At 42.6% G+C, this 53,289-nt stretch carries 41 protein-coding genes; 20 read left to right on the top strand and 21 right to left on the bottom strand.

Annotation, left to right across the window (positions count from 1 at the left end; translation table 11 throughout):
* Positions 1-401: transposase (locus IQ234_RS02750; RefSeq protein ID WP_193955944.1), on the top strand; the 401-nt coding region annotated here is incomplete at its 5' end.
* A 273-nt stretch (positions 402-674) separates the two neighbouring features.
* Here the strand turns inward: IQ234_RS02750 and IQ234_RS02745 are convergent.
* Complete coding sequence (locus IQ234_RS02745) at positions 675-1,616, bottom strand: DUF1517 domain-containing protein (protein WP_193955943.1); 942 nt, start codon at positions 1,614-1,616, stop codon at positions 675-677.
* Between the two features lie 404 nt (positions 1,617-2,020).
* Here IQ234_RS02745 and IQ234_RS02740 point away from each other — a divergent pair, with 404 nt between their 5' ends.
* Positions 2,021-3,280 (top strand): phosphopantothenoylcysteine decarboxylase, encoded by a 1,260-nt coding sequence (locus IQ234_RS02740; protein ID WP_193955942.1) that lies wholly within the window; start codon positions 2,021-2,023, stop codon positions 3,278-3,280.
* A 43-nt stretch (positions 3,281-3,323) separates the two neighbouring features.
* Positions 3,324-3,623, top strand: coding sequence for a 2Fe-2S iron-sulfur cluster-binding protein (locus IQ234_RS02735; RefSeq protein WP_193955941.1), 300 nt, complete (start codon positions 3,324-3,326; stop codon positions 3,621-3,623).
* Between the two features lie 70 nt (positions 3,624-3,693).
* Here IQ234_RS02735 and psbQ read toward each other — a convergent pair whose 3' ends face one another.
* Both psbQ and IQ234_RS02725 read right to left on the bottom strand, forming a co-directional pair.
* Positions 3,694-4,134: a photosystem II protein PsbQ gene (psbQ, locus tag IQ234_RS02730; protein WP_045360899.1), complete on the bottom strand. Its 441-nt coding sequence runs from the start codon at positions 4,132-4,134 to the stop codon at positions 3,694-3,696.
* Between the two features lie 238 nt (positions 4,135-4,372).
* The gene (locus IQ234_RS02725) at positions 4,373-5,506 is read right to left on the bottom strand and encodes an FAD-dependent oxidoreductase (RefSeq protein WP_193955940.1); all 1,134 of its coding nucleotides are present in this window, start codon (positions 5,504-5,506) and stop codon (positions 4,373-4,375) included.
* Positions 5,507-5,725: 219 nt separating this feature from the next.
* Here IQ234_RS02725 and IQ234_RS02720 point away from each other — a divergent pair, with 219 nt between their 5' ends.
* The 9 genes from IQ234_RS02720 (at position 5,726) to IQ234_RS02680 (ending at position 14,420) form a co-directional block, all read left to right on the top strand.
* Positions 5,726-6,916, top strand: a complete 1,191-nt coding sequence (locus tag IQ234_RS02720; protein ID WP_193955939.1) for a thiolase family protein — start codon at positions 5,726-5,728, stop codon at positions 6,914-6,916.
* Positions 6,917-6,928: 12 nt separating this feature from the next.
* Positions 6,929-7,645: an acetoacetyl-CoA reductase PhaB gene (phaB, locus tag IQ234_RS02715; RefSeq protein ID WP_193955938.1), complete on the top strand. Its 717-nt coding sequence runs from the start codon at positions 6,929-6,931 to the stop codon at positions 7,643-7,645.
* A 40-nt stretch (positions 7,646-7,685) separates the two neighbouring features.
* The gene (locus tag IQ234_RS02710; RefSeq protein ID WP_185238508.1) at positions 7,686-7,880 is read left to right on the top strand and encodes a BrnT family toxin; all 195 of its coding nucleotides are present in this window, start codon (positions 7,686-7,688) and stop codon (positions 7,878-7,880) included.
* Positions 7,864-8,076 (top strand): hypothetical protein, encoded by a 213-nt coding sequence (locus tag IQ234_RS02705; RefSeq protein WP_193955937.1) that lies wholly within the window; start codon positions 7,864-7,866, stop codon positions 8,074-8,076. The genes IQ234_RS02710 and IQ234_RS02705 overlap by 17 nt, the downstream gene beginning before the upstream one ends.
* 72 nt (positions 8,077-8,148) lie before the next feature.
* Positions 8,149-9,144, top strand: a complete 996-nt coding sequence (gene phaE / locus IQ234_RS02700; RefSeq protein WP_193955936.1) for a class III poly(R)-hydroxyalkanoic acid synthase subunit PhaE — start codon at positions 8,149-8,151, stop codon at positions 9,142-9,144.
* A 76-nt stretch (positions 9,145-9,220) separates the two neighbouring features.
* On the top strand, positions 9,221-10,315 hold the full coding sequence (locus tag IQ234_RS02695) for a class III poly(R)-hydroxyalkanoic acid synthase subunit PhaC (protein ID WP_193955935.1): 1,095 nt from the start codon (positions 9,221-9,223) through the stop codon (positions 10,313-10,315).
* 224 nt (positions 10,316-10,539) lie between these two features.
* Entirely contained in the window at positions 10,540-11,757 is a 1,218-nt protein-coding gene (gene chlP / locus IQ234_RS02690) for a geranylgeranyl reductase (protein ID WP_002735532.1), read from the top strand.
* Positions 11,758-12,216: 459 nt separating this feature from the next.
* Positions 12,217-13,161, top strand: a complete 945-nt coding sequence (locus tag IQ234_RS02685) for an isoaspartyl peptidase/L-asparaginase (protein WP_110578284.1) — start codon at positions 12,217-12,219, stop codon at positions 13,159-13,161.
* A gap of 71 nt (positions 13,162-13,232) precedes the next feature.
* Complete coding sequence (locus IQ234_RS02680; RefSeq protein ID WP_193955949.1) at positions 13,233-14,420, top strand: FtsW/RodA/SpoVE family cell cycle protein; 1,188 nt, start codon at positions 13,233-13,235, stop codon at positions 14,418-14,420.
* A 658-nt stretch (positions 14,421-15,078) separates the two neighbouring features.
* Here IQ234_RS02680 and IQ234_RS02675 read toward each other — a convergent pair.
* From IQ234_RS02675 to IQ234_RS02635, 9 genes are all read right to left on the bottom strand, one after another.
* On the bottom strand, positions 15,079-16,383 hold the full coding sequence (locus IQ234_RS02675) for an ABC transporter substrate-binding protein (protein ID WP_193955934.1): 1,305 nt from the start codon (positions 16,381-16,383) through the stop codon (positions 15,079-15,081).
* Positions 16,384-16,668: 285 nt separating this feature from the next.
* Entirely contained in the window at positions 16,669-17,907 is a 1,239-nt protein-coding gene (ctpA, locus tag IQ234_RS02670; protein WP_193955933.1) for a carboxyl-terminal processing protease CtpA, read from the bottom strand.
* 317 nt (positions 17,908-18,224) lie between these two features.
* On the bottom strand, positions 18,225-19,304 hold the full coding sequence (gene fba, locus IQ234_RS02665; protein ID WP_002744497.1) for a class II fructose-bisphosphate aldolase: 1,080 nt from the start codon (positions 19,302-19,304) through the stop codon (positions 18,225-18,227).
* A 132-nt stretch (positions 19,305-19,436) separates the two neighbouring features.
* Positions 19,437-20,564 (bottom strand): aldo/keto reductase, encoded by a 1,128-nt coding sequence (locus IQ234_RS02660; protein ID WP_193955932.1) that lies wholly within the window; start codon positions 20,562-20,564, stop codon positions 19,437-19,439.
* Positions 20,450-20,716: a hypothetical protein gene (locus tag IQ234_RS02655; protein ID WP_193955950.1), complete on the bottom strand. Its 267-nt coding sequence runs from the start codon at positions 20,714-20,716 to the stop codon at positions 20,450-20,452. The genes IQ234_RS02660 and IQ234_RS02655 overlap by 115 nt, the downstream gene beginning before the upstream one ends.
* Positions 20,691-21,167: a hypothetical protein gene (locus IQ234_RS02650; RefSeq protein WP_193955931.1), complete on the bottom strand. Its 477-nt coding sequence runs from the start codon at positions 21,165-21,167 to the stop codon at positions 20,691-20,693. Before IQ234_RS02650 ends, IQ234_RS02655 begins: the two co-directional genes overlap by 26 nt.
* 27 nt (positions 21,168-21,194) lie before the next feature.
* Positions 21,195-22,241 (bottom strand): class 1 fructose-bisphosphatase, encoded by a 1,047-nt coding sequence (gene fbp / locus IQ234_RS02645; RefSeq protein ID WP_228008348.1) that lies wholly within the window; start codon positions 22,239-22,241, stop codon positions 21,195-21,197.
* Between the two features lie 370 nt (positions 22,242-22,611).
* Positions 22,612-23,394 (bottom strand): DUF3153 domain-containing protein, encoded by a 783-nt coding sequence (locus tag IQ234_RS02640; protein ID WP_193955930.1) that lies wholly within the window; start codon positions 23,392-23,394, stop codon positions 22,612-22,614.
* Positions 23,395-23,396: 2 nt separating this feature from the next.
* The gene (locus IQ234_RS02635; RefSeq protein WP_193955929.1) at positions 23,397-25,649 is read right to left on the bottom strand and encodes a ribonuclease R family protein; all 2,253 of its coding nucleotides are present in this window, start codon (positions 25,647-25,649) and stop codon (positions 23,397-23,399) included.
* 422 nt (positions 25,650-26,071) lie between these two features.
* Between IQ234_RS02635 and IQ234_RS02630 the strand changes: the two genes are divergently transcribed.
* Complete coding sequence (locus IQ234_RS02630; RefSeq protein ID WP_193955928.1) at positions 26,072-26,893, top strand: hypothetical protein; 822 nt, start codon at positions 26,072-26,074, stop codon at positions 26,891-26,893.
* Positions 26,894-27,362: 469 nt separating this feature from the next.
* On the opposite strand, the gene IQ234_RS02625 is transcribed toward IQ234_RS02630, so the two are convergent.
* Positions 27,363-28,559 carry a DUF4377 domain-containing protein gene (locus tag IQ234_RS02625; RefSeq protein ID WP_228008347.1) on the bottom strand — a complete coding sequence of 399 codons (1,197 nt, stop codon included), beginning with the start codon at positions 28,557-28,559 and terminating at the stop codon, positions 27,363-27,365.
* 263 nt (positions 28,560-28,822) lie between these two features.
* On the opposite strand from IQ234_RS02625, the gene IQ234_RS02620 reads away from it, so the two are divergent.
* The 3 genes from IQ234_RS02620 (at position 28,823) to IQ234_RS02610 (ending at position 30,328) form a co-directional block, all read left to right on the top strand.
* Positions 28,823-29,167 carry a YbaB/EbfC family nucleoid-associated protein gene (locus tag IQ234_RS02620; RefSeq protein ID WP_193955927.1) on the top strand — a complete coding sequence of 115 codons (345 nt, stop codon included), beginning with the start codon at positions 28,823-28,825 and terminating at the stop codon, positions 29,165-29,167.
* 59 nt (positions 29,168-29,226) lie between these two features.
* On the top strand, positions 29,227-29,949 hold the full coding sequence (locus tag IQ234_RS02615) for a pyridoxine 5'-phosphate synthase (protein ID WP_228008346.1): 723 nt from the start codon (positions 29,227-29,229) through the stop codon (positions 29,947-29,949).
* Between the two features lie 67 nt (positions 29,950-30,016).
* The gene (locus IQ234_RS02610; RefSeq protein ID WP_008201910.1) at positions 30,017-30,328 is read left to right on the top strand and encodes an MgPME-cyclase complex family protein; all 312 of its coding nucleotides are present in this window, start codon (positions 30,017-30,019) and stop codon (positions 30,326-30,328) included.
* A gap of 199 nt (positions 30,329-30,527) precedes the next feature.
* On the opposite strand, the gene IQ234_RS02605 is transcribed toward IQ234_RS02610, so the two are convergent.
* Entirely contained in the window at positions 30,528-32,168 is a 1,641-nt protein-coding gene (locus IQ234_RS02605; RefSeq protein WP_193955925.1) for a DUF655 domain-containing protein, read from the bottom strand.
* A gap of 321 nt (positions 32,169-32,489) precedes the next feature.
* Here IQ234_RS02605 and IQ234_RS02600 point away from each other — a divergent pair, with 321 nt between their 5' ends.
* Positions 32,490-34,916: a dynamin family protein gene (locus IQ234_RS02600; RefSeq protein ID WP_193955924.1), complete on the top strand. Its 2,427-nt coding sequence runs from the start codon at positions 32,490-32,492 to the stop codon at positions 34,914-34,916.
* A 387-nt stretch (positions 34,917-35,303) separates the two neighbouring features.
* On the opposite strand, the gene IQ234_RS02595 is transcribed toward IQ234_RS02600, so the two are convergent.
* From IQ234_RS02595 to IQ234_RS20930, 6 genes are all read right to left on the bottom strand, one after another.
* Positions 35,304-38,714 (bottom strand): hypothetical protein, encoded by a 3,411-nt coding sequence (locus IQ234_RS02595; protein ID WP_322743427.1) that lies wholly within the window; start codon positions 38,712-38,714, stop codon positions 35,304-35,306.
* A gap of 963 nt (positions 38,715-39,677) precedes the next feature.
* Complete coding sequence (locus tag IQ234_RS02590; RefSeq protein ID WP_228008345.1) at positions 39,678-40,376, bottom strand: hypothetical protein; 699 nt, start codon at positions 40,374-40,376, stop codon at positions 39,678-39,680.
* Positions 40,377-40,417: 41 nt separating this feature from the next.
* Positions 40,418-44,137, bottom strand: coding sequence for an FkbM family methyltransferase (locus IQ234_RS02585; RefSeq protein ID WP_193955923.1), 3,720 nt, complete (start codon positions 44,135-44,137; stop codon positions 40,418-40,420).
* A gap of 43 nt (positions 44,138-44,180) precedes the next feature.
* Positions 44,181-47,945 (bottom strand): tetratricopeptide repeat protein, encoded by a 3,765-nt coding sequence (locus IQ234_RS02580; RefSeq protein ID WP_193955922.1) that lies wholly within the window; start codon positions 47,943-47,945, stop codon positions 44,181-44,183.
* A gap of 424 nt (positions 47,946-48,369) precedes the next feature.
* A complete protein-coding gene (locus tag IQ234_RS20935) occupies positions 48,370-48,627 on the bottom strand; it encodes a hypothetical protein (protein WP_228008344.1) in 258 nt (85 codons plus the stop codon).
* Between the two features lie 49 nt (positions 48,628-48,676).
* Positions 48,677-48,931 carry a hypothetical protein gene (locus IQ234_RS20930; protein WP_228008343.1) on the bottom strand — a complete coding sequence of 85 codons (255 nt, stop codon included), beginning with the start codon at positions 48,929-48,931 and terminating at the stop codon, positions 48,677-48,679.
* 404 nt (positions 48,932-49,335) lie between these two features.
* On the opposite strand from IQ234_RS20930, the gene IQ234_RS02570 reads away from it, so the two are divergent.
* From IQ234_RS02570 to IQ234_RS02560, 3 genes are all read left to right on the top strand, one after another.
* Entirely contained in the window at positions 49,336-50,196 is an 861-nt protein-coding gene (locus tag IQ234_RS02570) for a formylglycine-generating enzyme family protein (RefSeq protein WP_193955921.1), read from the top strand.
* A gap of 46 nt (positions 50,197-50,242) precedes the next feature.
* On the top strand, positions 50,243-50,485 hold the full coding sequence (locus IQ234_RS02565; RefSeq protein ID WP_228008342.1) for a nucleotidyltransferase family protein: 243 nt from the start codon (positions 50,243-50,245) through the stop codon (positions 50,483-50,485).
* Between the two features lie 75 nt (positions 50,486-50,560).
* Positions 50,561-51,457, top strand: a complete 897-nt coding sequence (locus IQ234_RS02560) for an AEC family transporter (protein ID WP_193955920.1) — start codon at positions 50,561-50,563, stop codon at positions 51,455-51,457.
* A gap of 434 nt (positions 51,458-51,891) precedes the next feature.
* On the opposite strand, the gene IQ234_RS02555 is transcribed toward IQ234_RS02560, so the two are convergent.
* On the bottom strand, positions 51,892-53,166 hold the full coding sequence (locus tag IQ234_RS02555; RefSeq protein WP_193955919.1) for an O-antigen ligase family protein: 1,275 nt from the start codon (positions 53,164-53,166) through the stop codon (positions 51,892-51,894).
* Positions 53,167-53,289 lie beyond the last annotated feature (123 nt).

Raw genomic sequence — 53,289 nt, 5'->3', positions numbered from 1 at the left:
GGCTCGAGAAAGTCAATTTACTAAAAACCGTGCCGGGGATTGGTCAAGTAATTTCTACTACTCTCGTCTCCGACTTACCAGAACTCGGTCAATTAACCGCCAAACAAATCTCTCGCTTAGTCGGTGTTGCGCCGATTAATCATGATAGTGGTCAACATAAAGGTAAGCGGATGATTCAGGGAGGTCGCGCTCATATTCGAGCTATTCTTTACATGGGAGCGGTGGTAGCTATGCGTCATAATCCGGTGATTAAAACCTTTTACGAACGCCTAGTCGGACGAGGTAAATCAAAAAAACTGGCTCTGACTGCTTGTGTGCGGAAAATCTTAGTTATTCTTAATGCAATGGTTCGCCAAAATCAGCCTTGGCAGCTTGCTGACAATTTACCACCTTGTTCCTAGAGATTGACACTTTTTGTTATCTCTGATCAAGGGTTGCGCTTGCTTTGGTTTAACCTGAGCGACTTAGTTTTTGCTGCGCTTTTTTCTGGCTTGAGATTTTAGGTTCGACAGCAACTCCTTGATTGTTTTTTGAGTTACCCCTTGACAATCAAGACAGTCGCTACGAAACTCACCCCATCACCAGCCAATTGACTTTTTCAGCAAACCCTAATCAAAAAATCTCCCCGTAATAAGGGAGATTTTAGCCAATATCTAGAGTTATTCCCCGACAAATTACACTAATTTTAGATCGGGATAATTGGCGAGAATGTCGTCTTGACTGAGAATATCACCCTCGCTTTGGGGGGTCCAAATCACTTCTACCGCTAAAAGTCGATCGCCTCCCATACTACCAATTTGTTGCAGGGCCTGTTTCAAGTCTTGGGAGTCATTAATTTTCGGTAGGGAAAATTTACCAACAATGCCGGCTAAAATAGTCACCAAAATATAGCCATCCGGTGCGCTTTTAGCTAATTCCCCAGCCGATTCGGGTAAAATATTGTCTCTAGAACCTTGACGCAGTTGGTTATTGTAATTAGTTAAGGTTTCCGCCGTTAATTTACCGCGTTCGTTGAGAGACCACTGATTAAACTTCGCTTCTGCACTGCTGAGGCTGGTTTGTTGACAATCGACGTTACCATAAACCCAGTATTCTGGATGACGTAACAGGGCCAGGGCCGATTCTTGTAAGACTTCGACTCGTCCCTCGGAGGTGCTAGTATCGACAGTTAGGGCGATTTGATTTAATTCTTGTTGCAGATAACGGGCATTAGCCAACAAACCCACCTGTACTTTAGCCACGGAGACGGTTTCATATCCCGGTTCAACAGCCATACCATTCTCATCACTGCCTCCACCATTACGGAAAGCATTAACGAGGAAATTGGCAATAGCAAAAAAGATTAGCAGAGAAATTAAGCCACCGCCACCACCACCCCAAAAGAAGGGTAAGAGGAAGGGAAAACCAATACCCCCACCGTAACCGGGGGAACTGTAACCACCACCCCTAGAAGGACTAATACTGCGACTAGGGGCGCGAAAACTACCGCCACCCATTCTACCCCCCGATGCCGCTAAAGCACTGGGAATACTGCCTAAAATCAACGTTGTCACTAATCCTAGAACTAATAACGGCTTGGCAAGCGATCGAACTTTAGTTAAAATTTTGTCAATCATAAGAACACCGAAGCAACCCTTTATTTACTAGCATAACGAGTTTCTCCCTCAGGGATAGACAAATCTTGAATAGGGATAACCGATATCATTAGGAGACAATAGACGGGAGACAGGAGACAGGAGACAGGAGACAGGAGACAATTGATTATCTTCTCCCCACTCTCTTCTCCTCAACCCCCAACCCTCAAATTTATAGACTTTTACAGATCTCTGGCATGATTAATTTTTGAGGGTTCAAAAACGTCAAAAATAAGGATTAAGTTGGATAAAATCTCTAAATAGGCCATTTCATTGATTTTTATTCATTCTTAATTCTCCTGACTACTTACTACTTACTACTGACTCCTGACTCCTGACTCCTGACTCCTTATCCCACAGTTAACGTTACGTTTATCCAACTACTTATGACTTGGAATTTCTCCCCTCCCACGGATTCGGACTTAGGCGATCGCGAAGTACCCTTAGAAAATCATCATCTCTGGGGTAAAAGGATTGCTTTACTGGTAACGGGAGGGATTGCAGCCATGAAAGCACCGCTAATTGCCCGATCTTTGCGGAAATTCGGGGCCACAGTCGTGGCTTTTGTCTCGGAAGAAGCTTTAAGATACGTCACTAGGGAAGCTTTGGAATGGAGTACGCTTAATCCCGTAGTTAGTCAATTAACGGCAAAAGCAGAACATTTAAGCGATCAATCTCCCTTTGATCTTTATTTAGTCGCCCCTGCTACCTATAACACGATTAATAAGTTTCGTTACGGAATCGCTGACGGAGTGATCACTTCATGCTTGGCCTCGGCCTTGGGACGACTGGAAAAGGGAAAAACTAAAATTCTGCTCGTCCCCACCATGCACGGCAGTTTACATAATGCTATTCTGAGCGAATCTTTGCAAACTCTCGATCGCTGGGGAGTCGAGATTATGCCACCCCGGGATGATTACGGTAAACACAATCTCCCTGGGGAAAAAGAGATTACCGTGGCAGCCTGTGGGATTCTCAGTAATTCTGTGCTGAAAAATAGGCCGATTTTAGTCACTGGTGGACCCACACCGGTGATTATCGATAATATCCGTCGTTTAACCAATCGTTTTACTGGACAGTTAGGGGTCGCTATCACAGAAGAATTATACCTGCGCGGGGCAAAGGTGCAGTTAATCCACGGACGGGGCAGCTATACACCCCCCGCTTATTTACCCCACGAAATTATTGAAACTTATGACGAGTATCTAGGGAAGGTGATGGTCGAATTAGAGAGTAAAGATTATCAATTTGGCATTTTCTCGGCGGCAGTGGCCGATTATCGCTTAGAAAGCCCTTTTTCTGGTAAGATTCCCAGTGGAGGGCAGTTAAATCTTAATTTTGTGCCGACGGAAAAAGTGATTGACAAGGTGAGAGAAAATTTTCCCGATTTAGAGATGGTGACTTTCAAGTATCAGGAGGGAGTTAGTCAGGAGGAGTTGCTGGAAATCGCCCGTAAACGCCTAGAAAAGGGCTATCAGGCGGTCATTGCTAATCGAGGTGAGGAAAAGGGCGATCACGGGGAACAGGTGGCTTATTTGGTGACAAAAGCGGCACTGGGGAAATTTATCGGTAAAAAAGCGATCGCTATTGGCATCGCCGAATATTTAGAGGAACGAGCCAAAAATGTTACAATCAAAAAAATTTAATATTTTTTAATATTAATTTGCAAAAATTTAGGGTAACACAGTCATGGGTAACATCAACTTCGTCAAAGAGAATAAGATCGTGGTAGCGGCAGATGGAGCGAATTTACGAGAGAAAGCAATCCAGAATGGCGTTGATATCTACACTTTTAGCGGTAAATTGATGAATTGTGGCGGTTACGGTCAGTGTGGTACTTGTATAGTGGCAATTGTCGAGGGTCTGGAAAATCTCTCGGCTAAAACCGACTTTGAACAGCGCTGTCTGAAGAAAAAACCCGAAAATTACCGTTTAGCCTGTCAAACCATGGTTAATGGCCCCATCAGCGTCCAAACCAAACCAAAATAGCATTTATCGGTTTTTTAGCTGCGGACTGGTCGGTGATCACTGATTGGCGATCACCGATCACTGATACAAACTAACTAGGAACAATATTTAAGAAAGCATCGAAGTCTTTTAATGCTTCTTGGAATTGATTAGCAGCGAGACTAGCATCTTTTTCTTTGGCTGCCGCATCGATACGTTCAAAGTGAACGAAAAGATTTTTCGCTAACTGCTTGGCTTTTTCTTGGTCTTTGGGCAGTAAATTACGGGATAATCCTACCATTTCCTGACGCAATTGCCCCAAAGGACCGTGGATATAGGTGCGAGTATCTACCCAATTTTTGTCAGCGATGAGGTCTTGCAAAACGCTCATTTTTTCGCGAAATCCTTCTATGGGTTGGATGTAAACCTGTAACTGTTCGATTTTTTGGGGACTGTAAACGGTGGGGATAGTTGCTTGGGGACCACTGCAGCTAACCAGCAGGGTAGTAACTAGGACTAAAACTAGGGAAATAATCGAGCGAAGACGTGGCATTGGTTTATATGTACTATTTAACAAACTATTGACGTTCTTTCCCTTAACCAGTCAAGGTATCGGGACGATTTTTACTTTATCAGGTTGTGGGATTCCCAAATCAGATTTTACTCCCAACGGCCTTGACAGTAACTCGGTGCTATTGGACGATAATCAGCAATTTTGCCTCTTATTCCCCCTTAATCCCCCCTTGATAAGGGGGGTGTCTGATAATTTTTAACACCTACCTACTTATTAACTAGAGCTTATCAAATTGTCTCATAAAAGCTCGATCGATCCGATCTTTCCATAACCATAATAACGGTGATTGCCAGCCAAAACCGCCCCAAGATGCGATCGCTTGTTGGTCTCCTGTCCCGATTAAACTCAGATAATTTTTCTGGGGAAAATAGGGTTTTAGAGGCTGATTTTGCAGAATTCTAACTAAATTATCGAACAGGGGTTTACCTTGTCGGACGGCAAAAACTCCCGCTTTCGGACGGGGATAATCTGGAATCGTGGCAATATCTCCCACGGCAAAAATATGGGGATGGGAAAGAGATTGCAGATAATTATTCACTAAAATAAACCCTTTTTCATCTGTCAGTAATCCCGAAGCTTTAATCCAACTAGGGGCCGAGGCAGCCGTTACCCAAATTGTATAATCTACGGGCAAAACTAACCCCGATGAACAGATAATCTGATCTGCTTGCACTGCCGTCACATCCGTTGATAAATATAATCTAATTCCCCTTTGTTGACAAATATTCTCTAAACGTTGACCGACCCAATTATTATGGGCTGGTAGGAGTTTTTTTCCTCGATGAATTAGAGATAAATTCAAATTACTGCTAGAGTTGAGAATTTTGGCCAAACGGGACTGCATATTTAAAGCTAATTCAACTCCACCTGCGCCTCCACCAACAATGACGATATTTAGAGTATTATTAGGTTTACTAACCGCTTTTTTCAGGATTTCTTGCCATCCTTGCCGAAAAATCGGTACTGGTTTGGCAGGAATAGCGTACTCTTTAGCACCGATAACATTATCCACTGCTGGGATGCTGCCAATATCGATCGAGAGATAATCAAAGGGAATTTGTAAAGAATTGTCACAAATTACTTGACATTTTTCCGTATCTATGAAAATAGCTTTAGCTAAACAGAATTGCGCTTGAGAATACCTAGCTAGAGAAGGTAAATCGATATGAGTCTCGGCAAAATCATAAAAACCGGCGATGTGGCCGGGTAACATTCCCGAATAGGGGGTATGGGTAACATCGCTAATTAAAGTTAATTGAACGTTTTTTAGGGGTGATTGCCCCCAAAGACGAAGAGCGATCGCATGACTATGGCCACCACCGATAAAAACTAGGCGCTTGACTAAATCCATAAAAAAAGGGGATTGCTGCCGGAAAAGTTAAATTCTAATGAATATATCTTCTGACACAGAAATTCTGTTGCAAGATCGAGAGTAGATAGACAAAAACTCAAGGCATCGAGGCTAGGAACTTTTAACCAATGACAGTAAATTGGGATTTTGATCTTTTCGGACTCGATATTCTTAAGTAAATTCTATCTAGTATCTTCGCTTCCCAATAGAGAGAAGTCTATGCAAGAAGTTTATATCGTGGCCGCTGTCCGGACTCCAATTGGTCGTTTTGGTGGGGGATTAATGGGATTATCCCCGGCCGATTTAGGGGCAACAGTGATGAAATCCGCCCTAGAAATCGCTAATTTGCCCCCAGAAGCCCTAGATTTGTACATTTTCGGCAATGTTTTGGGATCGGGTCATGGTCAGTTAATTCCCCGGCAAGCGGCGATTAAAGCGGGAATTCCCGTAAGCGTGGACGGATATCGGGTGGATATGGTTTGTTCTTCGGGAATGATTGCCGTTAGTAACGCTGCTACCTCAATTCGCGCTGGAGAAGCGGATCTCGTCCTCGCTGGTGGCATTGAATCCATGTCCCAGACCGGCTTTTTTCTCTCCCATCGGGCCCGGTGGGGTTATAAATTCCTCATGGGTGCGCCGGAACAATTAACCGACCTATTACTCCACGATGGCTTAACCGATGCTACCACGACTGAGGTTATGGGTTCCCAAGTTGATCGCCTCTGTCTCGATCGCGGGGTTTCTCGGCAAGCATTAGACGAAATTGCCGCTTTATCCCACCAAAGAGCGGCCACAGCCACAGAAAAAAGCTGGTTTAACGGTGAAATCGTGCCAATTGAGCTTAAATCTAAGAAAGGTTCCACAATTATCGCTCAAGATGAGGGTATTCGTTCCGATAGTACCCCGGAAGGTTTAGGAAAACTGCGGCCGGCTTTTAATCCGTCGGGAGTTTTAACCGCAGGGAATAGTAGTCAGATTTCCGATGGGGCTGCCGCTATCCTTTTAGCCAGTCAAAAAGCTGTGGATCAGTACGGTTTAAAACCAATTGCCAAAATCCTTGGCGGTGCTGTGGCTGCCGGAAAAACCGATCGCTTCCCGGAAGCCACTGTCCCGGCGGTGAAAAAATTACTGGCATCTTTAGATAAAACGATCGAAGATTTCGATTTAGTGGAAAATAACGAAGCTTTTGCTTTAAATAATCTCCTGTTTGAGATGGATCTGGGGTTAGCGAGGGAAAAACAAAACGTTCACGGTGGTGCGATCGCATTAGGTCATCCCATCGGTGCTTCCGGAGCGCGGATTCTGGTGACGTTAATTAACGCGTTGAAAGTACAGGATAAAACCCTCGGTATGGGGGCCATCTGTCATGGGACCGGTGGCGGAACAGCGATCGCAATTGAAAGAGTTTAGGAGGAAAAAGCTATGGTATCTCTGGGACTAGAGGAGAAAGTTATCGTCGTTACCGGCGGAAATCGAGGCATTGGGGCGGCTATTGTCTCTCTTTTGATAGATTTGGGGGCCAAGGTGGCCTACACGGATTTAGTCGCCGATAATCCCCAGGGTTTAGGGATTGTCGCCGACGTGACTAAGTTGGAATCCATGGAAGCGGCAGCTAAACAAATTGAAGCGGAATTGGGACCGGTTTACGGTATCGTCGCTAACGCGGGGATTACCAGAGATAACTTTTTCCCTAAATTAACGCCGCTAGATTGGGATTTAGTGATTAATGTCAACCTAAAAGGGGTTAATCACACGATTAAGCCGTTTATTGAGGGAATGTACGAACGACAAGCGGGATCGATCGTTTGTATTAGTTCTATTTCTGGTGATCGCGGTAATGCTGGCCAAACTAATTACGCGGCCACAAAAGCGGCAGTTATCGGTTTAGTCAAATCCTTAGCGCGAGAAGCTGCCCGTTATAATATTCGCGCCAATGCGATCGCACCGGGGTTTATTAACACGGAAATGACTTTAGCGATTCCCGATAAAGTTCGCGATAAAATCACCGCCGAAATTCCCTGTCGTCGCTTCGGTGAACCCGCAGATATCGCCTGGGCAACTGCTTATTTACTCTCTCCTATTGCCAGCAGTTATGTCTCTGGAGAAGTCCTTAGAGTTAATGGGGCCCATCACACCTAATCAGTTATCAGTTATCAGTTATCAGTTATCTAATTCAAAGATGGAAAATGTGTTTGTTATTGTCCCTGCTAAGTTGCTTGATTCAGTGGGTGAGTTTCGTTTTCTGACGATAGGACAGTCAAAATTACAAAAGCTGTTAGTCATATCCCATACAGAAAGAGAAAATGAGATTCCCTTAATTAGCGCCCGTTTAGCTAGTAAACAGGAGAGAAAAAATTATGAATCAGGAGTCTGAAGAAACGGTTAATGACGAGATGCGAACTGAATATGACTTTTCTGGTGGTATTCGTGGCAAATATTATCAAGCTTATCGACAGTCTAGTAATGTGATAATTCTCGATCCCGATGTGGCGGAAATTTTTCAAGATTCAGCCTCAGTCAATGAAGCGTTAAGATTACTAGCAAAAATTGCCAAGTCTGGAAAAATATGACTTATCAGTTATCGGGTGTAGGGTGGGTTAGTAAACTAGCGAAATTAGAGTTAAAGGAAAAAGGCAAAAATAATGGATAAACCGACACAAGCTTGGAGTGATATGGCCGCAGATTACGTCAATCTTTGGACGGAAACTGGGGCAAAAATGTGGTCAAGTTGGTTTGATATGATGGGGGCGATACCGACTCCTATGGGCAATATTAAACCAGAATTGCAAGAGGCAACCCAGCGCTATTTTGATAATCGGGATTTATTGATCAAATTCCTAAAATTATCGATGGAAGCTTGGGAAAGTATCTTTCCGAAAATGCAAACAGGAGAAGACTGGCAAACAATTTTAAATAATTATACCCAACAGATGCGCGGTCAACTGAATAGTTTTACTACCACCACTTCCCAAAGTAGTCAAGATGTCAGTCAACTATGGACAATTTACCTGCAACAATTGCAAAGTCTCAATCATTTATGGTTCGATCCTTTGGTGCTGTCAAATGACACAATAACCAAAGCTTGGTTAGGTAATACTTCTTCCTTGATCGAACTCAATAATATCTATTGGCAGAAGTTTTATGATGAAACTTTTGGCCAATGGTTACAGATGCCTTTATTGGGATTGCCGCGAGAATTTAACCGCAAATTACTCGATGGTTTTGAAACTTGGCGCGTTCTTTATCAAGCTAGTATTAACTATCAAATTGTGCTGGCTGATATTCAAGTTAAATCCTTTGAAGCTTTAACTAAAAAATTAGTTTTCCTAGCAGAAAAAGGTAAGCCTGTGAAGGATTGGCGAGAATTTCAAGATGTGTGGAGTGTCGTCGCTGATGATATTTTTGAAAAGGCTTTTTGTCAACCAGAAAACCTGAAAGTAAGAGGAAAATTTATTAATTCCCTCAATGATTATCGCCTCAAACAGCAGGATTTAATGGAAATTTACCTGCGCTCAATGAATCTGCCTACCCGCAGCGAAGTCGATGAAATTCATCGGACTATCTATGAATTACGCAAAGAGGTAAAAAGTCTCAAAAAAGCTTTAGGAGAAAAACAAGCAGTAGAAAGTAACAATTAGTTAATTATGCTTGACAATCAGTTATCAGTTATCAGTTATAATTCCCACTTCCCTACTTCCCTAGGAGAATTAAATTATGTGGCCATTTTTGACGCAAGTGAAACTGGAAGACTTTACCCAAGATTATCTAGAATTAACTCAGAAAAATCTCAAAGGTTTAGACAATCTCAAACGAGTTAAAGAAGAAGATATTCAGTGTGGAGTCTCGGAAAAAGAAGCAGTTTATCGGGAAGATAAAATCATTCTCTACCACTTTAAACCCGTGGTTGAAAAACCCTTCGAGATTCCCTTGCTGATGGTTTATGCTTTGGTCAATCGTCCCTACATGGTAGATTTACAGGAAGGGCGTTCTTTAGTGGCCAATCTGCTGAAATTAGGCTTAGATATCTACTTAATTGATTGGGGATATCCCACCAGAAGCGATCGCTGGTTAACCCTTGATGATTATATCAATGGTTATGTGGATAATTGCGTCGATTTTATTCGTCAAAGTCACCATCTCGACAAGATTAATCTCTTAGGAATCTGTCAGGGGGGAACCTTTAGTTTATGCTATAGTTCCCTCTATCCTGATAAGATAAAAAATCTGGTGACAATGGTGACACCAGTGGACTTTTATCAAACCGAGACCCTCTTAAATATGCGCGGGGGATGTTCCCTGGGTTCCGAAGCATTAGACATCGATTTAATGGTAGATACCATGGGTAATATTCCGGGAGATTTTCTCAACTTAGAGTTTCTGGAATTGAAACCTTTACAGTTAGGTTATCAGAAATACCTCGATTTTCCTGACATCATGGAAGACGAATCAAAATTAGTTAATTTTCTGCGTATGGAAAAATGGATTTTTGATAGTCCCGACCAAGCAGGAGAATCCTACCGACAGTTTCTCAAGGATTTCTATCAGCAAAATAAACTGATTAAAGGGGAAGTGATGTTAGGAGATAAACGGGTAGATTTACACAATCTGACTATGCCAATTCTCAATCTTTATGCGGATAAAGATCACCTTGTCCCTCCCGCTTCTTCCCTCGCTTTAGGGAATTATATCGGTACTTCTGACTATACCGCTTGTGCTTTCCCCGTCGGACATATCGGAATGTATGTCAGTGGCAAAGTGCAACGGGATTTACCCCCCGCTATTAGCGATTGGTTGAAAGCAAGAGGTTAACAATCCTCGCAGCTATACCCTTCTCCAGTTTGGGAGAGGGGTGTAACACAATACAATACATCGATAAAAAAACATCTACAGACAATAAAATAAACTTTTGTAACAGAGGATGTTAAGCACTGTTGCAAGATCGGGCAGAATCGGAGGATATCGTTTCTTTCGACTAAAACCCTGTGGTACACTGCAAAGCGTACTCGCTCGTAAGTATGTAGGAGAAAACCTGAGTGTTAAGAGTCGCTGTTGTGGGTTCAGGGCCGGCCGGTTCTTCGGCGGCAGAAACATTAGCTAAAGCAGGCATTGAAACCTATTTATTTGAACGCAAATTAGATAATGCTAAACCCTGTGGTGGAGCGATTCCTCTCTGTATGGTGAGCGAATTTGACCTACCTCCTGAAATTATCGATCGCCGGGTGAGAAAAATGAAAATGATCTCCCCCTCTAACGTCGAAGTCGATATTAATCTCGATAATCAAGACGAATATATCGGTATGTGTCGTCGGGAAGTCCTCGACGGTTTTATGAGAGAACGCGCCCATAAATTAGGAGCGCATTTAATCAACGGAACTGTTTACGGTCTCGATATTCCCACCAATAGCACCGATCCCTATACCCTACACTACGCCGATCACTCCCACGGCAATTCCCAAGGGGAAATGAAATCTCTGAAGGTGGATGTGGTTATCGGTGCCGACGGTGCTAATTCCCGCATTGCTAAAGCTATTGATGCTGGGGATTACAACTATGCGATCGCTTTCCAAGAACGCATCCGTCTCCCCCAAGATAAAATGGCCTACTACGAAGATCTGGCCGAAATGTATGTAGGGAAAGACGTATCCCCCGACTTCTACGCTTGGGTATTCCCCAAATACGATCACGTCGCCGTCGGTACTGGCACAATGAAGGTCAATAAAGCCATGATTAAAGACCTACAGGCTGGTATTCGCGCTCGTGCGGCCCGTCGTCTGGAAGGTGGCGAAATCATCCGCGTGGAGGCTCACCCCATCCCCGAACATCCCCGTCCTCGCCGTGTAGTTGGTCGTGTGGCCCTCGTTGGCGATGCTGCGGGAACAGTTACCAAGTCTTCGGGAGAAGGCATCTATTTCGCCGCTAAATCAGCGCGGATGTGTGCCGAAACCATTGTCGAAGTCACTAACGGTGGCCAACGTATTCCCACAGAGGACGAGTTAAAACTCTACCTCAAGCGTTGGGATAAGAAATACGGTATGACCTATCTGGTATTAGATATCCTGCAGCGGGTTTTCTATCGTACCGATGCCACCCGGGAAGCTTTTGTGGAAATGTGTTCCGATAAGGACGTACAGAAGATGACTTTTGACAGTTATCTCTATAAAACCGTTGTTCCCGCTAATCCTCTCGTACAGATGAAGATTACCGCTAAAACCATCGGTTCTCTCCTGCGCGGTAACGCTTTAGCTCCTTAAAATCAATGTGATAACCGGAAAACCCAATCTCCCCATAGCGGTGGTTGGGTTTTCTTTTTGGTTGTCCCTTCCTGTCTTCTCTAATTCAAACAAAAATATCGAAAAAATATGGTTCTTCGGTTTGTGTTATGCAATAGACGGGGGTTATAAGGGATGTAACCCTTATATAAAAAGGCATTTGTCGATTTTTGTCAATTGTTTTTGATCTAGAGCGAACTAATCAATTAAGTCTCTTGCCAGATAAGGATTTAGTCGATTTATGCCCCCCTATCAAACCATAACAAGTAACGAAGAGCCAAAAATATTTGATAAGCTGTTAAGCAATTTAAATGCGCGGGCAGCTGACAGTACAGTTTATGCCCTTTTGTTAAAGGGGAAGTCAAGATAGATGGTGTAAATGCGCTACTATTTAATGGTAAAGCCGTCCTCAAGAGACGGGGTTTCGGACTCAATTTTTCGATGACCAGAGTAAATCCGAAGTTAATTATTCATGGGGGAGCGAGTTCCCTAGAGGATAAAGGTGGTTTAGAATCAGTGCGCGATTCTCTCCGGGGGATTGTTAAGAATATTTACAACCTCCTTGACAATGGTGCTAGTGCTGTGGAGGCGGTGACAAAAGGATGTATGTTACTGGAGGATGAACCGCGATTTAATGCCGGGACTGGTTCGGTGGTGCAATCGGACGGTCAGGTGCGAATGAGTGCAGCCTTGATGGATGGTCGTCACCAGCGTTTAAGCGGTGTCATTAACGTCTCGCGGGTACAGAATCCCATTAGCCTAGCCCAATTTCTCCAAAGTCAAGAGGATCGCATTCTCTCGGAAATTGGGGCTGCAGATCTGGCCCGAGAATTACAAATTCCCCTCTATGATCCCCTCACCGATTATCGGATTCAAGAATGGATGGAAGAAAGAAAGACGAACTTTAATCGCAAAATGGCCCGTTTATTCGCCGATTCGTCAGCGCAACGGGGAACTATCGGGGTAGTAGCTCTTGATCAGCAAGGAGACATCGCCGCCGGAACTTCTACCGGGGGGAAGGGATTAGAAAGAATCGGTCGCGTTAGTGACAGTGCCATGCCGGCAGGCAATTATGCAAATCCATGGGCCGGAGTCAGTTGTACGGGGGTCGGGGAAGATATTATCGATGAGTGTTTAGCCGCTAAGGTGGTCATTCGCGTCACCGATGGTTTTTCCCTAGCCGCTGCCGTGGAGAAATCGATGCACGAATCCCAAACTAATGGTCGGGATCTGGGCATGATTTCCCTTGATCGTCAGGGTAATATTGTTTGGGGGAAAACGGCGGAAATTCTCTTGGCTGCCTATCACGACGGTCAGGCGATCGGTGATACCCTAGAATGGCACGGTGAAAACGCGGGTTTAATCGGTCATGTCGCCGTCGGATAGTGGAACAAACTGCGATCGAGCCTAGTCTTCTCGGTTAATCTGTGCAAGATACTTCTTTGCGAAAAATCTCCGTGTGGCAATATATTATTCCTATTTTTGACCCCGATGTGAAAAACTGGTCAGCCGAAGCGCGATTATTGCGCTGGATGACTTTTTTGTGGCTGTTAGTCGGGTTAGTGGTGCTTTTTTCCGCTTCCTACGCTCTGGCTGACAGTCGCTTTGATAACGGACTATACTATTTTGTCCGCCAATTAATCTGGCTTTGGATTGGCTTAATTGGCTTTAATTTCCTGGTGCGATTGCCGATCGAGAAACTCCTCAAAATCGCCCCCTGGATGATTTTATTAGTTTTAGGATTAATTTTGATCACTCTTATCCCCGGTTTGGGAGCTAATATCAACGGTGCCACCCGTTGGATTAAAATCGGGCCGATTCTCTTGCAACCGTCGGAATTGATGAAACCGTTTCTCGTCCTGCAAGGGGCGGCGGTTTTTGGTGGATGGCCGCGTTTAAATGTCAATCAACGGTTAACTTGGATCGCTATTTTCGGACTAATTCTAGCGGGTATTCTCCTACAACCTAACTTGAGTACCACTGCTCTGTGTGGTATAACTCTCTGGCTGATCGCTCTTGCCTCTGGTCTGCCTTTATCCTACATGACCAGCACCGCTCTACTGGGTGTAACTGTGGCCGTGGTTAGTGTTACTTTCCGCGAATACCAGAGAAAACGGATTTTATCTTTCCTAGACCCCTGGCAGGATCCCCGGGGTGATGGTTATCAATTAGTGCAGAGTTTACTGGCGATCGGTTCTGGCGGAACCACTGGCAGCGGTTACGGTCTATCCCAACAAAAATTATTTTATCTACCCTTCCCAGATACGGATTTTATTTTCGCTGTCTTTGGCGAGGAATTTGGTTTTATTGGCGGTATTTTACTGTTAGTCATGCTATTTCTCTACGCTACTCTTGCCCTGATCGTGGCGGTTAAATGTCGTCATCGCATCAAAAAATTAGTGGCGATCGGGGCGATGGTAATTTTAATCGGTCAATCTCTGTTAAATATCGGTGTGGCTACTGGTTCTTTACCCACTACGGGCCTACCTTTCCCTCTCTTTAGTTATGGCGGCAGTTCCAGTTTAGCCAGTCTCTTTTTAGCCGCCCTCTTAATCCGGGTGGCTAGGGAAGAAAATGACCCCGATCCAGTTCCCACCAGTAAAAAAAGTCCTCAGAAAACTGTCTCGGTTTTCAGTCATCAGTGATGAATTATGAATTATGAATTATGAAGTGGGAGAGTGGGAGAGTGGGGAAATTGAACTAAAACCCCAAAACCCCAACCCCCAACACCTAAAACCTATCTCCTATCTCCTGACTCCTAACCCGATATTAGTCAAAGATAAGCAAAAATTATTGATTGACTCCAAAAACTTGAGAATATTTAAATTAACATTCCGCAATATTTACAAATTCTTAAAAATTAATTGAGAAAGATTTTTATTTAACAACGATGTTACAATGGTTACAGCGATTTTACTGAATTTCATAATGGGTTGTTCTGTGCTTTTTTAGACAGCAACGCTTGAAACCCTTACCACACCTAGAAGGTGATCCTAATTAAGACAGGTAAATGAGTCAATTTCACCCACGACGATGATCTTTTTTTTGTGTAGTTTTATTGCAAAAAAAAAGTTTTTTTGACAAAAAGCACAAAATATGAATTATGAATTATGAATTATGAAGTGGGGTAGTGAAGTAGTGGGGAAGTGGCGCATTTGGCTGAAATTTCCCTAAATCTCTATCACCCTATCACCCTATCACCCTATCCCCTGCCTCCTGCCTCCTGCCTCCTGCCCCCTGCCCCCTGATTACTGACACTGATTACTGATCAGTGATCACTGATTACTGATCACTGATCACTGATCACTGATTGGGTGTCACCTTATCGATAACCTTGAGAGTCCCGTCATCATTAACAGTCCAGACATCGTAACTACCGACCACATCGCCATTTTCATCGATATCCACATTGCCACTGGCCCCCTGATAGTTAATATCCTCGCCTTTGCGAATCATTTCCATAGCTTGACAAGCATCGGTTACTTCCGTCCCCGGACCATTAGCCACCTCACGAATCTTGCTTTGAATCCCTTCACCAGTATTAGATTTAGCCGCCTCGGCTGCTAACATCAATAAAACCGCCGCATCCCAAGTATGGGGAACAAAAGCGGTGACATCCTTGCCGGTTTTTTCTTTCCAGAGGGTAGTAAAAGCGCTTAAAGCTTGACCGTCGGCCCCCGGGACTGTACCTAGGGCGCCGGCAATAATTGACTTACCATCGGTTCCTTTCCCCACCTGTTTAGTGAAATCTTCCGAAAAAACCCCATCAGTGAGGAGGACAGTAACTCCTTTGGTCAACCCCTGTTTATAGGCCGCTTGTAGTAATAAACTACCCGTTTCAGCGTAAAGGACTGCCGCTACAGCATCCGGTTGGTTAGCGAAGGCAGCCGCCGCTTCACTATCGAGAGTGGCAGCTTTCGGGTCATAACGGACGGGATTTTGCTTATTAGTGATCGTGCCGCCTAATTTATCGAAAGCGCTCACGAATTCCCGCTCAAATCCGACCCCATAATCGTTATTGATCACGACGGTGGCCACATCTTGAAAACCCTTTTTCTTAGCTAGGACAGCTAAAGCTTGAGCTTGGTAGGTGTCTGGGGGAGCCGTCCGCGCCCAAAAACCTTGAAAATCGCCTTTTTTCGCCCTGTCAGTAAATACAGGACTGGTGCTACCCGGAGAGACTAACATCACTTTATTTCTCACCGCCACATCGACGGCTGCTCCCGAGACGCTACTGGCAAAGGAACCGACCACACCAGCTACTTTATCCACCTCCGCTAGTTTCGTCATCGCCGAAGCACCGGCGGCGGGATCGGTTTGGTCATCTTCTTTCACGAGTGTGACGGGTTTGCCATTGACTCCACCACAGGCATTGATAGTCTCCACCGCTAGGGCGGCTGCTTCGGGCATATTTTGACCAATAGCGGCTAAATCTCCGGTAATGGGCAGTAATGCTCCTAATTTTAGTCCCTCATCACTGGGGGCAGTGGTGGTGGGACTAGAGGTGTTGTTATTCGGGGTTTGGGCATTATTACAAGCGGTTAAAAAATTAGCTAAGAGGCTGATGCTCAGGGTTAGGGCTAGGGGCGATCGAATATATCTCTGCATGGCAGTAAAATCAAGGATAAGTTAAGGTTGCAAGGCTGAAAAACCCAGACTGGGAAAATTCTAATCGATGTTAGCATTCTCTCCAAATCAAACAGGTTTCCATCTTAATTTAGACATTGATGGAAAAAATGGCTAATTTGTTCGATTTATGCCGTGGGAATTATAAATTATGAATTATGAATTATGAACTGGGGAGCAGGGAGCGGGGTAGTGGGGATAATAAGTAAAAATAATCTCCTGAATCCTGAATCCTGCCCCACCAACAAACTTTTTCAGTAAACCCACTTAGGAAGCCTTGGCTAAAACGGTGTTCTGGTTTAAAAACTGAATTGCGGTTTGGTATTGACTATCTTTTTCGGTGCCGATTTCCTCATAGGTGATCGGTTCCTGTTCCACCACTTGATCCGGCATAATGCCTAACTTATGAATATCATGGTGGGCAGGAGTTTCATATTTCGCCACAGTAATCGCTAATCCTGCCCCATCGGGTAACTCGAATAGGGACTGAATTAATCCCTTACCGAAAGTCTTTTCTCCCACTAAAACCCCTCGTTGATTGTCCTGTAATGCTCCAGCTAAAATCTCGCTGGCGCTGGCGGTTCCCTGATTGACTAAAACGACTAAAGGCGAGTCGGTTAAAGCATTGCCAGAAGCGGCAAAACTATCGGCAATTCCCTCACGATTAACCGTATAAACGATCGTTCCCTGATTAATCCACATCCGAGCGATTTCTATGCCTGCTTGCAGTAAACCACCGGGGTTATTTCTTAGATCCAAAATATAACCCTTTGCCCCTTGTTTTTGTAAATTTGTCACAGCTTCCGAGACTTCTTTGGCAGCGTTAGCACTAAATTGATTTAAGCGCACATAACCGATGGGCAAGGAACTAGAATTTTTATCTAAAACCGCTACCACTGGACTTAAGGAAATGCGTTGACGGGTTAAAGATAGGGTTTTTGTTTGACTTTTTTGATAGGGAAGAATGACTAAGGAAACTTCTGTTCCGGCGGTCCCGCGCATTTTGGCTGCTGCTGCATCGAGGGTTAAAGTAGTGGTATCGATGCCATCAATAAACAAAATGCGATCGTGGCTAGTTAAACCAGCGGCCTCAGCAGGAGAACCAGCAAGGGGGGCAACTACTTCTAAGTAACCATTATCGGGATTGATATTAATTTGCAGTCCTACCCCCGATAATTCCCCCGTGGTGCTAATTTGTAGGTTATGGTATTGATCCGGTCGCAGGAGACGGGTAAAGGGTTCATCGAGAGTGGCTAACATCTGTTCGATCGCATTATAGGCCGCCGTCCGATCGTTGAGGGGTTTTTTGATGAATTGTTCCCGCACCTGCCACCAGTTTTGATGATTAAATGTGTCATCATAATAAGATTGGTTGACTAATCGCCAAGATTGCAGTAATAATTTTTGTTCTTCGCTAAAGGCGGCTGCTGTGGGTGTCCATGCCATCCAAGTCAGACAAAACCAAAATCCCACTAATAATCCCACCCACAACGATTTTTTTCTCATCTTGCTTCTCTTATAAATCCAGTGCTGATCTGCTGATTATTTTCAGTATAGTCTTTTCTCTGAAATCGATTCTTATCTGGTAAGCTAAGACGCATCTTAACCGAAGTCGGTTGGATTAGCTGAATCTCTGCCAATGCGTTTACTGTTGCCTCTTGCCTCTTGCCTCTTGCCTCATCTCAACAAGCAATTTAAATGCGCGGGCAGCTTAACTCTTTCCCTTGAAGGCACTCCCATAAAAAAGAGGGTAGTTATGGTTAACTACCCTGAAAAATTCTACTAAATTGGTGCAATTAAGCGATCGCTTAATTGTTCAGCCACTAGACAGCCACAACTTTTTTGCTGACTTGGGTTAATTGCCCTTTAGCATATTTGGCTGCGTAGTCATCGAGGGACATTTGTTTGATTTTGCTGGCGTTACCGGCGGTACCAAATTGTTGATAGCGATCGGCACAAACTTTCTGCATATATGTGATCGAGGGTTTCAGGAAGAAACGGGGATCAAACTCTTTCGGGTTGCTGAATAGCGCTTCCCGAACTGCGGCGGTAATGGCTAAACGGCAGTCGGTGTCGATATTGATTTTACGCACACCACTCTTGATGCCTTTTTGGATTTCTTCCACGGGAACACCGTAGGTTTCAGGGATAGCGCCACCGAATTGGTTGATTAATTCGAGGAGATCTTCAGGAACCGAGGAAGAACCGTGCATAACCAAGTGAGTATTGGGTAAGCGGTTATGAATTTCTTCAATGCGGCTAATAGCGAGAATTTCGCCGGTGGGTTTGCGGGTAAATTTGTAAGCGCCGTGGCTAGTACCAATGGCTACTGCTAAAGCATCTACTTGGGTTCTTTCGACGAAATCCACCGCTTCATCGGGATCGGTTAACAGCATCGAGTGATCTAATTCTCCCTCAAAACCGTGACCGTCTTCCGCTTCTCCTTTACCAGTTTCTAGGGAACCTAAACAACCGAGTTCCCCTTCCACACTAGCACCGATCGAATGGGCAACTTTTACCACTTCAGCAGTAACATTAACGTTGTACTCGTAGGTGGCGGGAGTTTTAGCATCCGCTTCTAAGGAACCATCCATCATGACGCTGGTGAAACCGTTACGGATCGCCGAGTAGCAGGTGGCGGGTTCATTACCGTGATCTTGGTGCATCACGATGGGGATATGAGGATAGGTTTCCACCGCAGCGGTGATCAAGTGACGCAGGAAGTTTTCCCCTGCATATTTGCGCGCACCGCGAGAAGCTTGCAGGATAACGGGGCTATCGGTGGCTGCCGCCGCTTGCATGATCGCTTGGATCTGCTCCATATTATTTACGTTAAAAGCGGGGATGCCATATCCGTTCTCAGCCGCGTGATCCAACAATAACCGCATGGGGACGAGTGCCATATCCTTTACTCCTTAATCTATTTCTTGTTTTTTGTCTCTTTAAATTCAAGAAAGTTAATTCTCTTACCTGTTAATCTTAAGATAGTTTTTACACTTTGACGATCCCCAAAAAAATTTTTTTCGGGTTTCGTCCTAAGATGACCACAATCTCCGTTGCGGTGGGCCGTTAAGTAGTTCGTGTGTATTAAATAGCAGCTGGGGAATTGGCAATTTTTCCGGGCAGCGAGGTAAACAATCACCACATTCAGTACAATTATTGGCCTTGCGTCCGGGGAACCAATGACCAGCATTTTCCAGCATTCGATAGCGATACTGGCCAAAATCGGTCATTTCGTAAGCCACTGCCAGATTCCGCAGTCTCAACACTTCAGGGATGTTAATATTTTCGGGACAGGGTAAACATTGATAACATTGACTACATAGATCTGTGGCCAATTTATCGGTTAAATGTGCCTCTAAACGCTTAAAAACGGCAATTTCTGCCGCATCTAGGGGCTGATCTCGTTCGGATACGTTAATAATTGCCTCTAATTCCTCTGGGATCGCTGCCCCGACGCTGAGGGTAGTAATGCGCGGATCACTTAATAAAAAGCGATAATTTAGCTCTAGGGGTGAAAAAGGGGCGCATAATTCCTCTAGCTTCTTGGGAGGTCTGTGGAGACTACCTCCCTTATCAGCAGGGGAGATAATAAACACACCCATGTCCTTTGTTTGCGCCAAAGCGATCGCTGGTTGCTGTCTTTGCCAAAAAAAATAGTAATGGATATTGACAAAAGCGAAGAAATCTGTATTGATTGTCTCCAGAATAATTTCTAGGGGTGCATGGGTAGAAAAGCCAATATGGCCGATTTTTCCAGCTTCTTGGGCCATAAAAACGGCTTTCATGCAGCCTTGCGGGTCTTTAATCCAGTTTAAATGCTCGCGGGTGTTAATACCGTGAATTGCTAGACAATCGAGGTAATTTAATTGTAATCGTTCTAGGGATTCGGCGATCGCTTTTTCCATAGTTTGGCGATCGGGAGTGGGGACTAATTTCGTAGTCAGATAAACCCGCTCCCGCACCCCTTGACGCTGCAGATAGCGACCGAGAAAAACTTCGCTATTACCGTAACCTCTGGCCGTTTCTAGGTGATTAATCCCCAATTCTAGGGCGCGATCGAGTGTTGCGGCAAATACCGACTCTGAGGACAAACAGCGCATTGTCCCCAGGGAAAACAGCGAAAATTGCCAATTAGTACGGCCAAATCGTCGATAACGCATTGATTCACGGATTTATTCGAGGTATAAAAGTCTGTCCAATTGAGAGGTTTAGTTTCTTGATTTTCGTATTCTTGTATTTGCCAGAGGATTGCTCTGGCCGTATGCTTTAAAGAGATTAAAACTTGCTTAAACTGACTTGTTTTCTCTGTCATTGTTTGACAGCCCCAATAAATTCTGAATGTAAGTTTGGAATCCCTCCAAACCGCCATCGTCATCCCAACGCTGTCTGAAAGTTGGTAACTTCTCCAATTCCATCACATTCCCACCCTGATACCTGACTCGATAATCAAACATCGCATCTGCTTTGGCTGATACAGGTGGATTATCAAAATCAATAGCCCAAAGCACCTCAACATTTCGATAGATGTCATAATCATCCTTGCCAATTTCACGTTGGGCTTTGCAGTCGAGAACTTTTACTAAATGGGTAACATACCCTTGCTGCCTGAGTAGTATCAAACTACCTTTTTCGGGTTTATTGGCATTGACTTCATCGTCTTTCCATGCCAGTTTGAAGGAATCAGAAACCTTATATTCCCGATATGCCCATGTACCATCGTGTCGCCTTACATTTTTAGTCCACTTCAGATATTGTAAATCCATGTCAATATCTCTAAATAAAACTATAAGTTAAACTTGATCGCGATGACGACGATCGGCGATAAAAGACTCTACTAATTTAACATCTTCGACACTACCGATCACTAAAGGTGTTCGGTAGTGTAATTTATCGGGAACGATATCTAAAAGATTTGTCAACCCATCACTAGCTTTACCTCCTGCCTGTTCAATTAAAAAAGCAAGGGGTGCAGTTTCATAAATTAAGCGCAATTTTCCCTGGGGATTTTTAACAGTACCCGGATAGAGAAAAACTCCACCCTGCATTAAAATTCGATGGATATCTCCCACTAATGCCCCACTGTAACGGGCCGTGTAACCATCATGACGGTGGACATAACGGGTATAGTCGCGAATCGCCTCATCCCACTGCCAAAAATTGCCCTCATTGGTACTATAAATTGGACCATGGTCGGGGATAATAATATTCTCTTGGGCGAGGATAAATTCCCCTAAACTGGGGTCAAGGACAAAAGCATGAACACCGCGACCGATCGAGTAAACTAAAATAGTCGAGGGTCCGTAGAGAATATAGCCAGCTGCTATTTGTTTACGACCATTTTGCAGTAAATCCCGCGCTTCTCCGTCTAAATCATTGTCTTCCTGTTGACGGATGGCAAAAATCGAACCCACATTTAGGTTAATATCCACATTGGAAGAACCATCGATCGGGTCGTAGAGTAGAGTATAGCGACCGATGGGACAGTTTTCTGGGATATAATAGGGTTTATCCATTTCCTCGGAAGCAAGACGGCAAACTAAACCACTTTGCTTAAAAACCGAGATAAATACTTCATTGGCAAAAACGTCCATTTTCTTGACTGATTCCCCTTGGACGTTGGTTTCTCCGGTAAAACCTAGCACATCCGCCATTAATCCCGCTTTACTGAGACGACGGGCAATTAATTTCCCCGCTAGGGCAATCCGACTCATAATTGCGCTTAAATCCTGTGCGTCGGGGGAAAAGCTTTGTAGTTGTTGCAGGACGTGACGGGAGAGGGTGGTACAATCTCGATCGAGGCTATATTCGGGGATAGAAAAGGGAATATTGTTAACCATAACTGTAATTGCCAGTAATAAAGTAAAAAAGTGAAAACCCGTCTAGTTTCAATTGTGACTATGGTTTGATCCTAGCCAAAAATTTCCCTATTGTTGGCCAATTTTTAGATCAGTTTTAGAGTTGGCTAATTTTTACCCCATTGATCATTAAATCTCGGTCAATAAGTAGCTGGTTATAATTAAATTGAAGATGGATACCCCCTTGATAAGGGGGGTGTTGATACCCCCTTAATCCCCCCTTGATAAGGGGGGTGTTGATACCCCCTTAATCCCCCCTTGATAAGGGGGGTGTTGATACCCCCTTAATCCCCCCTTGATAAGGGGGGTGTCTGACAGTTTTTAACACTAACTACTTAGTTGCCCTCTCAATTTAAGTCGATGGGGATGCACCGGGCAAGCGTTTATATTTCAAGTAATAGGCAAAAACTGTTATTAAAACAATAATTATTGTGCCGATACCTAAATAGTTAGGAACCCAAAAATCTGCCGCGATGGTATTAATTTCTCCCGGTTTTAAATGCCAAATTAACTGATTTTCAACTTGTTCTACTGAGGGATTTAATCGTGAGTCATCTTCAATATTTTGACCTGCAAAGGGAGTCTTTAAAGCGAAGTCGATATCGACTAAGGAACCGGGGCTAATGATAATATTTCCCTGTTCAGAAAGTACACCTAAAGCCCGCAAATCAACGGTTAATTTTAAGTTTTTCTGGGTCAAAAAGAACCAATCTTGTTCTGTCACTGCCAGTTTTGAATCTAGTTGCAGTAATTTGCTATCATCGGTATTAGGAGAATTTGTGATTTTAAAGGAAGAACTAGGATCAAAAAACTGATTGAATTTTTCCTCTAATTCCTGACTATTACTAAAGGGAATATTGACAATTATTTCTCGTTCGGAAATATGAGCGGTTTTCCCCTTAAGTAATTTTGCCCTCTGTTCGATACTATTTAACCATTTAGTGGCTTCGGTTTGACTGAGACTGGTTAAACGTTGTCCGAGGGTGATATGTTGAATAATTTCCCCGTGGTGTTGGTGGGGAAAATTAATGCCCACATCGTAACGGACACAGCCAGTTAAAAAGAGAAAAATACCGCATAAAAAGGGCAGAATAAAGCGGTTTTTCCCGATTTTTTCGGTGGTTGGTTGATTCATAATTAATCTTCTTCTAAGTCGTCATAACTTGCTGAACTGCCACCGCTAACCGTAACTAGATCGATTTGCTGACGATAATAGTCTACATCTTTTACCTCCACTTCTACCTCATCACCGAGACGATAGGCAACGCGATTTTTCCGTCCTACCAAACAGCTATGACGAGCGCGATATTCGTACCAATCATCCTTGAGAGAAGAAACATGGACCAATCCTTCCACTAATAAATCGGAAATTTCCACGAAGAAACCATAGGATTGTACACCGGTAATTAAGCCGCGAAAAACTTGACCCATTCTTTCTTTCATTTTCTCGGCTTTTTTCAATCCTTCTAGGTCTTTTTCCGCATCTTCAGCAATTTTTGAGCGATCATTGAGATGGGAAACAATTAGATGGCTTTCTTCTTCTAACTCCTCCTGAATTTGACTTGGGAGAATATTCCAATTAATCTGTCCATGACAGCTATTACTGCCCAAATTAAACCCAACTTTGACGATTTTGCTGCGGCGATCTTTCCCCTCGGTTAATAGGAGTTTTAACACCCGTTGTACCCAAAGATCAGCATATCTTTGTAGGGGGGAGAGACAGTGGGTATAATTGCTAGGATAGGCCAAACCAAAATGGGGTAGAGGATGGCTGCTATATCTAACTAATTTGAGAGTTTCTTGCAGCAGATAATTGAGGACTTTCACCGATGAAGAAGCGGAAAAAGTGCGGGTGAGATTTTGATAGTCATTGGGTTTAATCTCCTCCTCGGCAGTTAAATTTAATTCTGCCCCTAAATTATTGGCCAATTTGAGTAAATCCTCCAATTCATCCCAATCTGGTTCCGATTGTCCACAGTAGATACAGGGCAAGTTTAAAGCTTGCAAATGTTCAGCGACAACTTTGCCGGCTAAAATTGCCACTTCTGTCAGTAAAGAACGGGCCGGTAAATTATTAGAAGCGAGAACAGTCCCCCCCCGTCCTTCGTCTTTGTAGGGAGAGATTTTGTCTAATTGAATATCAAAACTACCCCGCTGGAGACGTTGGGATTTGAGGGTGGGGCAAACGCTGAAAAATAAATCTTTCAAGGTTTCAACGGTATCGGTGGGGGCAGCTGCGCTATCTTCTTCACTGAGCAGATCGCGCACCTGTTGATAGGTAAAATGTTGATCCACTTGGATGAGGCTGCGGGTGATTTCGTACTCCACTAGCTCCCCCTTATCATCGAGGGTGACGAGGATAGAAATAGCGGGGCGCTGTTCTTGGGGTGACAGGGAACAACGACTGGCAAGGGCAGCCGGGACTAATGGCAGCACTTTTTCGCCTAAATAGACGGCAGTTCCCCGTTTTTTGGCAACTTTATCCAATAATCCGCCCCGTTCGATGTAACGGGTGACATCGCTGATATGAATGGCGACTTGCCAGCGATTTTGGTTGATTTTCTCTAAAGAAAAGGCATTTTCAATGATTGGGGGATAATCCAGGGGGGTGTCATCTTCGATGGTAAAGGTGAAGAGTTGGGTTAAATTTCGCAGTTGTTCTTTTTCGCCACTATCGAAGAAATCTGCTAAATTATCGGCAATTTCGAGGGCTTCTGGCGGAAAATTATGGGGGAGATCGTGTTTACAGGAGACGATATCCGTGTCGGCAGCGGCCTCGGCAGTAGAACCGAGAATGCGAGTAACTTTACCGATGGGAGGCATTTCCCCTAGGGGATAACGGAGGACGGAAACATGAACGAGGTGATCGATATTTTCTTGGAGATTTTGACCATTTTCGAGGAGATTAAGCGTAAATTTAAGGCGATCATCGAGGGGAACCGCCACAAACTGCTCATTTTCCTGTTTTACTTGCGCTAGAAGCGAAGGATTAGCTCGTTCGAGAATTAATCTCACCTCTCCTTCTGGGGAACGACGACGGGTTCCCTCGCGGATGATTTTGACTAAAACTCGATCGCCATTCCAAGCGTTACTGAGATGATTTTTCGAGACGTAGATGTCATCAGCATCTTCGATATCTTGGATAGCAAAGCAAAATTCTTTACTGGAACAGCGCAGTTTTGCTTCTACGATATTTTCCTCGATCACACGACGATAGCGCCCGCGTTCTTTGACAACCATTCCCAGACGTTCCAAAGCATCGAGAATCACTTGCAATTTTTCGCAGCTTTCGGGATCGTCTTCGCAGCCTAATTTTTTTTCGAGAAGTTTACCCGTAGCTAATTTATCATCACTAAGATGAGAGAGAAGTGTGGCGATCGAGAAGTCCATCTAACAATAATCCTTACTTACAAGACACTGACGGAATGGTGGACAATTAAGTTTAAATACTTATATAATGAGAGGATTGATTTAAACCATTGACTCGAGAGATTGTCTCTATCGGGCTAATTGCGATCGCTGTAGGTAACAGTGAAGGTAAACTAAGCAAGCATCGAACACCCGAACCTACCTTGAGAATTATCGAATCCTTCCTTAGGATAAGCCAATAGCGAACACTGGCATACTTTTTGGCGATCGCTTGTCTTTCTGGCAGAAGCTTCAGCCTAGTAGAATCTTGTTACTATGGGCAAGGCTAATCCTAGGACTGAAAATTTTATCTAATCTTTGATCTTAGCAAGAACTTGCTACATTTTTCCATAATTACGATAGAGTATTCTAGTATAAGTACAAAAGAACTCGAAAAAGTCACCATGTTGCAAAAGTTACGCCAACGTTACCCCCAAGTTGCCCTGATTAGCGAGTTAGTTCAAATCGATCACGGTAAGTATATTGTGAGAGCGATCATCGAAATTGAGGGAAAAACGGTCGTTACAGGTTTAGCAGCGGCAGATACGGTGGAAATCGCCGAAGATAGAGCCAGAGAACGAGCTTTACTGCTTTTAGAGGCTGAAAACACCCCCGATCTCCAGCTTGTGGAAAAAATCAGCCCCAATAATATTTCTCTGCCAGAAGATTTACCTAAAACCGTCCCTAGTGCCAAAAAATCGACTAAAACGGCTAAAGTCACTGAAATACCTCGTCCTGAAGCTAAAATTGAACTGGAATTACCCCAAGTTCAGGATATTCCCCTAGCTAAAATTGAACCGGAATTACCCCAGGTTCAGGATATTCCCCCAGCTAAAATTGAACCGGAATTACCTGAAGTTAAGGATATTCCCCCGGCTAAAATTGAACCGGAATTACCCCAAGTTCAGGATATTCCTTTACCGGAACCAGAGCCTTTATTATTAGAAATGGAACCCGATAATTACTCCTTATTATCAGAATTGCCAGAAGAAGCGAGTTTAACTGAAGAAGAACCCCCGGCACTGGAACCAGTTGTTATTATTCCCGAAGAAATCGACTATTCAGTGCTTAAAACTAAAATTGATGTGGAGATGAAACGATTAGCTTGGACTACAGAAAAAGGTCGGGAATACCTGATTTCTACCTATGGCAAAAAGTCCCGTTTACTGCTAACTAATGAGGAGTTATTAGAATTCTATAACTACTTATCTGGTATCAGTGCCTAATCACTAAACCTGCTGCATAAATTAAAAATCTTCCGTTAAGTGAGGAGTCTCCGAGCCAGTATTCTCCGAGTCAGGAGAAGCAGAAAGAAATAGATTATTTTCTACTGCTAGAAAAGCGATCTTTTTCTGGAAAATGCAATTAAAAACTCACTTTTGCGGGAGATATAATACTAAATCCGTTGAGTATAGGCTACATATCAAGACAGGCAAAAGGCAAAAGGCAAAAGGGGAAATAAATAATCAGTTTTTAATCACCAGATTTAGTATATAGCGGTGTGCAGTCGTATGAGGTACAGTGTCACGAGCTATAAACCATGCTAGGCAAAGCTTGGTTTGTATCTCACTCAAGCGCTTACCGCTATAATAAAAAGGAAGCTATTAGCTGCCAGTCTTTTTATCCCTATCTCACTGATAACTGATAACTGATAACTGATAACTGATAACTGATAACTGATAACTGATAACTGAATTAGTTTCTTACTGCTTCTGTTTCTGCTTCTTTGGGAACAACAACTGGCACTCCGCTGACTGTTTCAATTTGATAAATAACGCGACTTAATTGGGAAGGACAACAGAGAGGATCCGTATCTTTATAGCGATTAAAAACCACAATAATTCGATCGCTATTTTGTAAAACAATTCTCTGAGATGCACCATCAGTGCGGGAATCCATCGGTCGCGGGGAAAGAGTGCCAGCGAATTTACCATCGACAAAAACAAAGTCTTGATAACCCATCGGTCGGCACATTCCATCCACTCCACTCATGGCCGAAATAACGCTAGTTTTACCATAGGTTTGCACGGCCCCGTACAGTAACCATCCTGCTTTATTAAGCGCTTGATCATTGGCAGTAATTGCCGGACGAACCTGTTCACGACACTGGTTATCTATCACGGTTTTAACGGGGGATTTGGGGATAGAGGCCTTGGCTTTATTCCAATTAGTTAACGGTCGATCAAACCAAGCTCGCGGAGTTTCTTTTTCTGGGGTTTGGCTAATAACTTCTAATAGCTTCCATGTTTCTGAATTTTGATTAGTAGCTGGATTGGATACGGTTTCAACGCTAACTTTAATTTGATAGAAAAATCCCGGTTTATAATCAAATCCCTCGATAGTATTAGGGAACAATCTCCAGTTTTCCTCTGGTTTCTCTCGCATCTGTAAACAGTCTTTAGTTGCGCCTTGATCACAGGGTTGTTTCCGAGAATGGATATAAATTGTCTTTTCCGTGCGCGTGGTGGTTGGTGCGGGGGTAAAGGTGAGTATTCCTAAACCTTCGGGAGTACGATAAAATAATTGTAAATCGCCTTTAGCTGTCACTTGGAATTGTTCCACTCCTTGCAAGGCAGCAAGATATTGATTTTCCTGTTTCATCTGCGGTTCCGGACAAGCTTTTTTCGTAGTAGCGATCGCTTGGTTGATCTGAAGCGTGTCATCATTGACTTGATAGCCAGTATTATACTGGTTGCATCCGGCCGAACCACTGAGAATATTTTTCTGGAAAGCGGCAGTAATTTCCGTTTCTTTCACCAAACTTCCGGCTGTCCATCCCCTTAGTTTCCATCGAGTCCCCTCCAAAGGGGAAGTATTAGCGATCGCTGCTTTCCCCGCTAAAGCACAACTCAGGGCAATTGTCAAGAAAATTCCCGTTTTTTTGGCGTTCAAAATTGCTATTCTCCTCGTCAAAGCAACAATTCTATTATGGCGTGGGGTAATCGACTCAGTGGTTAGGATAATTTTTCGGATGTCTCTTTCTGACCATCCCGTGACGGATTAAGAGAGAACAAGTTCCCGCAAACCTTAACCCAGTCAGAAAGTCAACGTTGTCATTAATCACTTTTTGCCCTCACAGGGCCAAAAGTTGACCCCAGTTCACCTTAAGCAGTACAATAAAAACCTTGAATGACCCCTTAAACAAAAAAAACATCATGGCACAAGGACAAGGATTCGGATTCGGTCTCGGTAAGATTAAAGAACTACAAGACGCTTTCCAAAAAGCGCAACAGGTGCAACAAGGGGCCAAAGTTCTGCAAGAAGAACTGGAAACTATGGACATTCCTGGCCAGAGTGAAAATGGCTTGGTGACAGTCTATCTCAGTGGCAACCAAGAACCCCGGGGTATTGAAATCGACCCGTCTCTCCTCTCCCAAGATCTGGAGGTTGTGGCTGAGTCTATTCTCGAAGCCATGAAAGCCGCCTATAGTGCCTCCACGGAAACCATGCGCAGCAAAATGGAAGAACTGACCATGGGTTTAAATATCTCCAGTATGTAACCGCTTTTGACCGCAATGGTAAGATGGAAAGTTGGACTAACAAACAAGGAGGTTCAACTTTGCTGACTTTGGGTGTCAATATCGACCATGTGGCCACAATTCGCCAAGCGCGCCGTACCGTGGAACCGGATCCCGTGGCGGCGGCAGTTTTGGCTGAAATCGGCGGTGCTGATGGCATTACCGTCCACTTGCGCGAGGATCGTCGTCATATCCAGGATCGCGATGTGCGTATTCTCCGGCAAACGGTGCGGACTCATCTGAATCTGGAAATGGCCCCGACGGAGGAAATGATCGCCATTGCTCTCGATATTAAACCCGATTATGTCACCCTTGTCCCCGAAAAGCGCGAGGAAGTGACCACGGAAGGGGGGATCGATATGCTGGGCAATTTTGACCGTTTTTGTCGGGTTGTCGAGCGCCTACAATCGGCTAATATCCCCGTTAGTTGGTTTATTGATGCCGATTTTGCCCAAATTCAAGCGGCCGCTAATACGGGGGCGAAATTTATCGAACTCCATACCGGTCAATACGCCGAGGCACAACAGGAGAGCGATTGTCAAGCAGAATTAACAATTCTTAAAGAAGGTTGTGAATACGCTTCCTCTCTCGGTTTGCGGGTGAATGCTGGTCACGGTTTGACCTATTGGAATGTTTATGCCGTCGCCTGTTTGCCCAATATGGAAGAATTGAACATTGGTCACACAATTATCAGTCGTGCGGTTTTAGTTGGGTTAGAACGGGCTGTTAGGGAAATGAAATTGGCTATGCGTGGGCAATTGTAAAGGCTATCAGCTATCAGCTAATCTCCTGACTAGGGAACAATGACAGTGAAAAATTAAAGGAAAGATGATGACAACTTATTATTATTTGGTAGCCAGTCAAAAGTTTTTAGAAGAAGAAGCGATCGAAAAGGAAGTTTTGAAGGAAAGAATCAGGAATTATCAAGAAAAAGGTCAAGAAATTGATTTTTGGTTAATTGCCAATCCAGCTTTTTTAGATACTCCCGCTTTTGCCGATATCAAAAAGAAAACTCCCCAACCAGCAGCGGCGATTGTTTCTCTCAATCAACAGTTTATTACTTGGCTAAAATTGCGTCTAGAATACGTTATTACCGGACAGTTTGAGGCTCCTTCCGATACTATTCCCGATCCGTTAAAATAACCCTTTTTTGTCTGTGGTAAATAAGTGGTTCTAATTAAATAGAAGATAGATTTTGGGTTCGATCCCCCCTGCCCCCCTTGATAAGGGGGGTGCCGATAGGCGGGGGGCTGACGATCTTTAAAACCTACCTACTTAGCTTGCCGTAACAAGGGAAAATTGCTAGTTTTTATCTGTGCCAAAAATACAGACGAGGCAATCATTACCAGCTAACTTTGCCTTTGAGCTTGTTAATTTTTCTCTTACCGATTCCCGATACTCGATCCAAATCTTCTAGGGAAGTAAAGGGTTTTTCTTGCCGGGCTGCGATAATTTTTTCGGCTAATTTGCCACTGATACCGGGTAAAGTATCTAATTCTTCTTTTGTGGCAGTGTTTAAATTAATTAAGCGATCGCTTTTGATTGTTACAGATTGGGGGCAGTTTTTTCTATCCCGTTCGATCCGATTTTTAATAGTTTCCGGCAGTCCTAATTTAGCGGTACGGTAAAGATATTGAAATTCTCGATCGAAATGAGCGGCAACGGTGGGATTATTGATAATAACTAAAGCTTCATCGTTTTGGTGGTTAGCAGCTGCTGACCAATTATGAGAACCAGTGATCACAATTTTATCATCGATTAAACCGAATTTATGGTGTAATTTATCTCCTGCTGCTAGATCGGGAACTCCTACGGTATTAATTGGGTTTTGCCAAGGCTGATTATCTGGTTCATAACGACATTTATTACTGAGAGCAACTCCTAATAAATCTAATCCTTCGCTATAGTATCGGAAGGCAAAACTAGGATCAATTAAAGCTTTAATTTCTATCCCTTTTTGATGTCGTTGGGCGAGAATATTAGCTAAAGGCTGTTCCGTAAAGACAAACAGGGCTAAATTCACGGATTTTTTAGCTTTATTTAAAGTTTCACCGATCAGACCATTGCTAGTAATTGCCCAAGGATAAGCGGTAGAATCGGGGGAAAATTTGACCGTCAGACTACTATTACCGATAGTAATTGTTTGCGGTTTTCTGTGGGGTTTATCTAAGCCAAATCTAGGTTGATCTTCCCTTCCCCACATCAGATTAAATTCCTTTTGAAAAACTCTAGCTAGTGGGGGATTAGTAATGACTAATAGGTGATTGGCATTCCCGACAGTTTTGGGATTAGAAAAGTCTCCATGAATATCACTTAAGGTATAGTTAGCCGAACTGATTAAAGTAGTGTGATTATCAATAACCATGAATTTATGGTGCATTAAACCGCTACCTTTTGAGCGATCAGCCCTATCATCAGTTAGGGGAATACCAGCTTTTTTGAGGATAGTAATTGCATCTCTTTGGGCGATTTCTTCTGCACTTAATTTACCATCTCGATTTATATCAACTAAATCAACAAGGTTTTGATAACGTTCCTGTTCTCGATCGCTTGATTGTTCTTGGTTTTTGGCTAAAGTATGAATAGGTTTATTATAAATATTTTCGAGGATAACCCTAACTTTAATTCCCTGCTGCTGACGGGCAACTAAAGCTTGAGCGATGGCGGGTAAACGTAACTCCTGCACTGCTAGATCGATCGAACTTTTGGCCGAGTTAATATTATCAATAATAACCTGTTCTAAATTATCCCCTGGACGATTAATTTGGCGATAGGGATCGGTATAATTTGAACCCTGGGCCTGATTATAATTAAAATAGACTTGCATATATTGATCTTGGGGCAAGGGTTGGGGACGATTTTGGATAGCATTCAGAGAATGACAACCCCCCAAAAGAAAAACTGTCCCTAACAAAAATCCTAACTGTTTCATAGTCCGAATTTTTTGGAATCTCAATTTATCTATTGCCATTTTTGTCCACATAATTATCATTATCCTAGAATTCAGGAGGAGTCAGTCCTGATGAAAAAGTTTTCACCCCCACAGATGAAAGAGGTTTCCTTCCCTACACCCCACACCCCACACCCTACACCCTCTTTAAAGTCAGGAGAGAATTTTTACCTAAGGAGGTTCTCGGAAATCGGTATGTACTAAATTGATTATAATCAATCCTGATTCTAGATTGAAGATGATGACTTTGTCCTTGATTGCTTAAATCGCTGACCAAAGATCTGAGATCTAGTTAGTGAATTTTGTTATAATCTAGGGAATAATAGCACTGTTCTTCTAGATCTGGGTTTTACCATGACTGAACTTTTACCCCAATGCAGTAATCTGGCTGGTAATGTTAACAGTATAATTGAACTATTCAAAGGCGAATCCTCTCTCCGCAATCAACAGGATACCAGCAAGATAGAAATTGCCCTACAAAAAGCCATTTCTCCCAAATTTGAAATCGTTTTCGCCGGTGCTTTTAGTGCTGGGAAATCAATGTTAATCAATGCACTTTTAGAGCGAGAATTGCTGTATAGTGCCGAAGGACACGCAACGGGTACAGAATGTTATATTGAGTACGCAGAAGCTGATGAGGAAAGAGTGGTTTTAACCTTTCTCAGCGAAGTAGAAATTCGTACTTTAGTCGATACCGTCTGTCAAAATCTGCAATTAACCAATCCCAGTAACATTAATTCCCCGGAATACTGTAGTCAGTTAAACCAATACTGTCAAAAAATTATCGAACAGGAAGGGGGAGAAGGCAAATCCGAGCGAGCTAAACAAGCTCAGGGTTTAAAATTATTAATTGAAGGATTTACCCAAAATCGTGAGCGGATCCATACGCTGCATAATGCCACCTATTCCATGGAACAATTTCACTTTTCTAATTTAGCAGAAGCCGCTAGTTTTGCCCGTCGTGGTAGTAATAGTGCCGTCTTAAAACGTTTAGAATATTACTGTCATCATCCTCTCCTTAAAGATGGTAACGTTTTGGTAGATTTGCCCGGTATTGATGCCCCAGTCAAAAAAGATGCCGCCTTAGCCTATCGTAAAATAGAGCATCCTGATACTTCGGCAGTGGTTTGTGTTTTAAAGGCTGCTTCTGCGGGAGAATTAGCCACAGAAGAAACGGAATTACTCGAAAAAATTCGCTCTAATGCTGGTATTCGTGATCGAGTTTTTTATGTTTTTAACCGCATTGATGAAACCTGGTATTCAGCCCAACTAAAACAGCGTTTAGAAAACCTGATTCAAACGCAATTTCGTGATACTTCCCGCATTTACAAAACCAGCGGACTTTTAGGGTTTTATGGGTATCAGGTGAAAAATCAAACCAATATTAATCAGCGTTATGGTTTAGATTCTATTTTTGCCGAAAGTGTGAAAAATTTAGGAGGACAAGAAGAAACACCGCAATTTGTCAGCGAGTTTAATAACTATTGTGCCAACTCCGGTAAATTACTGGCAACTCCCTTTAAAGTTTCCATACACGGTTATGAAACTCCTAATAAAAATTATTTCCGAGTTTTAAGCGAGTGGGGAACTCCTTTGCTAGAGCAGTTAATTGCTGATAGCGGTATCGAAGAATTTCGCACGGCAATTACTCGTTATCTCACCGAAGAAAAACGTCCGCAATTGTTTGCAACTTTAGCTGATGATTTACAATCTCTCTGCATTACTCTCAAAAATCATTATCAAGGGATTTATCGTGATTTAGAAAGTCAACCACGAGAAATTGAGGCGATGAAAGCTCTAGAGTTAAATCACCTCAATCAAGAGTTAAAAGAAGTGGGAGAGAAATTAACTAAACACATCGATGGTTATGTCAATGCTATCGTGGTTAATAGCGATGAAAACTTCGAGGAAGACTTTAAGAAACTGAAAGCGAGAATGGTATCAAGATTGGATGAGTTATTAAATACTTTTTCTGTTAAAAATGCTTACTCGCAAGCGACTTTAAAGCATCCTCGCAATGCTACAGCACCTTTATTAGCAGTATTAGTAGAAGCTTTTTATTATCTGTCTAATCAGCTAGAAGATGTGTTAATTGAGGAGTCAACCAGTTTAGTTAATCGCTTCTGTCAGCGTCTTTTAGATGCAGTAAGGCAAGGTGATTATTATCGGCAAATCTATCGTTTATTGGGTAACGATGGTGGCATAGAAAATCAGCTAAAACAGCTAGAAGATCAGTTAATTAATGTCTTGATTTCCGAAGCGAGAACAGAGTGCGATCGCTATGTACGAGAAAATCACAATTTTTACAACGAAGGCACTTTTTCTATCTTTCAATTTCGGCAAACTGTCCAACAAACTGCCCAAGGTTATGACTGTGAAAGTATTCTTGATGCTGAACCTGCTATCCGTCAATTACTTAAGTTAGATTTTGAGCCAAAAGTATCAGCAACAATTCAGAAAAACTTCCGTCAAACCATTAATAATACTTTAAAAAATCAATTGATACCAATGGCAAAAAAACAAGCCGATACTATTCTACAACAGTTCAATCAAGCTCGTTCCTATCTAGAACAAACCTTAGAACAGGAAGCGGCGGAAAAAATTGCTAATAATGCCCACAAACAGGAAGAAATTCGCCAAAAAATTGAGGATTATAACCAAGCGATAAATTCTCTTAATACTTGTTTAACTGCTATGGGTTTACAGAAAAATCATTTACCTGTAATTGGTGAACAAGAATTAGAGATTGTCCCAGAAGTTGTTAATTACTCCAGCGATTAATATGGGAAAATTATCGGCATGAAGCACCAATTCCAGTGTGAATTGGCGTTGTCTTTGAGTGAAAAATGCAAGTTATACTGGCTCTTCGTTACTTGTTATGGTTCGATAGCGGGCATAAATCGACTAAATCCTTATCTGGCAAGAGACTTAATTGATTAGTTCGCTCTAGATAAAAAACAATTGACAAAAATCGCTAAATGACTTTCTAGATAAAGGTTCCATCCCTTATAACCCCCGTCCATTGCATAACACAAACCGAAGAGGCATAATCAATCCCGATTCTAGGCAGTAATCTGGCTGGTCATGTTAACAGTATAACTGAATTATGTCGTCCTTTGTATCCGGTAGAAGAATGTGCAGTTAGGCAGTTTTGATCATTACCATTCATTAGAACTTAAAGTTTATGCTAGTTTGAATTCGACCCCTAAAACCAGAATCACTATTACCCAGATAAGCTTCTATGGAAAGCAAAGATGAAGGATTATTGTATTTGATTACCAAGCCATAGTTAAGATCTTCAAATTGGTTATCAAAACCCCGAGTAGCGACGGAATAGTTACTATAATAAAATCCTAGTCTCGTACTACCAAGTTTTTGATCTTTAATAATGGGATAAGTTGCCTCAACAGAATAAAAAACTTTATCGCCAAACGAAATAGGAAAAATGATATTTAATCCTGAAGACTCGGAAAAATTGAGAGAACTAAAATAGGAAATATTCCCAAGACTAGACTTGGGAACTGCCGCATTTAATTCTTGAGGACTGAAGCTAAAGTTATTAAACCAAGTTAGATTCCAATTTGGTTTCACGAACTGAAAAACATTACCAAAATTGGCACGAGAAATATTCAACTGATTAGAATTACTATTCCAACCAACATTGATAAATAGCGAATTACTAATAATTGTCTGCCACTGTTTGTTCTCGTTATACCAAATATTATTAAAATTCCATTTTAAGTCAATATTGGAAAATATTCCAATTGTTTTTTCCTGGAGATCAGAAATATTTTCCTCAATTTGAGGAGAAGATTGAGGATATAAATTTGTCCAAGCTCCCAGGGACAAACTATAGCTGAACCCCTTGCTTGTACCAGAAAGGATAAACTCCAAAGCAGGTAAATACAAATAACCGATATAGGACGTATCTTCAAAGTCTCTTTGACGAAATCGACTAATTTCTATTCTGCCAAATTCTATGTCAGCGGCTTTCCCAGGACCGACAATCGGAAGAGCAGTAAAAGCCTCGGATTTTACTGCCAATTGTTGCTCGAACAATACATCTCCCTGGCTATTTTGAACTTTTATAAAAGTAAAATTTGTACGATTCAAAGGTTCTATATTTGTAAATTGAATGGGGATATTAACACCACTATAGGCTAAGGGACCAAAATCATTGGGAGATATTACAGAAAAGAATAGAGGACTTTCTGGAGTCCATTCACTAATTTCTCGACTAAAAAATTGAACCGCCCTTCGATAAGTACCAGTACGCAATTGAAAAAGCAGAGAACTATTGGGAGTAACATGATCTGTGATTGTATAACTACCAGATACTTGATTTAATTGACTAACAAGGTTTGCATTCTGAAGACTATTATTTAATCTTAGGTTCATTGCTCTTCTATCAGCCGAGGTGGATTGAGTAGAAAAAGATTCGGGAGCTTGATTCTCTTCATACTTTTGTCTGGCTGTGGTTAGGGCACCATTAATATCATTCGGGTTGAGTAAGTAAAATAGCCCCCCCAAAGCTAAACCCAAAGTAGCATTCAGCATTTGTTTCTCATCTACATCACTCAAAAAGGGAGATACGGTGAGGGAAACGCCAGGATTAGCAAAGACATTTGTATAACTTAATTCAACTTTTTTAGGGTGATATTTTAGCAGAGTTCGATTCTGGGAATAATTGAAAATATAACGATACCAATTATGATTTTCTGGATCGAAAGAACGAGTCGTAATTTCGGGTGCTCGTTGACCGCTACTATACCACATGAGAGAATTCAGGTAATGAAAATCCCGTTGCTCTTGAGTCAAAAAAGGATTGCTCATTAAAGCGACAATATCATTATTCTGCAATTGTGAACTATCAAGATTTAAAACCCTAGCATAAATCCGAGACACTTGATCTTCAAGTCCCTTGTTAAATTGTAAGGTTTTCAAACCGGGGAAGGAACTTAAAGACTGATTGAAGTTAAACCCTGCCGTTGTGAAAAAATCTCCTACTGTAACCCCGATTTTGGCTAAATTTTCCGGGGGAATTCTTTGCCCAAGTTGCAATCTGACCCCATTGTCTAATAAACCTTGAAAGTTAACGGTAGTAAACCCTTGTAAAAATTTAGGAGCATTATCTGCATCTAAGTTACCAAAATAAGAGCCTCCCCCCTCTTCGGTAAAAGTTGAAGCTTTACGAGTGTCATCCAAACTAACAACCTCACTCTCTCCGTCAATATTAAAAACTACTTGAGTAACACCTGGTACACCTTGAGGTGAAATAACCTCAACAGCACCGCTAGTAATATTTAAGTTGTTATTATCTTTTTCAAAACCCGTAGCACTTTCAAATGCTTGAGGTAGGGCAAAGACTGTCTGAACTCCAAAAAATGGGATCGTGGAAATTGCCGTCTGTCGAGATTTTTGAGTAATAACGTTTCCTTGATAATTGATGTTGCCATGAAAGCCATTTGTTTCAATCACGACATTGTTATCATAAAGCCAATAAAATTGCCGATTATCTGGATAGTAAGAAAAATTAAATCTCGTAATTAGAGGATCATTAAACTCTTCAAAATTTACTTGATTACCCAGTGAATATTGATCTAAATCAAAATTAAGATTAAAATAGGAGTTGAGAATGGTCGGCCTATACTTGTAAGGGTTTATTGTAAGCAAGTCATTGGTATTAACAATAAAAGGATAGCGTACCGCAACACTTTCCAGAAAACTCTTGACGGCAAGATCTTTAATTTTCAATTGTTCTTCAGTTAACGGGGATTGACGAGGAACTTGTTCATCTGGTTTAATAATTTCTGGAACTGGAGGAACTGGAACAGGAGGTACATCTTTGGGAGTAAAAAAATCTGAGTTTCCAGTTTGCGCCAAATTTAGTTGGCTAATTTCTTTGTATGTAACTATACCAAAGACAGGTGCGTTAATGCTATTTTGATTTAATTCTAAGTCATTTAATATATTACTTATTGCCGGAGTATCGGAAATGGTAAAGGAAGCTAACCGAGTATCTACTGATAAAAATTCTTGATTGGCAATATGAGTAAAGATCTTCGGTGAGAAGGAACTAATAGTTACAGTTACGGCCGACTCTTGATCCGTTTCGGCCTGACGGTGATATTGCCCCTGGGTCAGGAACTCAAATAAATCTGAGTCATCCTTAGCTGACGGTTGATCAGACAGATTCAGAGACCGGGTTGAAGCGGAATTTGGAGAATGGGGCAGAGGTTGATCCGGTGTTTGACCGTCCACCGGCATTAAATCTGATGCTTTTCCCGAGAGATTCTCCCCAGAAAAAGCTTGAGTTATCAATACCGACTCCGTGGAGGGATGCTCGGAGTGTTTAGAGATATTCTCTGAAAAGCTCGGTGAGGGGAAACCAATAGTTACAGTCACAGCCGACTCTTGATCCGTTTCGGCCTGACGGTGATATTGCCCCTGGGTAAGGAACAGACGCAAATCTGAGTCATCCTCCACTGACGGCCGATCGGATGGATTCAGAGACCGGGTTGAAGCGGAATTTGGAGAATGGGGCAAAGGCAGAGGCTGATCCGGTGTTTGACCGTCCACCGGCATTAAATCTGACGCTTTTCCCGAGAGATTCTCCCCAGAAAAAGCTTGAGTTATTAATACCGACTCCGTGGAGGGCTGCTCGGAGCGTTTAGAGAGACTCTCTGAAAGGTTCGGGGAGGAGGAACCAATAGTTACAGTCACAGCCAACTCTTGATCCGTTTCAGCCCGACGGTGATATTGCCCCTGGGTCAGGAACTCAAATAAATCTGACTCATCTTTGGCTGACGGTTGATCAGACAGATTCAGAGACCCAGTTGAAGCAGAAGAAATAGTTTTTTCTGTTTCAGCGACTTGAATGGTCTCTTGACGAGATTCGGTTTCTCGGTTCGCCGATGCTGCCGCAACTGTAATAGATACGCCCTTAACATCGAGGATTTGTTCCGACGATCCCTCGAGTACGATTTGCCCCGAATAAGAAGTCAGAGCTTGATTTTGGGCAGAATACAAAGAAGGATAAAACCATTGCAACAGTTTAGCTTCTATGGCTTGCCAATTAACCAATGGGAGCGGATCAAATTTGCAGAACAAGTTATCGCTGGATTGTTGGCGATCGCCAGTATATAGCACAATTGAACTAAAAGCCTTAACCTGCCCCCCAACCAATAACGATTCACGAGCATCATAAAATAACAAAATGAAGGGGGTTGAGCTAATAGCTAAACCCGACAAAATAACAAAAACAAAGAGGTCATTCGGAGACTCATTCGCTCGCCTTGCCATCGAGATCAGAAAGATAAATATTTTGCACACTTTATACCGGATGAGCAACAAGGCTCACCACCACTACCAAATATCACCGAAAAGGTTATCTAGGGGAGGACGTATGCTTTATGCTCCTAAATAAAACGAATTTGCCCGACATTTTGGGCGCAAGGAGCCTGCATCCAAAATGTTATTCTCGAACATTTTCCCAATGATGTCGCGAGAGGGATTGGGCTTACTTGCTCATCACCAGTCATCCTAGTCTAAAACCGGAGCTGTGAAATTAACTTGTAGGTTAAATGAAGAGCTATTACCCGTTACCGTAGAACTTATCCCCGTCGCTTTTTGACTAGATGGAAAAACTACATTAACTGTAGATACCGTGACAAGCTGACCATTAGCTGCTGTTGGTTGTGGAATAGGAATACTTGTGCTGCCAACTCTGGTCGTTTCGGTTGTCACTCCATTATTGTTAATCACAGAAAGAGAACTAGGTTCTGTATTACCTTGGTTTCCCGTGACGGAAAAAGTAAGGGGTTTTAAATCTAAAATGCTAGGAATATTAGTAGAAATATCTTTGCCATCATACTTAGCAAAAATAGGACGACCTTGCTCATTGAAGGATACATTCAACGTGGGAATGATCGGTGGAGATTTAAGGCTGGTGGAAGGAATATTATCCTTTATTGTCACATTTACCGTAGGGGTAATCGCAGTAGGAATGACTGGTGGAGATTTGAGGCTGGTGGAAGGAATATTATCCTTTATTGTCACATTTACCGTAGGAATTACTATATTTGGGATTCTTATAGGAATAACAGGAGAAGGAAGACGGGGAATCGAAATTTGAGGAATTGACTGGGCAATTACCCGAACATTAACGACAAAAATTTGTGAAACAATAACTAAGATAGTTAGTGCCGATTCTTTGGAGTTAAGTCTGCTTAGAGTTTTCATTTTATTAACCTCATTTTCAATTGGTAAATTAAAAACGGTATTTAAGGCTTTACCCCCTTAGCATTATAAACAGCAATTAAGTTTAACTGACTGTTTAGTTGTTTTGCATCGGTCACAGGAACTAATTCCTGGACATAGGGGCGATAACTATAAACCTGATAACCTTTTGCTTGGATGTATTCCATTATAGCACTATTGCTACCGTGGTTTCCAGCAATATTTTCATAGATAATATTGGGCTTAAATTCTGTTAATAAACGTTCCGCTCCCTGTAGAACTTTTATTTCATGTCCCTCGGCATCTATTTTTAACCAGTCAACCCTCGTCAGGTTTTCTGTTTCAATTAAACTATCAAGGGTTAAACATTGAATAGTTACAGTATTAGCCAAATCATAATTAGGGGAATTATCGCTGACAACCTCATTTAACTCACTGGCATTATGGAGAGATAGTTTCGCCGAACCACAATGATCACTCGCCGCCGCTTCGTAAATTTTAACCCAAGGGAGTTGATTGATACGGCTTGTTTCTCGTAAGCAGTTTACACAATCTTTAAACGGTTCGATAGCGATGACTTTCCCTGTTTCTCCCACCCTTTGGGCGGCACTAAAGGTATAAACTCCTACATTGGCCCCCACATCAATAACGGTCATATCAGGACGGATTTGGATACGCCATAATTCCATTTCCGCTTCAAACCAATCTTTTTGGGCGAGTAAAACAGCAGTGGTAATACTTTTTAAGTTAGCTTCCACTGTCAGAATGAGATTATCATAGGGAACATAAGTAAAAGGATTTTCCAGTCTGGCTTGGGTCCAAATCCACTCTCCCACATCAGGAGAATTGGGGTTAAAATGAGTGACCCCTTGCTGAAGCCAATACTCTGCCGTTTTTGCTTCCGGTAAGTTACGATAAGCCAAATAAAGAGCTTGTATTGAGGGGGGGTAAGTGGGATTAATCTGATGAGCTTTGAGCAAGTAAAAAATACCATCCCATTTTTGCCCACAAAAACGAGCAATTCCTAGTTGTAACTGTACGACGGGAGATGTTGCAAGGGATTGAGAGATTAATTGTAGAGTATCTTGCCCAGAAGCTGTGTAAAAGTAGGGTTGAGATAGATTAAGAACTTCACTACATAAGAGTAATATTTGCTCGTAGCAGTTTTCGGCTGCTAGAATTTTCTCTAAATATTCAGCTTTGTTTAATAAAGTACGCGCGGTGGAAGGTAAATAAACAAGTCCTTTGTTTGAAGCGGTTTTCCTAAAAGCCGGATCAAGAATACCGACAAAAACAGAATAAGCTAAAACATAGGCTTTGCTGTAATCGCCTATTAGACTATAAATCAGCGCTAAATGAACGGCGGCTAAGGGATGGGCTTTTCCTTTCTCTAAAACCGCTATCGCATCGTTTAATAGTCGTTTGCGAAAGGCAATATCTTGTGTCTCTTCTGCCTCAATAAGCATAATCACTGCTACATTGTTCCATTCCCTCAGGGTAGTGGGTTGATTCCAGTTAGTATTATCAGCAAAAGCTAAAAGTTGATCACAATCTTCTGAGGTAATTTGAGGACAATGTTTTTGCAGGTATTGACTGTAATAATTGAGGGGACTTTGCGTCTCTACCGGAGAGTGCATCGGGTTTATTTGTTGATCACCGGACTCTAATGGTTGTATTTTTTCCTGTTCTAGTTTTTTCCACATCTGTTGATAAGCATTTTCTAAGGCTAGAGTTAAACCTTGTATATCTCCTAGTTGAGATTTTTGAAAACGCTCTCTTAAGCTAGTTCTTAATTTAGCGATCGCCTCTAGATCCTGGGCAAAAGTAATGGCTTTGTTAACGTACTCTTCGGGACTGTGAGCGATCCAATCCCCTAAGCCGATCGCCTGTAGGAGACTATTTCCCATCCGTTGGATTTTACGATCGCCAGCAAGGGTTAAAACCGGAACCCCCATCCATAGGGCATCGCAGGTGGTCGTGCAACCATTGTAAGGAAAAGTATCAAGGTGAATATCAATGCGATGATACAAAGCGAAATAATCCTCAGCCAATGTCGGTGAGTTAATTAATTCAACTTGTTCGAGATTAAGACCTTGTTCTTGCAGGAATAATTCAACACTTTGTTTTTCTTGGGGATCGTCTAAATTATGATAGTGGCTTTTGAGGATGAGACGGGCCTGGGGTAATGCCTGAAGGATTTTTGCCCACAGGGATAAAAGGAAAGGATTCAGTTTAGAAAAATTGTTCAAGCAACCAAAGGTAATATGTTCTGAACTTAAGGCGGGCAGGGGATTGACTTCTAGGGCTTCCGAAGAAGGTTGATAGGCCACATAGCATCTGGGGAGTCGCCAAATCGTCTCGCTGGTTTTTTCTTCCGTATCTACGGGGTGTAAATGATGATCGGTAATCCAATAATCGATGGTAGGGATACCTGTCGTGGCAAAATAGCCCAAGTAGGAAGCTTGAATAGGGGCAGGTTTGCCAAAAAAGATCGGCAGACGATTATCGTCTGTATGACCCGCTAGATCAATTAGGATGTCAATCTGATCCTGTTTAATTTGCTCGATCACTTCGGCATCGGTAAGTCCGAGGGTTGATCGCCAGTGATCGCAAGAAGCTTTAATTTCTTCTGTTATTTGATCAACTTTTTTGATTTCCCCATAACAATAAATTTCAAATTTTTGATGATCGTGATGTTTAATAATTGGGGCAATAAAAAAACCTACGGGATGACGTTTAAAGTCAGGGGATACATAACCAATTTTGAGTTTGTGTTGGGCCGCAGACGCTGGCTTAGGGATATTTGATTGGGGGATAGTCAATTCTGCCATATTATTACTTGTATTTCCCCTGAGAATCGATAGGCCAATATTAATTACTTCTGTAAAATTATATTGAGGATTAGAACCATAATTGACGGTGAGATATTCCAGCAATTCTAAAGCATAATCAGGAAAGTACAATATGTCCGCGATACAAGCCTGTTTTAATAGTTTTTCCGGGGATACCGGACTAGATTGACCAATTAAATCTTGAAAGTAAAAGGCATCAGACCACAACAGTTGTCCCGAAAGATACTGAGGAATACCCGATTTAATCTCAACGGGAAAAGATTTTTTGGAAATACAATGTAATCCTTTAAAACCTTGAAGAAAAAAACCTTGCTGCCGTAAATGATTATCTACGTCAGCAAAAAGCGGTTGATTCTTATAGATAGGGGCAAATTCAACTTCGGTTTGAATAGCCAAGGTGCTGTTTTTGATGATCTGTGGCGCCCCTTGAAAAATGTTTAATTCTGCCCCTTGTACATCTACCTGCAAAAAATCAATGGTATCAATTAATTCACTAGCACAAAAACTATCCAGGGTGGTTGTTTCTATTTCTGATACATAGTCTAGGGTAAGAAATTCTGGTAGAAAATTGCGAAAACGAGATACATAGCTGTGATTTGGTTCATAAAGAGAACTACACATTTTCTCTTTAGTAACATATAGTTGGGATTTGCCTTGAATGTTACTAAGGGCGATGGGAATATGTTTTTCTTGATGCCTGATATTTCTTTCCTTTAAATTCTGATTCATGCGCTTACATTCATCGGCATCGGCCTCAAATCCATAGATAGTTAAATTAGGGGCAAAAATTCCCCAAGATTGACTACTATAATCATCAGCCCCAGATAATTTTCGAGAACCTATCTGGGCAATGGTAATATGAATGTTATCTAAAAAATGCTGGGCTTTTAGCGTTTGTAAGAAGATAGTCATGGCAGGAAATTTAATGATTATAAAACAATACTATTGACAATATTTAAGTTTGGGTTTTGTTGCGATACCAACGAGAAGAAGCGTCGTAAATTTCCTCTGAACTAACTCCCTTAATACCACTAAGCGTAAAAAGAAGCGCTGTATAGGCCAATTTGTTTTCGGGATCACAGCAGAGGGACTGACGAAAACAATCAATCGCTTTTCTTTCATCAGGTTGACGGCTATAAACCACTCCCAGATTGTAATAGGCCATGGCATAGTCGGGATCTAACTCGATCGCTTTTTCAAAACAACTTTTTGCTTTGGTTAACAATTTTTGCTGCTTATAACTTATTCCTAAGTGTAAATAGGCGATCGCATCTTGGGGTTTGGCTTGAATAATTTTTTGGAAGCAACTGACTGCTTTATCAAACTTTTCCTGCTCGTAGAGAACGACTCCCAAGTTATAGCGCAATTCTAAGTTATCCGGTTGCAGCAGTAAAGCACAACGGTAGTATTTTTCCGCTTTGGCATAGTTTTCTTGGCGATCATACAGCTGCGCCAGAGTTTTATAAACCTCCATATTAGTGGAATCTAACTGCACAGAATGGGAATAACAATTGATCGCCTTTTCTGTCTCTTGTAATTGTTCATAGACCAAGCCGAGATTATAAAAAGCGGTGGGATAATCAGGCTGAGATTGAATCGCTTGTTGATAATAACTAATCGCCTCCTCTAATTGTCCTTGTTGCGCCGCTAAAAAGCCCAGATTATGATAGGACTTGGCATAGGTAGCATCTACTTTTATCGCTTGCAGATAGAAGTTTTTGGCTAACTCTAATTCTCCGGCAAGGGTTTTTTCTCGTCCAAGTTGGTGATAATATGCCGCACTGTTCTCCTCTGGGACCACGGGAAGGGGAGGAGAATTAACCTTATTTTGTTCCTCTAAATAAATTTGCCACATTTGTCGATAAGCCGCTTCCATCGCCGCCGCCATTCCCTTGGCATCTAACAATTCCGATTGAGCTAGGCGATCGCGCATCGTAGCTCGTAAATTGGCTAAATAGACAGTATCTTGAGCAAATTGAACCGCCTTCTGCACATAATCTTCGCGAGTATCCGCAATCCACTCGTCTAAACCCACTGCTTTTAAGAGGGTGACACTCAAACGCTCCATATTACGTCCCCCGGCTAAAGTCAGGGTAGGAACTCCCATCCATAATGCTTCGCAGGTGGTAGTACACCCCCCATAGGGAAACGGATCAAGATGAATGTCCACATTGTTGTAGGACGAAAAATGTGCTTGATCGCCGGAGAATGCCCCTTGAATGAACAGTCTATCGGCACTGACACCTCTCTCTGTAAAGTTAGCAATTAAATTAGCTTGAACTTTCGGGTCTCCTCCTGCATGGCCAATTACTTTAAGAAAGAGACGAGAGTTAGGAACGGCTTTCAGTATTTGGCACCAAACATCAAGGGTTTCAGGGGTTAATTTTCTGGTGTTGTTAAAAGAACCGAAGGTAATTAAACGCGTTTTCTCAAAAGGCGGGGGTGAAACCGCTGGGGTGTCGAGATAGTTGTCATAGGTTAGATAACAACGGGGTAAACGCCAAATTGTCTCACTGGTTAATTCGGGAGTGTCGGAAGGATGTAACGCCTCATCGGTAATCCAATAATCAATGGTGGGTAAACCCGTGGTTATAAAATAACCTAAATAGGTCGCCTGAATGGGGGCGGGTTTCATTCCCAACACTTTAAGGCGATTCCCCGTGGTATGACCGGCTAAATCTACCAAAATATCAATTTGATCTGCTTGGATTAACTCCGCTACTTCTAAATCCGATAGACCCACGGTAGAGCGCCAGTGATCGCAGATTGCTTGGATTTTTTCGGTAACGTAATCCTCTTTGGCGACTTCGGCGTAGGCAAATATTTCAAATTGATCGTGATGGTGATTTTCTAATAAAGGCTTAATAAAAAAACTACAGGAGTGACGACGAAAATCAGGAGAAATATAGCCGATACGCAATCGACGATCGGGGTCTGGTTGTCTCTGATGGTATTTGAGGGTAGGAAGGCCCTGTTTAACGACGTGGTAGATATACCAGAGATAGGAAATATCGAGGATATCCTGGGGAGAAGCAGTGGTCAATGCGCCAAGACACCATAATAAGAATGAGTGATTAAAACAATCCTGGGGTTCCAACTGCTGGATTTTATGACAATAATCAAGCGCCTTGGTTATTCTACCGAGTTTTTCGGCACAAAGAGATAAACTTTTGAGGGCTGAAATATGGTTACTGTCTATGGTTAAGATTTTTTGATAGTAGGTGATCGCATCATGAATATAACCAATTTTTTCTAAAACCATGCCACAATTTTGTAGCGCGGGAATGTAATTAGGATCAAGGGCTAACACTTGATGATAATAGGCGCTCGCCTCAGGTAGTTTTTCTTGTTTTTCAAAGATGAGACCCAGATTAAATAAGGGTTCGATCGCCGAAGGTTCAAACTCCAAGGCCATCTCATAACAGTTTTGCGCCTGAGGGAATTTTCCCCGTCGCTCCCATTTGTTCCCTGTATTAATTAAATGGGAAACAAAATCCGGTAATAACTCCCATTCCTTCGCTGTTAAAAGACTTTTTGCTTTTGCTAAATCTCCTTGATCTTGCCAAAATTTAGCTAGTTGAAATTTGATACTAGGATGATTTGGTTCAAGACTTAAAACCTGAGTCAAGCATTGGCTTATTTCCAGGGTGATTGCTTGCTTTTTCTCGTCTTTAACGTTTTCTCTCTGGTTAATTAATTGCTGTTTGAGATTTAAGCCTAAACGATAGTAGGCTTTGGCGTATTGAGGATTCAACCTAATCGCTTGACGATAATAGTTGATCGCCGATTCCCATTGTTGTTGTTTTTCATTGACAACCCCCAAATTGTAATAAGATTGAGAACGCTCAGGCTCTAACTCGATCGCCTTGAGATACCAAGACTGAGCCAAAGCAAAATGACCCTGCTGCGTGAATTGATTGCCCAGATAATGGGCGATTTCTGCCCCTTGATTCCCTAAACCGCAATCGGCAAAGGAATCAATCAAGGAATTTTTTATTTCTTGATAGACTAGCTCCCGCTGATCGGGTAGTGTTTGCCAAAGATCTTTTTGTAGGGTTGCTAATAAATCCAGGCAAGTTTGCCAATTTATTTCTTTAACCAAATTTAAAAATATTTCCCTAAAGGTTTCGCCGGTTTCATCTCCGCCGAATAGTAGCAAGGGTTTAAAAAGACAGTGGACTAATAACTGCTCTTCCTTGCTAAAACATTCCTGCCAAGGCGCAGACTTGGTTGGAAAATCTAATAAATTCTCTATCGGATAATCTTGGCTATTAAACGTTAAACCAACGGCTTGGGCTAGAGCCTCTATCTGCCCTAGGGGCGTTTGCCTGATGTCCCTTTCGTTTAACCAAATAACTCGATGGGCTAAGGGCAGCCAAATATGGGGCTGACATTGCAACTGTTTCGCCACGGCTTGGGTAACGGTTTCTTGACTACCCCTGATGGTGTTGCCCAAGGACTGACGCGGATCGGCGTGGCTATAGACAACTAACGCCCCCTCCTGTTGAATCCCCTGAAGGGCATCTTGCCCCAATACCTCAAACTGTAATAAAAGGGGGATAGCTTCTCCCTGCCGTAACCTTAAATGACGGTCAAGAGACACCGCGTCCTGGAACACCCCCGCCTGAAAATCAAGCCCCGACCGATTGTACAGTTCACTTAATACTCGGTAACTCCAAGCGGTTTGATAGTAGGGAATACGATTACAGAATATGATCATTACAACGACTGCATCCGCAAAGCTAGAAAAATTCAGGTTATTGGCAACCACTCATACTAAATCGGTTAGGTATGGGCCACTCATAAGGACAGGCAAAAGGCTTCGGCCGCCAGACTTCCACGCGAGATCAGACCTTCGGCGAACTCAGCCGAACGGCAAAAGGGTGAATAAATAATCAGTTTTTGATAACCAGACTTAGTATCAGAAGACTTTTGAGACGTGAAATCTACAAGAGATGATCCCCCTAAATCTTCCTCGACAAGGGTGACTTGTTACGATTTCCCCCGTTTTATAAGGGGGGATAGGGGGGATCAATTATCCGTTTTAGACACCCCCTAAGGAGTAATATCCGACTCAGCACCCCAGCGGGAGCGGGTCTGCTCGGTTAAACCAGTCCGCCGCCCACCCCGCCAGGAACCCGGAACTAATCTAAAACGGAAGTCCCTGTTGTCCAAGCCCGGACAATACCAGACACATCCCCAAACTGAGAGCCAGCCCCAGCCGTCGAAACAGCAAAGGCGGTGGCACGCTCCAGCGTTAGTTGGGTACTTGCGTTTACAGCTGCACCAGCAGACATGGTCACCCCTGTAATGGCAACGGTGGTTCCTGCATTAATATTCTGGGTAGTGTACTCAACGATGATTGAAGCGGGACCGGTATAGGCATAGTCAGCGGAGGGCAAAATCTGCTCGGCGGCAAAGCTATAGCAAAGATCGGGGTGATTAGGACAATCAATCGCTGAAACCCTTGACCGATAAGAGTTTGAAAATTGAAAGCGTCCTAAATAACCCATTTTTTGCTATATTAGTAGCCGCAGCGTTGCCCTCGGTGAGAATGCTAGTGACGGCGACGGACAATCGGGATTGGGATGCAGACGCAGCAAATTGGGCTTGGGTGCTTTCGCCAACGGACAATACACCGGCCGCGGCGAGACCACCGGCTAGAATAGCGGCTTTGGCGATTTCTTGGTAGTTAGAAGCTTTCATTTTTTGTTTCCTTCGTTAAGGGGTTAATGGTTTTGAGGTCATGAGGCGGCTTATGGTTCGGTTTGCCGTCTCAATACCCTCGTTTCTTTGGTATGGATTTTTACGGGTCTAACCATCATCAGTATGGATTACTACGGTTGGCTACTGTCAAGATCAACTACACAAAAATTTAGTTCTGTCAGTGATCTATTGGGGGTATCTTTTGTGATCGATGAATTGCAAAGACGCAACCCCGGGCAATTCTGGGGGCATTCATCCGACATTTTAGGTAATATGTAGCTACAAAGTGGTATTTTTTACCCTGGTTGGGACGGGTTGCCTACTTCTCAAGATACTAAGGTTGCGAGATTTTTCTATGCCCGCAGCTTAACCCGATCAACCGATAACCGATAGAGGAGTGCAGAATGGGAGAATGGTTAGATTTTACCGATGAGGTGGTCACTGTTAATGGCAAAGGTGAGGAAATTAAACGGGAAAAAGTCACTAATCGAGGTTATCAGTATTTTTTAAGCAAAAAAACCTTTTTAGAGATGATTTCTATCCCTAGCGGTCAATACCTCACCGGTGCGCCCAAAAGCGAGTTAGGCTGGAAATTGAGTCAAAGTCCCCAATCTCTGGTTAATATTCAGGCTTTTTGTCTGAGTCGCTACCCAATTACCCAACGACAATGGCGCGAGGTGGCAAAATTAGAACCGGTAAATATTGAACTTAATCCCTATCCGGCCCATTTTGAAGGTTATGATCGCCCTGTAGAACAAATTAACTGGTGGGAAGCGGTGGAATTTTGCGATCGCCTATCCCGTCTCACCGGACTGAATTATCGTTTACCCGCAGAAAAAGAATGGGAATACGCTTGTCGGGGAGGTACATCAACCCCTTTTCACTTTGGCCCGACAATTTCCACGGATTTAGCCAACTATTCCGGGGTGGACTGGGATTATGGCGGGAAAGTGTGCAGTTCTGGTCGTTATGGGGAAGGTCGCCTAGGTTGTGATCGCAGGGAAACCACACCAGTGGGAATGTTTGCCGTCGCTAACCCTTTCGGACTCTACGATTTGCACGGAAATGTCAGGGAATGGTGTGCAGATTACTGGCGCGATAACTACGAAGCAGCCACAATAGAAGATAGGGACAGACGAGTTTTACGCGGCGGTTCCTGGAATGATGGACCGAACAAATGTCGCTCGGCCTACCGAGTCAAATTTATGGCTACTGCTGGACTCTATGATATTGGTTTTCGTGTCGTTAGCGATAATTCCCCTTAAATCTGAAAACCGATCACTGATTACAAGTGACAGGGAGGTGAAAAAATTGAAAATAGAACTATCCCAGCAAATAATCAGCGAATTTTGTCAGAAATGGCAGATATCTGAAATGTGTTTATTCGGATCGGTTTTGCGGGAAGATTTTCGTCCAGACAGCGATATTGATATACTGGTCAGTTTCCAAGATAGTGTTTCTTGGGGACTTCTGGAGTTTTCGAGGATGAAACGGGAATTAGAGAATTTATTGGGACGGAAAGTTGATTTGCTAACGAAAAAATCGATCGAGTGACTGGGATGATAACAGAAATCTGTTAAAAAATCAGATCAGTTTTTTTCTGTTTACTATTTACTTTTTACCTGATTAATGCTTGTCATCCTCTCCGCTATTATTCCAGTGGGTTTTATCATCCTCATCGGTGTGATAGCAGGAAAAATTCTCACTGTTGAAGTGCATTCCCTTTCCCAAATCACGGTGTATATTCTTGCTCCCGCTTTGGTGATTGATGGACTCTATCGCACCACTCTATCCGGCAGCAATATCGGTTTAATTCTCCTAGGTTTTGCTCTTATCTCACTGGTAATGGCGATTGTCGTCGAAATTATCGCCTCTTGTCTCAGTCTCGATGCTGATATCCGCAAAAGCCTCATGGCTGCCGCTGTGATGCCCAATAACGGTAATATGGGTTTACCTGTGGCTAGTTTTGCCCTGGGTGCGGCTGGACTAGAAAGAGCGATAATCTATATGATTGGTTCTAGTATTCTGTTATTTGGTATTAGTCCCGCTTATTTGCGAGGAAAAAGCTTTCTTTCAGGATTTCGCTTAGTTTTTCAATTGCCCTTAATCTGGTCAATTTTTATCGGCATTAGCTTTCAAACTTTCTCTTTTCATCTTCCCCTGCAATTAGATAAAAGTATTAGCTATCTAGGACAAGCGGCAATTCCTTTGGCTTTAATTATCCTAGGTATCCAATTATCTCAGCAAAAATTAGCGATCGGTAAATTAGAATTATTAGGGGCCGGTTTGCGTCTTTTAGTCGCTCCTCTTTTGGCATTTGCGATCGGCAATAGTTTAGGATTAACTGGTATGGATCTAAAAATTCTCATCCTACAGAGTGCCATGCCCACCGCCGTTAATACTGTCATTTTAGTCACAGAATTCGGTGGTTCGGCCACTTTAATGGCCCGCACAGTTGTGGTCACTACCCTTGCTAGTTTTCTGACTATTCCTTTTTTTCTTTGGTTATTAAAAGTCTATTTATAAGTAGGGTTTGCAGCAAAAAGTTTGTTGGTGGGGTTAGGAGTCAGTTATCAGTTATCAGTTATCAGATGTGAGTTTTCAGTTCACTGATTACTGTTTACTGATCACTGAAAAAAGCTTCTCCCCACACCCCACTTCATAATTCATAATTCATAATTCATAATTCCCACACCCCACTTCATAATTCATAATTCATAATTCATAATTCCCACACCCCACTTCATAATTCATAATTCCCACACCCCACTTCATAATTCATAATTCATAATTTATAATTCCCACACCCCACTTCATAATTCATAATTCATAATTCATAATTTATAATTCCCACACCCCACTTCATAATTCATAATTCATAATTCATAATTCATAATTCATAATTCATAATTTATAATTCCCACACCCCACTTCATAATTCATAATTCATAATTCATAATTCATAATTCATAATTTAACCTTTGACTCACTCCAGCAATGGCAGCCAAGAGAAGCCAAACAATAGTATTAATCTTGACATCGGAGAGGGTGACATCGACGAGATTAAATAAAACGCAAGCACCAAAGGCCACCAGATAGGTAAAGATAATTAACTCACCCCCGGCTTTTTGTTGCCGTAGAAAGATAAATAAACGCCACCCTTGGGCATAAATCCAACCCACCCAAACAGACAACAAAATTAAGCCAATAATTCCCGTTTCTGCCATTAACATCAAATATAAATTATGGGGATGACCTAACCACAATCCCTGACTTTTTTCGTAGAGAGGTGTAAAACTGCGTAATCCCCAACCGAATAGGGGTCTTTCTTGGGTCATTTCTAGAGTAAAACGCCATTGAGTTGATCTGAGAGTCGCTAGAGGACGATTGGGGAACATTTCATCGGATAATCGCGCCCAAATCGCCCTAGGAACCAAAAAACGCAGACTATCCCTGAAAGGATTTGGTCCCCAAGAAGCAAGGGAAATCACCCCCCCCAAGAGCACAAAACCAGCGACTAAGGCATTCCAACCCAGATAAAGGGCGAAAATTAGGCAACCTAAAAAGGCTAAGGCCCAAGCATTGCGAGAATTGCTTAAAAATAGCCCTACACTATCGATAAATATAGTTAAAGTTAAAAACCCGACTTTGAGATTTAAAAGCTTATTTCTTTGTCTGTGCCACTGCCGCCAAGTTAGAATTAATAAACCGATCGCTAAAATCAGAGTTATGAGTAAATAAGCCCCTAAAAGATTAGCATACATAAAAACCGAAGACATCCGCCCCAAAGGTTCACCCCCCGCTCCGTAGGGCCAGGTAAAAATCCCTTTTAATGCTTCCGGTTTTTGCCAACCGAGAAAAATTTGTCCCCATCCCATCACCACTACCCAAACCGACGGAATAACCATCACCCAAGCTAGTTGACACAATTGAGAGGGTTTTTTAATTAATTGCCGAAGATTGCTAAAAAAGAAGAAAAAAGGTAGGAAATTTCCTAAACCAATCCAAGCATCCCCCGGAGTTGGGGAAAGACTGGCACTAATCATTAGCCAAAGTGTGACGATACCGAGACCTTGATTAAGACGTGACTGGATAATTGCCCGAAAATTGCCAGTAAAAACCCTAATTAACACGATAATAATGCCGATACCCGCCAACTCCGGCAGCATCATGGCGATAAAAACTGAAAAAAGTATTAAATTCCACTCCCACCCTTGACAAAAAATCTTTTTCATCGGAAATTTTGGGTCTGAAACCCCGCCGTAGAACGGCGGCTTTACGTTAGAATTAAAAGGCCAGTCTCGAAAACCAAGTGGACGGCGCAGCACCGTTCGGCGGTTCGGCTGAGCTCACCGTCG

Source organism: Microcystis aeruginosa LEGE 91341, from assembly GCF_015206885.1.
Lineage (GTDB): Bacteria > Cyanobacteriota > Cyanobacteriia > Cyanobacteriales > Microcystaceae > Microcystis > Microcystis aeruginosa_H.
This window is presented reverse-complemented; position numbering and strand designations above follow the sequence as displayed.

Coding starts and splice junctions, on each gene's coding strand:
- IQ234_RS02735 (WP_193955941.1), top strand. CDS start 3,324: ATGGGTAACATCAACTTCGTCAAAGAGAATAAGATCGTGGTAGCGGCA.
- IQ234_RS02580 (WP_193955922.1), bottom strand. CDS start 47,945: ATGATCATATTCTGTAATCGTATTCCCTACTATCAAACCGCTTGGAGT.
- phaE (WP_193955936.1), top strand. CDS start 8,149: ATGGATAAACCGACACAAGCTTGGAGTGATATGGCCGCAGATTACGTC.
- IQ234_RS02710 (WP_185238508.1), top strand. CDS start 7,686: ATGGAAAATGTGTTTGTTATTGTCCCTGCTAAGTTGCTTGATTCAGTG.
- IQ234_RS02740 (WP_193955942.1), top strand. CDS start 2,021: ATGACTTGGAATTTCTCCCCTCCCACGGATTCGGACTTAGGCGATCGC.
- IQ234_RS02555 (WP_193955919.1), bottom strand. CDS start 53,166: ATGAAAAAGATTTTTTGTCAAGGGTGGGAGTGGAATTTAATACTTTTT.
- IQ234_RS02705 (WP_193955937.1), top strand. CDS start 7,864: ATGAATCAGGAGTCTGAAGAAACGGTTAATGACGAGATGCGAACTGAA.
- IQ234_RS20930 (WP_228008343.1), bottom strand. CDS start 48,931: ATGAAAGCTTCTAACTACCAAGAAATCGCCAAAGCCGCTATTCTAGCC.
- IQ234_RS02560 (WP_193955920.1), top strand. CDS start 50,561: ATGCTTGTCATCCTCTCCGCTATTATTCCAGTGGGTTTTATCATCCTC.
- IQ234_RS02675 (WP_193955934.1), bottom strand. CDS start 16,383: ATGCAGAGATATATTCGATCGCCCCTAGCCCTAACCCTGAGCATCAGC.
- IQ234_RS02620 (WP_193955927.1), top strand. CDS start 28,823: ATGGCACAAGGACAAGGATTCGGATTCGGTCTCGGTAAGATTAAAGAA.
- IQ234_RS02570 (WP_193955921.1), top strand. CDS start 49,336: ATGGGAGAATGGTTAGATTTTACCGATGAGGTGGTCACTGTTAATGGC.
- IQ234_RS02660 (WP_193955932.1), bottom strand. CDS start 20,564: ATGCGTTATCGACGATTTGGCCGTACTAATTGGCAATTTTCGCTGTTT.
- IQ234_RS02720 (WP_193955939.1), top strand. CDS start 5,726: ATGCAAGAAGTTTATATCGTGGCCGCTGTCCGGACTCCAATTGGTCGT.
- psbQ (WP_045360899.1), bottom strand. CDS start 4,134: ATGCCACGTCTTCGCTCGATTATTTCCCTAGTTTTAGTCCTAGTTACT.
- phaB (WP_193955938.1), top strand. CDS start 6,929: ATGGTATCTCTGGGACTAGAGGAGAAAGTTATCGTCGTTACCGGCGGA.
- IQ234_RS02640 (WP_193955930.1), bottom strand. CDS start 23,394: ATGAATCAACCAACCACCGAAAAAATCGGGAAAAACCGCTTTATTCTG.
- fba (WP_002744497.1), bottom strand. CDS start 19,304: ATGGCACTCGTCCCCATGCGGTTATTGTTGGATCACGCGGCTGAGAAC.
- fbp (WP_228008348.1), bottom strand. CDS start 22,241: ATGGTTAACAATATTCCCTTTTCTATCCCCGAATATAGCCTCGATCGA.
- IQ234_RS02655 (WP_193955950.1), bottom strand. CDS start 20,716: ATGACAGAGAAAACAAGTCAGTTTAAGCAAGTTTTAATCTCTTTAAAG.
- IQ234_RS02605 (WP_193955925.1), bottom strand. CDS start 32,168: ATGTGGACAAAAATGGCAATAGATAAATTGAGATTCCAAAAAATTCGG.
- IQ234_RS02630 (WP_193955928.1), top strand. CDS start 26,072: ATGTTGCAAAAGTTACGCCAACGTTACCCCCAAGTTGCCCTGATTAGC.
- IQ234_RS02635 (WP_193955929.1), bottom strand. CDS start 25,649: ATGGACTTCTCGATCGCCACACTTCTCTCTCATCTTAGTGATGATAAA.
- IQ234_RS02590 (WP_228008345.1), bottom strand. CDS start 40,376: ATGAAAACTCTAAGCAGACTTAACTCCAAAGAATCGGCACTAACTATC.
- IQ234_RS02600 (WP_193955924.1), top strand. CDS start 32,490: ATGACTGAACTTTTACCCCAATGCAGTAATCTGGCTGGTAATGTTAAC.
- IQ234_RS02610 (WP_008201910.1), top strand. CDS start 30,017: ATGACAACTTATTATTATTTGGTAGCCAGTCAAAAGTTTTTAGAAGAA.
- IQ234_RS02585 (WP_193955923.1), bottom strand. CDS start 44,137: ATGACTATCTTCTTACAAACGCTAAAAGCCCAGCATTTTTTAGATAAC.
- IQ234_RS02685 (WP_110578284.1), top strand. CDS start 12,217: ATGACCAGAGTAAATCCGAAGTTAATTATTCATGGGGGAGCGAGTTCC.
- IQ234_RS02725 (WP_193955940.1), bottom strand. CDS start 5,506: ATGGATTTAGTCAAGCGCCTAGTTTTTATCGGTGGTGGCCATAGTCAT.
- IQ234_RS02745 (WP_193955943.1), bottom strand. CDS start 1,616: ATGATTGACAAAATTTTAACTAAAGTTCGATCGCTTGCCAAGCCGTTA.
- IQ234_RS02650 (WP_193955931.1), bottom strand. CDS start 21,167: ATGGATTTACAATATCTGAAGTGGACTAAAAATGTAAGGCGACACGAT.
- ctpA (WP_193955933.1), bottom strand. CDS start 17,907: ATGAGAAAAAAATCGTTGTGGGTGGGATTATTAGTGGGATTTTGGTTT.
- IQ234_RS02695 (WP_193955935.1), top strand. CDS start 9,221: ATGTGGCCATTTTTGACGCAAGTGAAACTGGAAGACTTTACCCAAGAT.